The organism is Micromonospora sp. CV4, from assembly GCF_003667455.1.
GTDB lineage: Bacteria > Actinomycetota > Actinomycetes > Mycobacteriales > Micromonosporaceae > Micromonospora.
Genome location: NZ_RCVI01000405.1, coordinates 55639 through 113309 on the forward strand (window position 1 = coordinate 55639; position 57671 = coordinate 113309).

Consider the following 57671-nt stretch of genomic DNA (forward strand, 5'->3'; position numbering starts at 1 on the left):
GCTGTTCGACGTGGAGATCGTGCACGCGCTCGCCGACCAGGTGGCCGAGCGGATCGGCGCCGACCCGCTGGGCGGGGACAACCTGCTCGACGAGGCGGACCGGGCCGAGATCCGCCGGGAGCTGCGCGAGGAATCGGAGGTCCAGGCGGCCCTCGACCGGCTGTGGCCGGTGCTGACCCCGCAGCGTCTGCTCGCCGACCTGTACGCCGACCCGGACCGGATCGCCACGGCCGCGCCGATGCTCACCGACGACGAGCGGGCGCTGCTGCACCGCGAGCCGGGCGGGTGGACGCCGGCCGACGTGCCGCTGCTCGACGAGGCCGCCGAGCTGCTCGGCGAGGACGAGCGCGCCGCCGCCGCCCGGCGGGATCGCATCCGGATGCTGGAACGGGAGTACGCCGAGGGCGTGCTCGAAATCGCCCGGGGTTCCCGCTCGATCGACGTCGAGGACGAGGCCGAGGGCGGCGAGATCCTCGGCGTGACCGATCTGATCGACGCGGACCGGCTGCTGGAGCGGCAGGAGGAGGCCGACCGCCTCACCACCGCGCAGCGGGCCGCCGCCGACCGGACCTGGGCGTTCGGCCACGTCATCGTGGACGAGGCGCAGGAGCTGTCGCCGATGGCGTGGCGGCTGCTGATGCGCCGCTGCCCGAGCCGGTCGATGACGATCGTCGGGGACGTGGCGCAGACCGGCGCGCTCAGCGGCACGCCGTCCTGGGCGGACGCCCTCGCGCCGTACGTGGCGCAGCGGTGGCGGCTGACCGAGCTGACCGTCAGCTACCGCACGCCGGCCGAGATCATGGCGGTCGCCGCCGACGTGCTGGCCGAGATCGACCCGGCGCTGCGGCCGCCGCGCTCGGTGCGGGAGAGCGGCGTACCGCCGTGGGACCGCACGGTGCCCGACGACCAGTTGGCGGCGGAGCTGGTGGCGGCGGCCACCCGGGAGGCGGCCGGGCTGGCCGAGGGCCGTCTCGGCGTGATCGTGCCGGCCGGCCGGGTGGACGCGCTCGGCGCGTCGTTGACCGCGGCGCTGCCGGAGGCCGCCGTGGGCGAGCATCCGGAGCTGGAGAGCCGGGTCGTGGTGTTGACCGTCGCGCAGGCCAAGGGGCTGGAGTTCGACTCGGTGCTGGTGGTCGACCCGGATCGGATGGTGGCCGAGTCACCGCGCGGGCGCAGCGACCTGTACGTGGCGCTCACCCGCGCCACCCAACGCCTCGGCATCCTGCGCCCCAGCCGCTGATTTGAGCGGCCCGGAGCCACGCCGCCCCCGCCGATCAACCGATCGGCGGGGGCGGTGACAGGCGGACCGTGCTCCGCCGGTCAGTCCCTCGACGTGTCCTGGATGGACTTGGACGGCCCGGTCGCGGACGTGGACTGGTCACTGGTGCCGCCGCCCATCGGGGTGCTCAGACCACCGGTGGTGGCGTCGCCGGTCGTCGTCGGGGCCACCTTGCCCCGGTGCCGCTCCGGCTGCCGGGCGACCCGCCGCACACTGGCCGGGCCGGCGGTGCCACCGGTGGTGGTCACCGCGCCCTGCCCCCCGACCGGGCCGCCGTCTCGCAGCACCTGCGGATCGACCCGCACCTTCGCCGGATCGTCCGGGTCTTCGCGCTGGATCTGGCTCTCCACATCGGTGCGGGGCACCGTCACCTCGTCGAGGGCGCCCTCGCCGTACACGCCGCCGGCGATCCGGTCCTCCGCCCGCCGGGCGGCCTCCTGCCGCATGTCGTCCTCACGCACGTCCATCACCTCGCAGAAGCTGTGGAACTGACTGCGTGCCCGACCACCGGCCGACCAAACCCGCCGGGACCCGGAGGTCGTCCCCACCGGTTCACCGTCGCGCCGTCCGCCGGCCGCCTGCCGGCCGTCCCCGGTGTCCATGCTGTCCGGCGACCGGTGGGAGACGCCCGCCGGCAGGAAGGGATGACAGCGTGCGCAGAGTACGCCGTACCGCCATCGCGGCCCTGGTGGCCGCGACGGTGACGACCGGGATCGCCGTGCCCGCACAGGCGAAGCCGCGGCCGGACCGGACATTCGACGTGCAGGCCCACCGCGGCGGTCTCGGGTTGCGGGTGGAGAACACCCTCGCGTCCTTCGGCAACGCCCTCCAGCTCGGGGTGAGCACCCTCGAACTGGACGTGCAGATCACCGAGGACGGCCAGGCCGTGGTCACCCACGACCGGAAGGTCACCGGCGCCAAGTGCGTCGACACCGCCCCGGTGACGCCCGGCGACCCGGAGTTCCCGTACGTCGGGAAGTACGTCAACACGCTGACCGTCGCTCAGGTACGCAGCCTCGACTGCGGTTCGAAGACGCTGCCGGACAAGCCCGGTCAGCTCGCCGTGCCGGGTGCCCGGATGCCACTGCTGCGGGAGGTGTTCGCGCTGGTCAACAGGTACCAGGCGAAGGACGTGAAGCTCAACGTCGAGACCAAGGTGGAGGGCGGCGCGCCGACCGAGACCGCGCCCCGCGAGCAGTTCGTCCGGGTCACGGCCGCCGAGGTCCGCGCCGCCGGCCTGCTGAAGCAGGTCACCATCCAGAGCTTCGACTGGGGCGCGCTGATGCGGATGCGCCAGGTCGAGCCGAAGCTCCCCCTGGTCGCCCTGACCAACTACGACTTCCTCCAGACCGGCCAGCCGGGCGCCTCGCCGTGGCTCGGCGGGCTGGACATCGACGACTTCGGCGGCGACCCGATCCGGGCGATCCGCACCTTCGGCGCCAGTGCGTTCTCCCCGGTGCACGGCTCCCCCCAGAACGGCACGGTCACCGAGCCCGGCTACAAGCCGTACGTCACCAGGGAGATGGTGGCCCGGGCGCACCGGTACGGGATCAAGGTGATCCCGTGGACGGTCGACGACCTGCCGACCATGAACAAGCTCATCGACGACGGCGTGGACGGCATCATCACCGACTACCCGGACCGGCTGCGCGGCCTGCTGACGCAGCGCGGTTACCGGCTGCCGAAGGCGTACGCGGCGCCGTTCGACATCCAGGCGCACCGCGGCGGTCGGGCCACCCGCCCGGAGAACACCCTGCCGGCCTTCGCGAACGCCCTGGCCAACAGGGCCATCTCCACCCTCGAACTGGACACCGGCGTGACCGCCGACGGCACGCTCGTGGTGCTGCACGACCGCACGGTCAACGGCTCGCACTGCATCGACACCGCCCCGGTGCGCCCCGGCGACCGGCAGTTCCCGTACGTGGGCAAGCCGGTGCACGAGCTGACCCTGGCGCAGCTCAAGGCCGTGGACTGCGGCACGAAGACGCTGCCCGAGCTGCCCGCGCAGGTGCCCGCGCCGGGCGCCCGGATTCCCACGCTGGACGAGGTCTTCGCCCTGGTGAAGGCGAGTGGCCGCAGCGACATCGGAATGAACATCGAGACGAAGATCAGCCCGGTGGTGAACGACACCGAGCCGTACCGCAGCTTCACCCGCAAGCTGGTGGGGGCGATCCAGCGGGCCGGGTTCACCGACCGGGCCACCATCCAGTCGTTCGACTGGCGCACCATCACCTACGCCCGGCAGCTCGACCGCCGGATCGGCACGGTCGGCCTGGTCTGGCAGTACGGCCCGGCCGAGTGCGCCACCCTCGCCGACGAGTGCTCCCTCGAGGCCGTGTACGGCGACCCGTCGGTCAAGAGCCCGTGGACCGGTGGGCTGGACTGGTGGAAGTACCAGGACCTGGGCAAACTGACCCGGGCCGCGGGCGCCGGCACGGTGTCGGCGAACTGGCAGGTGCACGACCAGCACCAGGGCACTGTCACCTCGCCCGACTGGTACCTGCGGGAGAACCCGGCATACTTCCACGGACCGGACGTCCGGACCCTCCAGACGCGGAACGGCCTGAAGGTGATCCCGTACACCGTCGACGACGCGCAGGTGATGCAGCGGGTCATCGACCTGGGTGTCGACGGGATGATCACCGACGATCCGGACCTGTTGGTGACCGTCGCGATCCGCAACGGCCTGCGCTGACCTGCCCTGATCTGCGCTGACCACCCGACCGCCGGCCGGATTTCCGGCCGGCGGTCGGTGTTACCTGCTCGGGGGCCGCGGGTAGTCGGGGGTTGTCCCCGCCGTGAACACGAACCGTGCCGTGGCCGAAACGCGGTAGCGGGGCGAGGGAATGCAGGTACGACTCATCGCATCCTGAGGAGGACCAGATGAGCACGCAGGCTGCTTCCACCCGGCCGACGAACCGGCCGGCCTCGGACGTGCAGAACCCGGCGTCGATGCAGAACACGCAGACTCGGCAGATGCCGGTCATGCAGGACGGGCGTCGCAACGACATGCAGGCACCCGGTACGGAGACCAAGCAGGCATTCAAGACCACCGAGTTCTGGATCTACCTGATCGCGGTGGCCGCCGTACTGGGCGCTTCGCAGGTCGTCGGGAAGAACTCGGCTGGGGTGGACATCTTCCGCGCCGACAACGCCTGGTTCCTGATCACCCTGCTGACGCTGGGCTACCTCGGTAGCCGAGGCCTGGCCAAGGCCGGCAGCAATCACCGCAGCGGTGAGGAGCGCAAGGCCCGGCACTGACCGGGTACGCGGCTCCACATCGAACAGTGGCCTCCGGGAGAACCTCCCGGAGGCCACTGTCGCGCTGGGCGACTACTCGCCGAAGTCGCCACCGAAGTCGCCGCCGAAGTCACCCTCGAAGGCGTCCTCGATCATCTCGCCGGCGATCATGCCGCCGGCCACGCCGAGCGCCGCTCCGGCCACCATGCCGCCCATCCCGTGCCCCCGGCCGTGGCCGTGCCCGTGACCCGGCCCGAACCCGCCCTGGGAGCGCAGGCTGCCGTAGCGGGAGGTGGTCTCCCGGAGCCACCCGTCAACCACCTGCGCCCAGTCGACCCGGTCGGCGTCGGCGTGCGACACCTGGTACCGGCCGAAGGCGTCGTGGCCGGCGCTGAGGAAGCCGCCGCGCTTGTCGCACTCCAGAATCACGTCCACGCCGCGCTGGCTGGTCACGAAGGTCAGCTCGACCTCGCGGATGGTGCTGGCGTACTGCGGCGAGGCGAAGAACTCGATCTCCTGGTAGAACGGCAGCGTCTGCTGGACGCCCCGGATGTGGCCGCGCTCCAGGTCGGCGTGCTTGAACCGGAAGCCGAGCCGCTGGAACGCCTCCAGGATCCGCTCGTGCACCGGCAGCGGGTGCACCGCCACCTGGTCCAGGTCGCTCTTGTCGACCGCACGGGCGATCGCCAGCTCGGTACGCAGGCCCATCGTCATGCCGTGCAGGCGCTGGCCGTACACGTCGGTGATCGGGGTCTCCCACGGCACCGGCAGCTGGAACGGCAGCGACAGTTCCTGCTTCGGCGCGAGCTGGAGCGGGCCGCTCACGGCCATCCGGTGGAACTCCATGGTGCCCGCGTACTCGGTGTCGTGTCCCTCGACCTCGACCCGCGTGACCAGGCCGATCACCACCTGCTCGATGGCCGCCGGGCTGTCACCGCCGACGAGGTTGACCTGCCCGTCGAGGGTCAGGCCAGGCCGGGTGTTGGGGTTGGTCAGCACGGTGTCCACGCTGGGACCGCCGACACCGAACGCGCTCAACATCTTCTTGAAGACCATCGGAACTCCTGTGCGACAGCCGACCGCTCCAGGATGGAGTCGGACGTTGACTCGAAGGCACCTTATCCAGCAGCCCTGTGAGGTGGCTGTGAAGTGCCCCGCCCCCACCCCGTTGATCAAGAGGTCTGCGTCAGGAAACGCGATCCCGGTGACGCAAACCTCTTGATCAACATCGAAGGACCCCGCGGCTGAGCTGCGGTGGCCCGCCGTCAGTCGGCCTGGACGACGACCAGCTCGCCGACCTGCTCGCCGATCGCGGTACGCGCCTCCGCCGACAAGCCGAGATCCGTGATCAGCACGTCGGCCGCCTCCAGCGGGGCGATGGTGGCGATGCCGATGGTCTCCCACTTGGTGTGGTCGGCGAGCACCACGAGCCGGCGGGCGGCGCCGATCAGGCAGCGGTTGACCCCCGCCTCCAGCAGGTTGGGTGTGGTGAAGCCGGTCCGTGGGCTGAGCCCGTGCACGCCCAGAAAGAGCAGGTCGACGTTGAGCGCGCTGATCGCCACCTCGGCGACCGGCCCGGTCAGCGCGTCCGACGGGGTACGGATGCCGCCGGTCAGCACCACCGTCTGGTCGGCGCGCGGATTCTGGTAGAGCGCGTCGGCCACCGGGATCGAGTTGGTCACCACGGTCAGCCCTCGTACGTCGGAGAGCAGCGTGGCCAGCGCGGCGGTGGTGGTGCCGGCGGAGAGCGCGATGGCCATCCCCGGCTCCACCATGGTCGCCGCCCGCTCGGCGATGGCCCGCTTCTCCGCCTGCTGGCGGATCGACTTCGCGGCGAAGCCGGGCTCCTCGGCCGACCCCGGCCCGGCCAGCGTCGCGCCGCCGTGCACCTTGTCCACCAGGCCGCGTTCGGCCAGCACCTCCAGGTCGCGCCGGATCGTCATGTCGGACACCCCGAACCGGCTGACGAGCTGGCTCACCCGTACGCCGCCACGCTGGCGGATCAGATCGAGAATGGCGGTCTGCCGCTGCTGGGCGAGCACCTGGGGAACCTCCTTCGCGCCGTGACTGTCACCGGGTCAGGCCGGTCGGTCGCCCCGGTCCTCCCGGACCACGGCCACCTCGCCGGCCGGCACTGTCAGCTCACCGGCACACTCCGTACCGGTCAACAGCTCGGTGCCGGTCACCGCGAGCCGTACCTCGCTCTCAGTGTGGTTGATCGCGAACAGCCAGCTTCGCTCGCCGTCGCGGCGCCGGACCACCTCCACCCCGGTCGGCGCCTGCGCCGCCGGGCGGACACCCGCCTCGTCGACCAGCCGGGCGACCAGCCGGTCGGTGGCCGGCTCGTCCAGCCGGGTGCCGACGTACCAGGCGGCGCCCGCGCCGACCGGGTGCCGGGTCAGCGCCGGCACGCCGGGCAACGGCCCATCGGTGTACGCGGCGAGCACCTCGGCGCCCTCCGGATGCAGCCACTCGGTCCACACGTCGGCCGTGCTGTCGTCGTCCAGCCGCACCTGCTCGCCCTCGCGTAACGGGAAGAACTCCTCGGTCCGTACGCCGAGCAGCTCCCGGAACGCGCCCGGGTAGCCGCCCAGCCGGATGTGGTCATTCTCGTCCACGATGCCGCTGAAGTAGGTGATCGCCGCGGTGCCACCGGCCTCGACGAACCGGCGCAGCGCGTCGACGTCAGCATCGCGGACCAGGTAGAGGGTGGGTGCCAGGACCAGCCGGTAGCCGCTGAGGTCGGCGGACGGGTGGACGATGTCGGCGGTCACGCCGGCCCGCCACAGCGCGCCGTACAGGGCGGTCAGCCGGTCGGCGTAGCGGACGTCCACACTGGGGCGCGAGTCCAGCTCGACACCCCACCACGCCTCCCAGTCGAACAGGATGGCCACCTCGGCGTCGACCCGGCTGCCGCGTACCTCGGCGAGCGCCCTGAGGTCCGCGCCCAGCTGGCAGACCTCCCGGAACACCTTGGTGTCCGGCCCGGTGTGCGGCACCAGCGCGGAGTGGAACTTCTCGGCGCCGGCCCGGGAGGCCCGCCACTGGAAGAACAGCACCCCGTCGGCGCCGCGGGCGACGTGCGCCAGGCTGTTGCGGCGCAGCTGGCCCGGCAGCTTCGCCACGTTGCGCGGCTGCCAATTCACCGCGCTGGTGGAGTGCTCCATCAGCAGCCACGGGTCGCCACCGGCGACGCCGCGGGTGTGGTCGGCGGAGAGCGCCAGCCCGAGGTGCGCCCGCGGGTCGGCGGCGGTGAGGTAGTGGTCGTTGGAGACCAGGTCCACGTCGTCGGCCCAGGAGTGGTAGTCCATGTGCTTGATGCCGGTGCCGATCATGAAGTTGGTGGTGACCGGCTGTCGGACCAGCGTCTTCAACAGCTCGCGCTCGGCCCGCAGCTGGGCCCGCTGCTCGTCGGAGGAGAAGCGCAGGAAGTCCAGCTGCTGGCTGGGGTTGGCGAAGGTCGGCGCGGTGCGCGGCGGGTTGATCTCGGCCCAGTCGCCGTAGCGCTGGCTCCAGAACGCCGTGCCCCAGGCGTCGTTGAGCCGGTCCAGGTCGCCGTAGCGCTCGCGCAGCCAGCCACGGAACGCCTCGGCGCTGACGTCGCAGTAGCAGTGCACGTTGTGGCAGCCCAGCTCGTTGGAGACGTGCCACATCACCACCGCCGGGTGCTCGGCGTACCGGCCGGCGACCGCTCGGACCAGCTTCAGCGACCGCTCGCGGAACACCGGGGAGCTGGGGCAGTACGCCTGCCGCCCGCCCGGCCACAGGATCGCGCCGTCGGCTCGGCGGGGCAGCGTCTCGGGGTGCGCGCGGGCGAGCCACGGCGGCGGGCTGGCGGTGGCGGTGGCCAGGTCGACCTGGACGCCGCCGTCGTGCAACAGGTCCAGCACCCGGTCCAGCCAGCCGAACTCGAACCGGCCCGGAGCGGGCTCCAGCAGGGCCCAGGAGAAGATGCCGACGGAGACCAGGTTGACCCCGGCCCGACGCATCAGCTCGACGTCTTCCGACCAGGTCTGCTCGGGCCACTGCTCGGGGTTGTAGTCGCCGCCGAAATAGATGCCGTCACCCTGCCATCGCCGCATGAGAGCTGAGGGTGCACCCGGCGGACCGCGCAAGTCAACAGGTTCCAACATCGATTTCTTTTCCAACGTTTACCGCGTAACGGCCGTGTCACGACTGGATTATCGGCGGCGAACTGCCCTCTTGACAGCGCTCTCGGGACGGGTAGCTTGAGGCCCCAATGGCCGTTCGTGTTCGCCAATGTGGATTCTCGGGGGATCCCGATGTGTGATCACGACGCCGGATCTGCCTTCACCACCCCTGACGACCCTTGGGCGTAGCACCTCTTCATCCGTAGGAGGCACAGATGTCCCGTCCCCGATCCCAAGCCGAATACCTGGCTCGGCTCGTACCGCCCTCCGTAGCCGGCATCAACCGACGCTCGCTGCTGGCCGGCGCCGCCGGCACGGGCGCGCTGCTCGGCACCGGCCTGCTCGCCGGCTGCGGCGACTCCAACTCCGGCGGGTCCGACTCCAAGGAGGTGTCGCTCGGGTCGAACCAGTCCGACCCGAAGCCGAAGGACGTGGTCGCCAAGGTCGTCGACGGGTTCAAGACCTCGTCCGGCGTCCAGGTCGCGGTGAACACGGTCGACCACAACACGTTCCAGGAGAACATCAACAACTACCTGCAGGGCAAGCCGGACGACGTGTTCACCTGGTTCGCCGGCTACCGGATGCGCTTCTTCGCCGAAAAGGGACTGGCCAGCGACATCAGCGACGTGTGGGGCAAGCTCTCGGGCTACTCCGACGCCTTCAAGAAGGCGTCCACCGGGGACGACGGCAAGCAGTACTTCGTCCCGGCGACGTACTACCCCTGGGCGGTCTTCTACCGCAAGTCGGTCTGGCAGCAGCACGGCTACCAGCAGCCCAAGACCCTCGACGATCTGACCGCCCTCGCCGCGCAGATGAAGAAGGACGGGCTGACCCCGATCGCCTTCGCCGACAAGGACGGCTGGCCGGCGATGGGCACCTTCGACATCCTCAACCTCCGGATCAACGGCTACCAGTTCCACGTCGACCTGATGGCCGGCAAGGAATCCTGGACCTCGGACAAGGTCAAGAAGGTCTTCGATACCTGGGCCGGCCTGCTCCCCCTGCACCAGCCGGACAGCCTCGGCCGTACCTGGCAGGAGGCGGCGCAGTCGCTGCAGCAGAAGAAGAGCGGCATGTACCTGCTCGGTCTCTTCGTCGGCCAGCAGTTCAGCAACGAGGAGCAGAGCGACCTCGACTTCTTCACCTTCCCGGAGATCGACCCGGCGATCGGCGCCAAGGCCCTGGACGCCCCGATCGACGGCTACATGATGGCCCGCAAGCCCAAGAACGAGGACAGCGCCCGGAAGCTGCTGGAGTACTTCGGCGGCAAGGCCGCCGCGGACATCACCGTCAAGAACGACCCGGCCACCCTGGTCGCCAACAGCGGCGCGGACGTCAGCGGCTACACCGCCCTGCAGAAGAAGGCGGCCGAGCTGGTCGGATCGGCCACCGAGATCGCCCAGTTCCTCGACCGGGACACCCGGCCGGACTTCGCCTCCACGGTGATCATCCCGGCGCTCCAGCAGTTCATCAAGAACCCCAAGGACATCGGCGGGCTCACCTCGAGCATCGAGAACCAGAAGAAGTCGATCTTCACCGACTGACGGCGGAAGGGGGAGGACATCGTGTCCGACCTGCCCCTGATCCAAACGGATCGCGCCGTGCCGCCGCCGGCCGCGACCACCTCCACGGGTGGTCGTCGCCGGCGGCTACGGCTCCTGTCCCGCACCGACCGCGTGGTCATCACGCTGATGGTGCTCGTCCCGCTGCTGCTCGTCACGGGTTTCGTCTGGATGCCGGCGGTGGCCACAGTGCTGCTCTCCGGCACCAACTGGGACGGCATCGGCCCACTGAACGAGATCGAGTTCGTCGGCGCGCGCAACTACAGCGACGTGGTGAACATCTACCCGCCGTTCGTGCCGGCGGTCCAGCACAACCTGCTCTGGCTGGCGGCGCTGTTCCTGGTGGCCAGCCCGTTCGGCATGTTCCTGGCCGTCCTGCTCGACAAGGAGTTGCGCGGCAGCCGCTTCTACCAGACCGCTCTCTACCTGCCGGTGGTGCTCTCGCTGGCGCTGATCGGCTTCGTCTGGCAGCTGCTGTACTCCCGCGATCAGGGTCTGATCAACGCCGTGTTCGGCAGCAACGTCGACTGGTACGGCGACTCGAACGTCAACATCTGGGCGGTCATGGTCGCCTCCGGCTGGCGGCACGTCGGCTACATCATGCTGCTCTACCTGGCCGGGCTGAAGGGCGTCGACCCGTCGCTGCGGGAAGCCGCCGCGGTCGACGGCGCCTCGGAGAGCCGGGCGTTCTTCCGGGTGGTGTTCCCGGTCATGCGGCCGATCAACATCATCGTGCTGGTGGTGACGGTGATCGAGTCGCTGCGCGCGTTCGACCTGGTCTGGGTGGTCAACAAGGGCCGCAACGGGTTGGAGCTGATCTCCGCGCTGGTCACCCAGAACGTGGTGGGTGAGGCGAGCCGGATCGGGTTCGGCTCGGCGCTGGCAACCATCATGCTGGTCGTCTCGCTGGTCTTCATCACCATCTACCTGGCGACCGTGATGAGGGAGAACCGGCGATGAGCACCGCGACCGCGACCCGGCGTACCGAAGACGGGGTCGAGGCCCCGTCCCGCCGCAAGCTGACCCCGGCTCGGCTGCTCCTGCACGGCTTCCTTCTCGCCGTCGCGCTGACCTGGCTCTTCCCGATCGCCTGGGCGGTGCTCACGTCGCTGCGTTCCTACGAGTACACCGCCGCCAACGGCTACGTCTCGTTCGGCGGCTGGACCGTCGACAACTACGTCACCGCCTGGCAGACCGCCGAGTTCGGCAAGCACTTCCTCAACTCGGTGTACATCACAGTGCCGGCGGTGCTGCTCACGCTCTTCCTCGCCTCCTGCGTGGCGTTCGTCATCGCCCGGTTCAGCTGGAAGCTCAACCTGGTGCTGCTCGGCATCTTCACCGCGGCCAACCTGCTGCCCCAGCAGGCGCTGCTGATCCCGCTGTTCCGGCTGTTCACCGAGGTGCCGTTGCCGGAGTTCATGAGCGACTCGGAGCTGCTCTACGACAGCTACTGGGGGCTGATCCTGATCAACGTGGCCTTCCAGTGCGGGTTCTGCGTCTTCGTGCTCAGCAACTACATGAAGGCGCTGCCCCGCGACCTGTACGAGGCGGCGATGGTCGACGGGGCAAGCATCTGGCGGCAGTACTGGCAGGTCACCATGCCACTGTGCCGGCCGGCCCTGGCCGCGCTGGCGACCCTGGAGGTGACCTGGATCTACAACGAGTTCTTCTGGGCCACCGTCCTCATGCGCACCGGCGACAAGTTCCCGGTGACCAGCTCGCTCAACAACCTGCGCGGCGAGTTCTTCACCGACAACAACCTGGTCTCGGCGGGCAGCGTGCTCGTCGCGATCCCCACCCTGGTGATCTTCTTTATGCTCCAGCGGCACTTCGTCCGGGGCCTGACCTTGGGAGCCTCCAAAGGATGACCATCCTGCACCTGCGCCGCGCGCGGACCAGCCTGGTGCTCGACGCGCGCGGCCCGGGGCTGCCCCGGGTCGCGCACTGGGGCGGCGACATCGGCGACCTCGACGACGGCCTGCGCCAGCTCGTCGACGCGACCGTGCCGCCGGTGGTACCCAGCAGCTTCGACGAGCCCACCGTGCTCTCCCTGCTGCCGGAGCCGAGCGCCGGCTGGAGCGGCCGGCCGGGGCTGGCCGGGCACCGCGACGGCGCCGGCTGGTCCACCGCGTTCCGCCTGGACGGCCTCGACGTCGACGCCCCCGCCGACGAGGGCTCGGCGCGGGTGACCGTGCGGGCCAGCGACCCGGCCGCACAGCTCTCCCTGACCATCGAGATCGAGGTGGACCCGACCGGGTTGCTGCTGCTGCGCCACCGGCTGCGCAACGACGGCGACGACGCGTACGAGCTGCGGGAGCTGACTCCCGTCCTGCCGGTCCCGGCGGTCGCCACCGAACTGCTCGACCTGACCGGCCGGTGGTGCCGGGAACGGTCCCCGCAGCGGCACTCGTGGCAGCAGGGCAGCTGGGTGCGCGAAGGCCGGCACGGACGCACCGGGCACGACGCCACCCTGCTGCTTGTGGCCGGCACCGCCGGTTTCGGCTTCGGCCACGGCGAGGTCTGGGCGGTGCACACCGCCTGGAGCGGCGACCACGTCACCTTCGCCGAGCGCCGGCCCACCGGCGAGTCGACCCTCGGCGGCGGCGAGCTGCTCGCCCCCGGAGAGGTCCGGCTCGGCCCCGGCGAGTCGTACGCCACTCCCCTGCTCTACGCGGTCTGGTCCGACGACGGGCTGGACGGGCTCAGCGACGTGCTGCACACCCACCTGCGGGCCCGGCCCGGTCACCCACGCTCCCCGCGCCCGGTGACCCTGAACGTGTGGGAAGCGGTCTACTTCGACCACGACCTGGACCGGCTACGGGCGCTGGCCGACCGGGCCGCGCAGATCGGCGTCGAGCGGTTCGTGCTCGACGACGGCTGGTTCCGCGGCCGGCGCGACGACACCGCCGGGCTCGGCGACTGGTTCGTCGACGAGGGCGTCTGGCCGGACGGCCTGCAACCGTTGATCGACCACGTGACCGGCCGGGGTCTGGAGTTCGGCCTCTGGGTGGAGCCGGAGATGGTCAACCCCGACTCCGACCTGTTCCGTGCGCACGCCGACTGGTTGCTGGCCGTGCCGGGCCGGCTGCCGGCGCTCTGGCGCAACCAGCAGGTGCTCGACCTGGGCCGGCCGGAGGCGTACGACTACCTGCTGGACCGGCTCGACAACCTGCTCACCGAGCATCCCGGCATCAGCTACCTCAAGTGGGACCACAACCGGGACCTCACCGAGGCCGGGCACCACGGCCGCCCCGGAGTGCACGGGCAGACCCTGGCGGTCTACCGGCTCCTCGACGAGCTGCGCCGCCGCCACCCCCGGGTGGAGATCGAGAGCTGCGCGTCCGGCGGCGCCCGGGTGGACCTGGGCATCCTCGCGCGCACCGACCGGGTGTGGGCCAGCGACTGCAACGACGCCCTGGAACGGCTCAGCATCCAGCGGTGGACCGGGTTGCTGCTGCCACCGGAGCTGGTCGGCACGCACATCGGCCCGGAACGCTCGCACACCACCAACCGGGTGCACGACCTCGGCTTCCGGGCGGCCACCGCGCTCTTCGGCCACCACGGCATCGAGTGGGACATCGCGTCGATCAGCGCCGCCGAGCAGACCGAGCTGGCCGCCTGGGTCGCGCTGCACAAGCGGCTGCGCCCGCTGCTGCACGCCGGCCGGGTGGTCCGGGTCGACCATCCGGACCCCGCCGTCTGGGCGCACGGCGTGGTCGACCACGACCGCACCGGAGCGGTGTACGCGGTGGCCCGGCTGGCCACCTCGGTGGCGCAGTCCCCGGGCGCCCTCCGGCTGCCCGGCCTCGACCCGGAGCGGCGTTACCGGGTGCGACCGGTGTCGGACGCGCCGGCCCCGGCGACGATCGACCGGGCCGCGCCGGCCTGGCTCGCCGGCGGCGTCACGCTCAGCGGGGCGGCGCTGGCTCGGGTCGGGGTGCAGCTGCCCGCGCTGCACCCGGAGCAGAGCCTGGTCCTGGAGGTCACCGCCGCCGGCTGAAATGATTCGGGAAATCTTCGGCCGGGGTGTCGAGAACGGTGTCGCGTGCTTCTACCTCAGGGTGAGAGCACCGAAGATGGTGCGCAGGCGTGAGGAGCGAAACCATGAAGTACATGCTGCTGATGCAGTTCAGCGCCGCCGGGACCGACTTCCCGTCCATCGACACGTGGACCCCCGCGGAGGTCCAGGCACACATCGCGTTCATGGGCGAGGTCAACGCGAAGCTCGCCGCCGCCGGCGAGTGGGTCGACGGGCAGGGCCTCGGCGGCCCGCAGCAGGCGCGGATCGTCCGCGCCGGCGAGGGCGGGGCGCCGGTGGTCACCGAGGGGCCGTTCGCCGAGACGAAGGAGTTCCTCGCCGGCTTCTGGATCGTCGACTGCGACACCCCGCAGCGGGCGGTGGAGCTGGCCGCGTACATCTCCACCGCGCCCGGCCCCGGTGGGCGGCCGCTGAACATGCCGATCGAGGTGCACCCGGTCATGTCCGCCCCACCTGAGGAGCTGTGAGGGCTGACCACCACCGATCCCCGCATCGAGGACCTGCTGCGCGAGTTGGCGCCGCAGGTCCTCGGTGTGCTCGCCCGCCGGTTCGGTGACTTCGCCACCGCCGAGGACGCGGTGCAGGAGGCCCTGTTGGCCGCCGCCACCCAGTGGCCGGCGGACGGGCTGCCGGCGAACCCGCGCGGCTGGCTGATCCAGGTCGGCTACCGCCGGATGATCGAGCTGGTCCGCGGCGAGCAGGCGCGGCGACGCCGCGAGGACCTGGTCGCCCGCCGGGACCCGGACGACCGGCAACACGCACCCCCGGCGGACGAGGAGCTGACCGCCGAACGGGACGACACCCTGGTCACGCTCTTCCTCTGCTGCCACCCGGCGCTCACGTCCGCGTCGGCCGTCGCGCTGACCCTGCGCGCCGTCGGTGGGCTGAGCACCGCCGAGATCGCCCGCGCGTTCCTCGTGCCCGAGGCGACCATGGCCCAACGGATCAGCCGGGCCAAGCAGCGCATCCGCTCCTCCGGACTGCCGTTCCGGATGCCGGAGCCCGCGGAGCGGGCCGACCGGCTGGCCGCCGTGCGGCAGGTGCTCTACCTGATCTTCACGGAGGGGCACACGAGCACCGCCGGCCCGGACCTGCGCCGGGTCGACCTGGCCGTGGAGGCGATTCGGCTGACCCGTGCGCTGCACATGCTGCTGCCCGGCGACAGCGAGTCGGCCGGCCTGTTGGCGTTGATGCTGCTCACCGAGGCGCGCAGCCCGGCGCGGACAGGGCCGTCCGGTGAGCTGATCCCGCTGACCGACCAGGACCGCGCCCGCTGGGACGCGGCGGCGATCGCCGAGGGCGTCGCGCTGATCACCCAGGCGCTGCCGCGCGGGCCGGTCGGCCCGTACCAGGTACAGGCCGCCATCGCGGCGCTGCACGACGAGGCGCCGAGCGCCGAAGCGACCGACTGGCCACAGGTCCTGGCGCTCTACGGGGTGCTGGACCAGCTCGCCGGCAGCCCGGTGGTGGCGCTCAACCGGGCCGTGGCGACCGCCATGGTGCACGGGCCGGCAGCCGGTCTGGCCGCTCTCGACGCGCTGGCCGACGACCCGCAGTTGGCCGGGCACCACCGGCTTCCCGCCGCCCGCGCGCACCTGCACGAGATGGCCGGCGACCGGGCCCGGGCGATCGCCGACTACCGGGCCGCCGCCGGGCGGACGAGCAGCCTGCCCGAGCAGCGTTACCTCATGATGCGGGCGGCGCGGCTCGCCGCCGAACCCGGCCCGACCGCCGCCTCGACATCGGCACCTGGCCGTGCCCAGCGGGGCGAAGGCTGACGGCGCTACCGGTCCGGACCGGGGTCGGAACGGTTGCTGCGAAGCTCGACTGAGGATCGGGATCGGAAACGGTTGCTGGGGAGCTCGATCCGGGAGCCACTTCGGACCGGGACCGGCGCGAGGGCTCGCACCCGTCGCGGACCGCGAGATCCCGCGAAAGGGCGGCGCTAGCCTGACCATCGACGACCCACGAGCGCTAAGGACTGAGGACCGCATGGCGTACGTGCTGCTGGGGATCGCCATCGCCGCCGAGGTGCTGGCGACCAGTCTGCTCAAGACCACCGCCGGGTTCACCCGGCTGGGGCCGACGGTGGCCTGCCTCGGCGGTTACCTGCTGGCGTTCATCCTGCTGGCCCAGGCCGTGAAGGAGATCCCGGTGGGTGTCGCGTACGCCCTCTGGTCCGGCCTGGGCACCGCGACCATCGTGGCGATCGGCGCGGTTTTCCTCGATGAGCCGGTCGGGTTGGCCAAGCTCGCCGGCATCGCGCTGATCATCACGGGGGTGGTCATCGTGAACCTGGCCGGCGAGCACTGACCACGACCGGCACGTGGCCGAGCCCGGTGCGGGCCCGGCCACCTGCCTCTCGGTCAGCTCGCGGCGCAGCTCACCGCCGGCCTGGCGTTGCTGCCGTTCCAGCCGCCGATGAAGCCGAAGCTGGTGCTGGCACCGGCGGCCAGCCGGCCGTTGTAGTCCACGTTGCGCGCGGTCACCGCGGCGCCGCTGCTGGTCAGCGTCACGTTCCAGGACTGGCTGACGCTCTGGCCGTTGGCGAAGGTCCACCGGACGGTCCACCCGGTGATCGCGGTGGCGCCGGCGGTCACCCGTACCTCGCCCTGGAAGCCGCCCTGCCACTGGTTGGTGACCGTGTACGTCGCCGTGCAGCCACCGGCGGGCGGAGGCGTGGTGGGCGGCGGAGTCGTCGGCGGTGGCGTGGTCGGCGGCGGTGTGGTGGGCGGCGGAGTGCCGCCGAAGACGCTGGCCTCCCGGGCGGTCTGCCGGATGCCGTTGGCGCCGTTGAAGAGCCGTTGACCCCAACTGGTCAGGTTGGCCGGGTTGAAGGCGGTGGCCAGGTCGAGATATTCCACGCCGCCGCCGTTGCCGCTCCACGACCAGCCCAGCCAGCCGATTCCGTTTGCCTGGCTGTAGGCGAGGATGGTGTCCTCGTCCGGGTCGCCGTCGGAGTGGTTGAAGCCGAACTCACCGACCACGATGGGCAGGCCGGCCGCCCGGAAGCGACCCAGGTAGTCGGTGATCTCCGCGGCGGTGTCGAAGACCCCGTACATGTGGATGGAGAAGACGGTGTTGCGGGCCGGGTCGGCGGCGAAGACCGAGGCGGCGTTGTCGCGCATGGTGAACGACCAGTCCTGCCCCCAGTTCGGCGCGTCCACCATGATCGTGTGGGTCAGACCGCCGGCGCGCAGCCGGCCGATCGCGTTGGCGTTGTCGGTGGCCCAGGAGGCGTAGTTCTGGTTGCCGTACGGCTCGTTGCCGATGTTGACGATGACGTACTTCTCCTGGCCGGCGAGGACGTCGGCGAGACTGAGCCAGTAGTCGACGGCCCGGGCGAGGGTGATCGCCCCGCTCTGCTCGCCGTAGCCGGTGGTGTCGTGCACCTCCAGCACACAGATCAGCCGGTTGGCCTTGCACAGCGAGATGACGTTGGCGACGTCGGCGTTGGTGTTGCGGGTCCACCGGTCGCCGCTGGAGAGCACGACCCGGACGGTGTTCGCGCCGAGCGCCTTCACGTCGGCGAACGAGCTGGTCTGCTGTGGATACCAGGTGTGCGCGTGGTTGACCCCGCGCATGATGAATTCGGTGCCGTTGGCGTCGTACAGCTTGCCGCCCGCGACGGTGAAACCGGCCGCGGCCTGCGCCGGTTGGCCGAACGCCAGCACGGCGACGAGCAGCGTGAGCAGCGCCGCGCCGGCGGCGGAGAGTCGAGTCTTCATGGCCTTCCTCAGGGAGGACCCCCGATGCCCGACAGGGGTGGGACGTGACAGGGGGAAGGCGGCTGCAGCCCGACAGCCGCCGCCCGGATCCCGGCGGCGCACGCATCAGCGTAGGGCGATGGATCGATGGGCGCAACCGGTTCAGTGACCGGGTCGCGGGTGGCGGACAGCCGTGACGGCCCACGCGGACGCGGGCCGTCACGGGGCGGTCATCCCCACCACAGGATGTGCGCCACACCGTCGCTCTTAACCGGTTAAGAGCGACGGTAGGCAGGTCGCGGTCATCCGTCAAGCGTCATCCGCTCGAACCGGACGCGAGGGTTGACGGCTGCTGACCTGGGTATCCCGGGACGATCCGTCGGCGGGAAGGGGAAACCAGAATGGTCAGCGTCGGCTACACCCTGATGTGCGAGCAGGCCGGTCCGAAGCAGCTGGTCGACCATGCGGTACGGGCCGAGGCGGCGGGCTTCGACCAGCTGGTGATCTCCGATCACTACTACCCCTGGCTGGACGCCCAGGGCCACTCCCCGTACGCCTGGTCGGTGCTCGGCGCGGTCGCCCACGCCACCTCCCGGGCCGAGCTGATGTCCTTCGTGACCTGCCCGATCCGCCGCTACCACCCCGCCGTGGTCGCGCAGAAGGCCAGCACCATCGGAGCGCTCTCGGACGGCCGGTTCACCCTCGGCCTCGGCGCCGGCGAGAACCTCAACGAACACGTGGTCGGCGGTTGGCCGCACGTGCAGCAGCGGCACGAGATGTTCGAGGAGGCCCTCCAGATCATCCGGCCGCTGCTCAACGGCGAGTCGCTGACGTTCTCCGGCAACCACTTCGACGTGCCCGACGCCTACGTCTGGGACCGGCCGGACCAGCCGGTGCCGATGGCCGTCGCCGCCTCCGGCCGACAGTCCGCCACCCTGGCCGCCGAGTACGCCAACGGCATCATCGCCACCGAGCCCGACCGGCACATCATCGAGATGTACGACGACGCAGGCGGCGCCGGCCAGCCGCGCTACGGGCAGGTGGCCATCTGCTACGGCCCGGACGAGGCCGAGTGCCGCAAGATCGTGCACGACCAGTTCCGCTGGTTCGGGCTGGGTTGGAAGGTCAACGCGGAGCTGCCCGGCCCGGACTCCTTCGCCGCCGCCACCCAGTTCGTCCGCGAGGAGGACGTCGCCGAGGGCATCCCCTGCGGGCCGGACGTGGACGCGCACGTCGAGGCGTTCCGGAAGTTCGTCGACGCCGGCTTCACCCACGTGGCGTTCGTTCAGGTCGGCGGGGAGACCCAGCCGATGTTCCTCGACTGGGCGCAGGAGCAGTTGCTGCCGCGCCTGCGCTCACTGTGAGGCTCACTCCCGCCGGGCGGTTCAGCCTGGGCGAGTTGCGGCTCGCGCTGGCCGCGCCCCGGCCGGCCGGCGGGCTCACCAGCGAGTGGCGGACGGTCGACGGGCTGCGGACGCACACCCGGCGCGGCACCGATCCCGGGACCGGAGCGCCACCGGTCGTGCTGGTGCACGGCCTGGCGGTCTCGCACCGCTATCTCACCCCGCTGGCCGTCGCGCTCGCCGCCACCCATCCGGTGTACGTGCCGGACCTGCCCGGCTTCGGACTGACCGAGCACCCCCGGGGCGCGTACGACGTGCGCGAGCACGCCGACCACCTGGCCGCCTGGCTGGCCGCGTACCGACTGCCGCCGGTCTGCCTGCTCGGGCACTCGTTCGGCGCCGAGGTCGTGGCCGCGCTCGCCGCGGCGCACCCGGACCTGGTCCGCGCGGTGGTCCTGGCCGGGCCGACCAGCGACCCGGACGCCCGGTCCCGGCGAGGTCAGTTCGGCCGGTGGCTGGTGGACACCCTGCGCGAGGCGCCGTTGCAGGCGCCGATCCTGGCCCGCGACGTCTGGGACGCCCGGCCCTGGCGGGTGGTCGCGACCCTGTCGCACTCGGTCCGCAACGCCATCGAGGCGGACCTGGTCCGGGTCGCCGCGCCCACGCTGGTGGTCACCGGCGGACGGGACCCGGTGGTGCCGGCGGCCTGGCGGGACCAGGTGGCCCGGCTGGTCCCCGACGCCCGCCCGGTGGCCGTGCCCGGCGCCGCCCACAACGTCGCCACCACCGCCCCGGCGGCGGTCGCCGACGCCGTTCGCCATCTCCTCGCTACCGCTCCCACTTCCGCACTCCTGGACAGGTGAAACCCCATGCGCTTCGGCAACACGGAGATCCGCCCGCTCGGCGGTGGCCTCGGCTGCCTCCTGATGATTCTCTTCTCGATCGTGGCCTCGGTCGTGCTGACCGTCCTGCTCAACCTGGTCCTCTGACCCCGCCCGCCCGTGCGCCCCGGTCGGAGGGCGCACGGGCCCGGCTCAGGCCGGGTCGAGGTCCAGCTCGGCGACGACCGGGTAGTGGTCGGAGGCGGTCTCGGCGCCCCCGTCGCGGACCACCCGGACGGAACGGGTCCGCTCGGCCACCGCTGGAGTGCCGAACAGATAGTCCAGCCGCATCCCCGCGAACTCCGCCCCACCGAACCGGGTGGGCACGGTGAGGCCGTCGCCCTCCGGCGCGCCGGCGGCGCAGGCGAGCCAGAGGTCGACCAGGCCGGCGGCCAGCAGCCGGGCGACCGCACGGGTGTCCACGCTGTCGCTGCCCCGGCGCAGGTGGCGCCGCCGGTAGAGGGCGGGCATCCCGGCCAGGCGCGCGGTGTGGTCGACGGTCGGGTCGAGCGAGTTGAGGTCACCGGTGACCAGCATCAGCGGGCCCTGGGCGCGTCGCACCGCGGCTGCCAGCCAGTCGACCTCCATCCGACGCCGCCCCCCGGAGTACGGATGGAGGTGGGTGCCGAGCACGGTCAGCGGGCCGGCCGAGGTGGCCACCACGACACGGGCGGCGGCGTGGTGGAACGGCCGACGCAGCGCCCCCGCGGTGTCGACCCGCAGCGGCGGCCGGACCAGCACCGCCACCGGCTGCCCGAAGCAGGACCGGGCCAGGTGCGGCGTCATCCCCACCCGATCCGCGACCTCGGCCATGAGTCCACCGCGGTCGAAGCCGCGCAGCTCCTGAAGGGCCAGCACGTCCGGCGCCTGCGCGGTGATGACCCGGACCACCTGGCTCAGCCGGTCGGGGCCGCCCCGGTCCCGGCCGCCGGTGCGGATGTTCCAGGTCATCACTCGCAGCACGGCGGCTCTCAGTCGGCCCGGCCGGCCCGGGCCAGCTCGTCGTCGAGGGTATCCACGTCCTCCGACTCGATGGCCGGCTGATTGCCTTCCTTCAGGTCGGCGTTCGGCCGGACGACCAGGTAGAGCAGCCCGATCCAGAGCGCGGAGAGCAGGATCGCGCCCATGAAGTCGGTCGGGTGGTGCATCCCCCGGTACATCCGGGAGGTCGCCACCCCCACCGGCATGATCACCGCCAGCGCCACGAAGACCCAGCGCCACCAGCGGTCGGTACGCGGCAGCACGATGACGGTGATCGCCAGCCAGACGCAGATGGTCGCCGCGATGTGCCCGGACGGGAAGGAGGAGGTGGGCATCGGACCGTCCAGGTTCTCCACCGGCGGGCGCGGCCGGTCGACCGCCCGGGCGGAGGCGAGGAAGAGGGTCAGCTCGCCGACCATCGCCAGCGCCACGAAGAGCACCGGCCGCCACCGTCGCCACACCGCCAGCACCAGCGGGCAGAACACCAGCGAGATCAGCAGGATGGCGTGCGTGTCGCCGAACTTGCTCCACCACCAGCTCACGTCGGTCAGCACCTCGGTGTGCCGCTCGGCGAACCAGCGCGGCACCTCCGTGTCGAGGGTGTCGAAGAAGGTGCCCTTGGCGTGGTAGCTGACGTACATGCCGAAGGCGTACAGCGCACCGAAGACCAGCACCCAGCCGACCAGCAGCTCGGCCACCGCCGAACGGGGGTGGGCCAGCAGGTGCTCCTCGTCGGGGGCGGGGGCGATGTCGTGCCCGGCCTCCGGTTCCAGGCCCTCGGTCAGCGGCGGCACCGGGCGGCCCCGCTCGCGCCGCCACAGCCGGAACGCGTACGCGGTGACGCCCAACCAGGCGGCGCCGAGCAGCCAGCCGGCCAGCACGTCGGAGACGAAGTGCACGCCGAGCGCGATCCGGGTCAGCCCGACCAGCGCCACCAGCACGGCGACCCCGGCGATCGCCGGCTTACGCCAGCGTGGCGCCATCGCCGGCAGGAACACCAGCAGCAACGCCCCGTACGCGACGAACGAGCCGAGCGCGTGCCCGCTCGGGAAGCTGTTGCCCGGCGCGCTGGCGATCGGCACGTCCACCACCGGGCGGAGCCGACCGACCAGCGTCTTCAGGGACGGGTCGAGGATCAGGCCGCCCACCCCGGTGATGATCAGATAGACGGCCAGCCGTGGCTGCCGCCGGATCAGCAGTCCGACCACGGCGATGGTGACCAGCCAGATGAGGATCGGCCGGCCGCCCAGGTCGGTCACCGCCTGGAGCACCGTGACCAGCGCGTGGTGCGGGGCGACGAGACCGTTGAACCACTCGGCGACGGCGTGGTCGGCGTCCTGCAACGGGCTCCACCGCACCCGGACGAGCAACAACAGCAGCCCGAACGCCACCCCGGCGCCGGTGACGGCCGCCAGACCGGCGATGCTCCGCTCGGCGAAATGCCCGATCGGACGCCGCGCCACCTCTTTGACCGCGGTCACCCCGCACCTCCCTTGTCTACTGGCGAGGCGCTTTACCCGATCGGCGCCGCGCGTACACGCGGGTGGCCGGCGGGGTCGGTCAGAGGGCCGTCATGTCCCCGGTGTCGTGGAGCTCGACGCGGTCGGCCTCGGGCTCCCACAGATCCGGTTGGGCCGGCTCCCGCACGCCGATGCGCAGCGCCTCCAGCTGGGCGGCGAAGGCCAGCCCACCGAAGAGCGCCATGCCGGTGAGGTTGGCCCAGAGCAGCAACGCCATCATCCCGGTCAGCGCGCCGTAGGTCTGCCCGAAGCCGTCGCTGAACCGCACGTACGCGGCGAGCAGCAGGCTGGCCAGCCACCACAGCGCGGTCGCGATGCCGGCGCCGAAGAGCAGCCAGGACAGGCCGGGTTGCCTGCGGCGCGGCGCGTGCCGGAACAGCACCGCCACGGCGAGCACGGTCAGCGCGAGGCTCAGCGGGAAGCGGACCACGGTCCAGATGCTCCCGGCGACGTCGCCCCACTCGTAGTGCTCGCGCACCGAGTCGCCCACCGCGCCGCCGCCGACCAGGATCAGGAAGCCGGCGAGCGCGGGCAGGCCGGCGGTGACCGCCAGCACGGCGGCGCGGACGTACTTCCACAGCGCCGGGCGGTCCCGCTCCACGCCGTAGATCCGGTTGGCGCCCCGTTCGATCTGGGCCATCGTGGTGGTCAGCGCGACCAACCCGGTGAGCAGACCGAGGGTGAGCGCCAACTCGCCGGCGTCCTCGACGCGTTCGCCCTCGCCGAGCAGCTCGGCCACCATCTGCTCGCTCTGGCCGGGGGTCAGCGCCAGCACGGTGTCGGCGACCACCCGGCCACCCTCCTCGACGCCCAGCTCGCTGATCAGGCCGGTGAGGGCGATCAGGAACGGCACCACGGCCAGGCAGAGTTGCAGCGCGAAGGCCCGGGAGTGGCTGAACCCGTCGCCGTAGCGGAACCGGATGAAGGCGTCCCGCAGCAGGTGCCAGCCGCCCTGGCGGCGCAGGGTGTGCCAGGCGTCGTCGGCGGACAGCTCGTCGTCGGCCATCAGCCGGGTCTCCGGCACGATCCGGGTGCTACTCACGGCGCGCTTCCTCGATCAGCTGCTCGCCTCGCTCCCCGGCGCTCTGCGCGTCGACGGCCAGGTCGGGGGCTTCCTCGGGCTGTGGCACGCAGAGCCAGAGCGCCTGGGGCCGGACCTCGGCCCGCAGCTGCCGGCTGGGAGCGATGAGGTCGCCGTCCAGCTCCCGGGGCTGGGCCCGGTTGCTGGTGACCACGACGCGACGGCCCCGGAACACCTCCATCTGCGGCACCCGGCCGTTGCGCCGGATCACCGCCCAGCCGAGCGCGAGCCAGTGCCGCAGGTTTCGCGGGGTGAGCACGGCGACGTCGAGCCAGCCGTCGTCCGGCTCGGCCTCGGTGAGCAGCCGTACGCCGCCTTGGAGCCGGCCGACGTTGGCGATCAGCACCGAGCGGGCCCGACGGCGTACCGGCGGCCGGTCGTCGATGCGGATCTGCACCCGCATCGGCCGGTCCCGCAGGTGCCGTGCGGCGCCCACCACGTACGCCGGCCAGCCGATGCGGGCCTTGGTGGTCTCGGAGGTGGCGGCGAGCATCTGGGCGTCGAAGCCCATGCCGGCCATCACGGTGAAGTACCGGTCCTCGACGGCGCCGACATCGAGCAGCCGCCGGCCGCGATCGACGGCGACCTGGAGCCCGGCCGCCAGGTCGGTGGAGAGACCCAGGTTGGCGGCGAGCAGGTTGCCGGTGCCCTGGGGCAGCACGGCCAACGCCACGTCCGTGCCGACCAGAGCACTGACGCAGGACATCACGGTGCCGTCGCCGCCGCAGGCGAAGACCAGGTCGACGCCGGCCTTGACGGCCTGCTCGGTCTGGCCCCGGCCGGGGTCGTCGACGGTGGTCTCGTACCACTGCGGCTCGGGCCAGCCGGCGGCGGTCAGGGCGTCGTTCACGGTGCGGCGCAGGTCGTCGAGATCGGCGACCTTCACCGGGTTGACCACCACGGCGGAGCGCAGCCCGCCGTCGCCGCCCGAGGGTCGCCTGTCCTGTCCAGGATCCACGGCGCCAGTGTGCAGCACCGGGGCGGCTTCAGCGAGCCCGCGAGCGGCCGGCGTCGGAAGTGCCACAGACAGGTTTCAACGCGCCCGCCGCCGTTCCGCCCGCCGCTGTCAGGCTGTGGCCCGCAGCGCGCTCTCCACCCGTCGGCGCAGGTCGTCGAGGTCGGCCCCGGCCTCGGTGAGCACCAGCGCGCCCAGCCCCTGCCCCTCGCGGAGCACCCCGAGCAGGATGTGTTCGGTGCCGATGTGGTGGTGACGCAGCCGCACGGCCTCGCGCAGTGACAACTCCAGGGCCTTCTTCGAGCGGGGCGAGAAGGGCCCGCCCAGGAACCGCCGGCGGCCCCAGCGACGACGCGGCGCCGGCACGGCCTCGCGCAGGGCGTCCGGGCCGAAGGACTGTTCGATGCGGGCCACGATCGCGGCCAGGTCGATGCCGATCTCCCGCAGCGCCGCGGCGTCCGCGTCGCCGAGACCGGCGCCGCCGGTGGCGGTGTGTCGGCGGATCCGTTCGCGCAGGTCGTCGGCGCGTACGCCGGCGTCGGCCAGCACCCGGCTGGCCAGACCCGCCTCATCGGCCGTCAGGGCGAGCAGCAGGTGCTCGGTGCCGACCGGGCGCTGCCCCTCGACCCGTGCCTCCTCCAGCGCCCGCCGCACGACGTCGCGCGCCCGGTCGGTGAACCGTTCGAACATCACGCCTCCCAGGATTGATTGACCGCCGGCCGCCCGGCGTGCTTCTTGTGGACCGCCTGCCGGCTGACCTCGAGCGCGTCGGCGATCTCCTGCCAGGACCAGCCCTGTCGACGGGCGTTGTCCACCTGGACCACCTCGAGCCGCTCGAGCAGCCGGCTCAGCGCGCGGACGGCGCGCAGCCCGACCCGGGGGTCGGTGCTGCCGGCTGCCGCCGCGAGTTCCGTCGCCTGACTCATGTCGTCAACATACGTTGACAGCGCCACTCGTGTCAACCCCGGTTGACGAGCTGCCACCACCATGGCCGGCGGCGCGGCCCGATCCGGCCCGCCGCCGCTACCGTCCGACTACCCTCGGTCAGGGACAGCGTGGTCGTGCCCGGGCGCGACGCCCGGGAGGTGATGTCGGATGGCCGCATCCGCCGATGCAGCGGTGCTGGTCGGCCTCGGCTCGGACCACGACCTCCCGGTCGTTCACCAGGCCGCGCAGGAGGCCGCCGCGCACGGCCGGCAGCTGCACCTGCTGCACACGTTCGACTGGCACGCGGCCTTCGACGCCGACACCGTCGCCGCGCCCCGGGACCGCGCCGAGGAGCTGATGACGCGGGGCGCCCAACTGGCCCACGGGATCGAGCCGGAGCTGACCGTCCGTGGCGAGATCGTCGAGGGCGGGATGTTGCCCATCCTGATCCGTCGATCGGAGACGGCCTTCCTGCTCGCGGTCGGCGACAGCGGGATGGCCGGCAGCGGCAAGTGCATCCCGTCCGACACGTCCGCCGTGCAGCTGGCCGCGCGGGCCGGCTGCCCGCTGCTGGTGGTGCGCCAGCAGCCGCCGCCGCAGGGCCCGGTGCTGGTCGGGGTGGACGGATCGCCCAGCTCGACCCTCGCCCTGGAGTGGGCCTTCGAGTGCGCGGCACGGCGCTGCACGCGGCTGCTCGCGCTGCGGGTGGTGGAGCCCGACGAGGACACCGGCACCGTGACCGACCAGCTGACCGAGGTCGTGACCCGGTTCTCCGCCCGTCGGACGGAGGTGCCGGTCGAGTGCCGCGTCATCCGTGGCGACCCCGGCCAGGTGCTGGTCGACGTGTCCCGCTCGACGCAGGTCGCGCTCGTCGCCGCACGGGGCGACGAACCGGGCCGCGGGATGCTGGGCGCGGTCGCCCAGTCCATGCTCTACCACTCCCCGGCCCCCGTGATCGTCGTCCGCGGGCTGGCCGAGGCCCCGCTCACCGGGCCCGACGCCCGCCCGAACCGGGACCAACGGCCCTGACCTCGGGGCGCAGGCGACGGCGAGGCTGGACGTCGGCTGCCCCACTCCCCGATCTGCGAGAGGCTCAGCATCATGGACACCGCACTCGATCCGAACCGGTCGATCACCGACGACGAGCTGCGCCGGCTGCACGCCTACTGGCGCGCCGCCAACTACCTCACCGTCGGGCAGATCTACCTGCTCGACAATCCCCTGCTGCGCGAGCCGCTGACCCGCGACGACATCAAGCCGCGGCTGCTCGGCCACTGGGGCACCAGCCCCGGGCTCAACCTGATCTACGCCCACCTCAACCGGGTGATCGTGACGCGTGACCTGAACGCCATGCTCATCACCGGCCCCGGGCACGGCGGCCCGGCGATCGTGGCCAACACCTGGCTGGAGGGCACCTGGTCGGAGCGCTACCACGACGTGTCGCGCGACGAGGCCGGGATGGCCCGGCTGTTCCGCCAGTTCTCCTTCCCCGGCGGCATCCCCAGCCACGTGGCGGCGGAGGTGCCGGGTTCGATCCACGAGGGCGGCGAGCTGGGGTACGCGCTGAGCCACGCCTACGGCGCCGCCTTCGACCACCCGGACCTGCTGGTGGCCTGCGTGATCGGCGACGGGGAGGCGGAGACCGGACCGCTGGCCGGCAGCTGGCTGTCCAACGTCTTTCTCAACCCGGCCCGCGACGGCGCGGTGCTGCCCATCCTGCACCTCAACGGCTACAAGATCGCCAACCCGACCGTACTGGCCCGGATCCCCGAGGCGGACCTGCTCGGCCTTCTGCGCGGCTCCGGCTACGAGCCGTACGTGGTGGCCGGTGACGACCCGGCCCAGGTGCACCGCACCCTCGCCGCCACGCTGGACCGGTCGCTGGACGAGATCGCCGCGATCCAGCGCAGGGCCCGCTCCGGCGGCGTCGTCGAGCGTCCCCGCTGGCCGATGATCGTCCTGCGGACGCCGAAGGGCTGGACCGGCCCCCGCGACGTCGACGGCAAGCAGGTGGAGGGCACCTACCGCGCACACCAGGTGCCGCTGTCCCTGGTACGCGACGATCCCGCGCACCTGGCCGAGCTGGAGCACTGGCTGCGCAGCTACCGGCCGGAGGAGCTGTTCGACGCGACCGGCGCGCCGGTGGACGAGCTGCGGACACTGCCGCCGCGGGGCGACCGGCGGATGAGCGCGAACCCGGTCACCAACGGCGGCGTGGTGCTCCGCGACCTGAGCCTGCCCGACTTCCGCGACTACGGCGTGGAGGTCCCCCACCCGGGCGAGCCGATGGCCGGCGCGACCGGGGTGCTCGGCCCGTGGATCCGGGACGTCATCGCCGCCAACCCGCAGACGTTCCGGCTGTTCGGCCCGGACGAGGTCGCCTCCAACCGGCTGGACGCCGCCTTCGAGGTGACCGACCGGGCCTGGGTGGCGGGCACGGTGCCGGGCGACGACCACCTCTCCCCCGACGGCCGGGTGATGGAGGTGCTCTCCGAGCACCTGTGCCAGGGCTGGCTGGAGGGCTACCTGCTGACCGGCCGGCACGGCGTGTTCACCAGCTACGAGGCGTTCATCCACATCGTCGACTCGATGCTCAACCAGCACGCCAAGTGGCTGAAGGTGACCCGGGGCATCCCGTGGCGGCAGCCGCTCGCCTCGCTGAACTATCTGCTGTCCAGCCACGTCTGGCGGCAGGACCACAACGGCTTCTCGCACCAGGACCCGGGCTTCATCGACCACGTGGTCAACAAGAAGGCCGAGGTGGTCCGGGTCTACCTGCCGCCGGACGCCAACACCCTGCTCGCCACGATGGACCACTGCCTGCGCAGCCGGCACTACATCAACGTCGTGGTGGCCGGCAAACAGCCGGCGCCGAACTGGCTGACGATGACCGAGGCGATCCAGCACACCCGGCGTGGCCTGGGCATCTGGGAGTGGGCCAGCAACGACGGCGGCACCGAGCCGGACGTCGTGCTCGCCTGCTGCGGGGACGTGCCCACCCTGGAGGCCCTGGCCGCCGCCGAACTGCTGCGCCAGCACCTCCCGGAGCTCAAGGTGCGACTCGTCAACGTGGTGGACCTGATGCGGCTGCAACCGGACACCGAGCATCCGCACGGTCTGACCGACACCGAGTTCGACACCATCTTCACCGAGGACCGCCAGATCATCTTCGCGTACCACGGCTATCCGTGGCTGATCCACCGGCTCACCTACCGCCGTACCAACCACGGCAACCTGCACGTACGCGGCTACAAGGAGGAGGGCACCACCACCACCCCGTTCGACATGGTGATGCTCAACGACCTGGACCGCTTCCACCTGGTCATCGACGTCATCGACCGGGTGCCCGGGCTGGGCTCCCGCGCCGCGCACCTGCGCCAGCGGATGGTCGACGCCCGGCAGTCGGCGCGCGACTACACCCGCCGGTACGGCGAGGACGACCCCCAGGTCGCGGAGTGGCGCTGGGTCCGCGAAACCGACCCGACCAACCGCTGAGGAGGACGACGTGCGGGACGCGGAGATCCTGATCGGCTACGACGGCTCCACCGACGCGTCGGTGGCTCTGGACTGGGCGCTGGACGAGGCCGAGCACAGCGGCCAGCCGGTGCGACTGGCGTACGTCTTCGAATGGCTGACCGTGGCCGGCTGGGTCGGTCCGGGCGTCGCGCCCGGCGTCTGGCCGGACGACACCGCACGGCGGCAGGTCGAGGAGCTGGTCCGCAAGGCCGCGGCGGACGCCGCCACCGCGCATCCCGGGCTCACCGTCACCGGCGAGGTGTACGACGGCCCGCCCGCCCTGGTGTTGCAGGAACGCTCGGCCGAGGCCGGCCTGCTGGTGCTCGGCAGCCGCGGCCACGGCGGGTTCGGCGGGCTGCTCGCCGGGTCGACGGCGGTGGCGGTCACGGCGCACGCGCACTGCCCGGTCGTGGTGGTCCGGGACGGGGCCGTCAGCGGGCCGGCCGGTCCGGTGGCGGTCGGCGTGGACGGCTCGGAACCGTCGCTGGTGGCGCTCGGCTTCGCCGCCGAACGGGCGGCGCAGCGGCAGGTGCCGCTGCGGGTCCTGCACGCCTGGACCCCCGGTCCCGGCGGGGCGGCCGGGGTGCCCGACGAGCGGGAGGCGGTGGAGCAGGCGCTGGAACCCTGGCGGCGGACGTACGCGGAGCTGAGCATCACCGTCGACCTGGTTCCGGGCAGCCCGGCGGCCATGCTGATCGAGGCGAGCCGCGACGCGCGGCTGGTGGTGGTCGGCAGTCGGGGCCGGGGCGGGCTGGCCGGAACGCTGCTCGGCTCGGTGAGCCAGCAGCTGATTCAGCACGCCCACTGCCCGGTCGCGGTGGTCCGGGAGCGCTGACTCTCGGGGGCGTGACGACCCGACCTGGCCGGGACCTTCGGCCCCTGCGCACCGCCGCCGGATGCCGCAGGATGGAGCGGCAAGCCAGGGCCGAGCGCCGACGGACACGGCACCGGACCGGCAGAGACGGAAAGGTCGTGACCATGAGTCAGGAAAGCCAGCTGACCACCGCGCTGGCGGAGGCCGCCGCCACCGCCGGCCACGCCCCCTCGGTGCACAACACTCAGCCGTGGCACTGGCGGGTGCTGCCCGACGCGCTGGAGCTGCGCTCGGTCGCCGACCGGCAGCTCGCCGCCACCGACCCCGAGGGCCGACTGCTCGCGATGAGCTGCGGCATCGCCCTGCACCACGCCCGGCTCGCGCTGGCGGCCGAGGGGTGGCGCGCCGTGGTGGAGCGGCTGCCGGACCCGGGCGACAGTGAGCTGCTGGCCCGGCTTACCGACCTGAGCCGGACCGCGGCGGACGCGGACGCCATGCGGATGGTGCAGTGCATGCGGGTCCGGCACACCGACCGGCGGCCGGTGAGCGACGAACCGGTGCCCACCGCCGCGATCGGGGAGATCACCCGAGCGGTCACCGCGGAGGGCTGCCGGCTGCAGATCCTCGACCGCGACCAGGTGCTGGAGGTCGCCGCCACGGCCGCGCACGCCGATACGGTGGAGGCCGAGGATCCGGCGCTGCGCGCCGAGCTGGCGTACTGGACCAGCCGGGCCGGCACCGGCACCGGGCTGCCGCCGGAGGTGCTGCCCGCGCAGCCTCCGCAGACGACCGTGCCGGGCCGTGACTTCGGCCGTCCCGGCAGCCTGCCGGTGGGTCCGGGCCACGACCGCATGGCGGTGTACGCGATGCTGCACGGCGACGAGGACGAGCGGGACAGCTGGCTGCGCGCCGGGGAGGCGCTCTCCGCCGGCTGGTTGACCGCCACGCGGCTCGGCGTGTCGGTGGTGCCGCTCAGCGCGGTGGTGGAGGTGCCGGGCACCCGGCAGACCCTGCGTCAGCTGCTCGCCGGGATCGGCTTCCCGTACCTCGTGCTGCGGTTGGGCATCGCGGACCCGGCGCACGCGGGCCCGCCACACACCCCGCGGCTGACCACCGAGCAGGTGGTCGACACCTCCGCGGTCCGTGGCGAGCGGGGCTGACCGGTTCGGCACCATGGTCACCGGCGATACCATCGCGCCGTGACCAGCACCCCGCAGCCCCGCAAGGAGGCGTCGACGACCCCGTCGCTCGGGCTGAGCCCGCTGTCCCGGGTCCACCTCGACGAGCTGCTCCAGGAAATGCTGGACCGGGTCGGCGAGGTGGTCACCAGCCGGGAGCGACTGCGTGCCCTGCTCGACGCGGTGGTCGGCATCGGCACCAACCTGGACCTGCGCACCACTCTGCAACGCATCGTGCAGGCGGCCTGCGAGCTGGTCGGCGCCCGGTACGGGGCGCTCGGCGTGGTCGGCCCGGACCGGCTGCTGTACGACTTCATCGTGCACGGCATCACCCCCGAGCAGCACGCGCAGATCGGCGACCTGCCACACGGGCGGGGCGTGCTGGGCCTGCTCATCGACGACCCCCGGCCGCTGCGGATGCCGGACATCACCCAGCACCCCCGCTCCTACGGCTTCCCGGCCAACCACCCGCCGATGCACAGCTTCCTGGGCGTGCCGGTGCGCATCCGGGAGCAGGTCTTCGGCAACCTCTACCTCGCCGAGAAGCAGGGCGGCGCGCAGTTCACCGAGGACGATGAGGAGATCGTGGTCGCGCTCGCCGCCGCGGCCGGCGTGGCCATCGAGAACGCCCGCCTGTACGCCCTGGCGCACCGGCGGGAACGGTGGCTGGCGGCGACCGCCGAGATCACCACGGTGCTGCTCGGCGAGGTCCGCCGCACCGACGCGCTGGCGCTGGTCGCCCGCCGCGCCCGGGAGGTCGCCGAAGCCGAGATGGCGCTGGTCCTGCTCTACGACACCGAGAGCGAGCAGTTCACCGTCGAGGTGGTCGACGGCGCCGACGAGCAGACCAGGGCGCTGGTCGGCACGGTCCTGCCGGCCGCCGACACCAGCTTCGGGGCGGCGGTCGCCGAGGGCCGGCACGACCAGGTGGACAACCTCGCGCACGCCGCCCCCTGGCCGGCGCTGCTGCACACCGGGCCGGCGGTGATCTCGCCGCTGGCCACCGCCGAGACCCTGCACGGCGTCCTCGTGGTGGCACACCGGCCCGAACGCGGTGGCGGCGCCAGCGAGGACGACGTCGCCCTGCTGGGCAGCTTCGCCGGGCAGGCCGCGCTGGCCATGGAACGGGCCCGCGGCCAGGAGGAACGGGAGCTGCTGGTGGTCCTGGAGGACCGCGAGCGGATCGCCCGCGACCTGCACGACGTGGTGATCCAGCGGCTCTTCGCCACCGGCCTGCAACTGCAGAGCGCCGCGCCGATGATGACCCGCCCGGAGGTGGCCAAGCGGATCAACGCCGCCGTCGACGATCTGGACGCGACCATCCGGGACATCCGCCGGACCATCTTCGAGCTGCGTACGCCGATGACCGCGGCTCTGCGTACCGAGATCCGTGAGGCGATCGAGGTGGCCGCCGAGTCGCTGGGCCACAAACCCCACCTGGAGCTGGCCGGGCCGGTGGACAGCGCCGTCCCGGACGCGGTCCGCCCGGACCTCACCGCCGTGCTGCGCGAGGGGCTGTCCAACGCGGTCCGCCACGCGCGGGCCACCCAGGTCACCGTCGGCGTACGCGTCGACGCCGGCCACGTCACCGTCACGGTCACCGACGACGGGGTGGGCTGCGACCCGGCCGCCGCCCGCGGTGGCCTGGTCAACCTGCGCGAACGCGCCGAACGGCACGGTGGCACCTTCACGATCCGCCCGGTCGAGCCGCACGGCACCGAGGTGAGCTGGTCCGTGCCGCTGCGCGACTGACCGGGCTGGGTCAGGGGGTCTTACCGAGCAGTCGGGTGGCCAGGACGGCGGCCTGGGTGCGGCGCTCCAGGCCGAGCTTGGCCAGCACACTGGAGACGTAGTTCTTCACCGTCTTCTCGGCCAGGAACATCCTTGCGGCGATCTCCCGGTTGGTCAGCCCCTCCGCCACGTACTCCAGGATCCGCCGCTCCTGCTCGGTGAGCGACCTCAGCTCGCGCGGCTGCTCGACGCCGTTGCGGATGCGCTCCAGCACCCGGGTCGTGATCGCCGGGTCGAGCAGCGACTGCCCGGCCGCCACCCGGCGCACCGCGTCGACCAGGTCGGTGCCGCGGATCTGCTTGAGCACGTACCCGGCCGCACCCGCCATGATCGCCGCGAACAGCGCCTCGTCGTCCTCGTACGAGGTGAGGATCAGGCCCTTGATGGACGAGTCGACGGCGCGTACGTCCCGGCACACGTCGATGCCGTTGCCGTCGGGCAGCCGCGCGTCGAGGATCGCCACGTCAGGCCGCAACGCCGGGATACGGCGGGCCGCCTCCGGCGCCGAGCCGGATTCGCCGACCACCTCGATGTCGCCGCTGCTCTGCAACAGGTCGGCCAGGCCACGGCGGACGACCTCATGGTCGTCGAGGAGAAACACCCGGATCATTCCTCGTTTCTACCCGGGCCCCGTGTCGGGCGCACGGGCCGAAGGTCCCGACCGGGACGGTCCGGCGCCCGAGTCCGGGCTGGAGCCGGCAGGGGGGGTCGGTCCCGACGGACCGGGACGTCCGGCCCTGCCCGGAGCGCACCCGGCGGACGGACGGTAGGGGTGCGTCGACTGCCGCACCGGCGGCAGCCCACCGGAAAGGAGCAACCGCCATGGACATCAGCTACACCGCGGAGCACCTGCGGGCCGCCGCCGTCGCCGCGGTCCGGGCACCGTCGATGCACAACACCCAGCCGTGGCGGTTGCGGCTGCGCGATGGCGGGATCGAGGTGCTGGCCGACCCGGCCCGGCGGCTTCCGGCGACCGACCCGAGCGGGTGGGGTGTCCGCCTCGCCTGCGGCGCGGCGCTGTTCAACCTGCGCATCGCGTTGGCCGTTGCCGGCATCCCGGCCCGGGTGCGGCTGCGCCCCGACCCGGGCGAGCCGGACCTGTTGGCCCGCCTGGTCCCGGACGTTCCGCGCCGGCCCACACCCGACGAGCAGAGCCTGTACGCCGCCATTCCCCGCCGGTTCAGCAACCGGATGCCGTTCTGGCCGAACCCGGTGCCGGCCGACGCACGGTGGCGGCTCGGCGAGGCGGCCCGCGCAGAGCAGTGCTGGCTGGAGCTGCTGATCGGGGTGAGCGCGGTCTCCGCGTTCGGCGAGATCGCCCGCAGCGCGCACCGCGTGCTGGAGCGCGACCCCGCCTACCGGTCGGAACGCGAGCGGTGGCTCCGGCAGGAGCCCGCGCCGGACGGCGTGCCGGCCTCGGCCGGCGGCCCGCAGAGCCAGCCGCAGGACGTGCTGCCGGCACGCGGCTTCGGCGGACGCGACCGGGCCCCGGGGCGCGACTTCGAGCCGGAGCCACTGGTCGGGGTGCTCGGCTCACTGGGCAACACCGCCGTGGACCAGGTGGTGGCCGGGCAGGCCCTGCAACGGGTGCTGCTCACCGCCACCGACGCGGGGCTCAGCGTGTCGATGCTCTCCCAGCCGATCGAGGTGCCCACCGCGCGCGAGCAGCTCCGGCTGTCACTCGGCCGGTTCGGCATGCCGCAGATGGTGCTGCGGATCGGGTACGGCCAGCCCGGCCGACCGACCCCGCGCCGCAGCGTCGGCGAGGTGCTGGACCTGCCGGTGGTGCCGGCCTGAGCCGGCGCCACCGCCCGTTCACGCGGTGAGGAGCGCGACCTCCCGCGCCGGGTCCAGCCCCACCGTCACCCGGCGCTGCTTGCCGGCGCGGGGCGGCACGGACCCTACCGCGCCCAGCCAGCGCCACGTGTCGGCGACGGTCTCGGTCACCGGGCGGCAGTTCAGCCCCGCCGCGTACGCCTTCTGCACGCCCCGCTCCTGCAACCAGCGGAACTCGTGCCGCGGCGGAATCCAGATCGGCAGGTCGTTCCAGGGCACGACGCCGGCGTCCAGGATCCGCTCCGGCTCCGTCCAGCGCAGCGTGGCGCCGGAGCCGGTCACCGCGAGGACCGAGTCCAGCAGCTCACCCATCGTGGCGTGCCCCGGTCGGCTGGTCACGTTGAACGCACCGCCGATCCCTTCGGCGGCCCGGTCCAGCGTCCACCCGACCAGGTCGCGCACGTCGATGTACTGCAGGGGGAGGTCCACCGGGCCGGGCGCGAGCACGTCACCGCCCCGGGCCACCCGCTGCAACCACCAGGGCAGCCGGCCGATGTCCTCCCCCGGCCCGAGGATCAGCCCGGCGCGCACCAGCAGCGCCCGCTCGCCGTAGACCTCCGTCGCGGCCAACTCCCCACCGGCCTTGCACTGCGCGTAGTCCCCGTCGACGGCGTCGGCGGTCGCATCCACAGTGGTCGCCTCCTCGCCGACGTGCGCCGGCACCGGCGGGGCGTAGACCGACCCGCTGGAGATGTAGGCGTAGTGCGGGACGGTCCCGACCAGCGCGCGGGCCGCGTCCCGCACCGCCCGTGGGGCGCTGTCCCAGGTGTCGACCACCAGGTCCCACGCACCGCCCGCCAGCGCCGCCAGGCCGTCCGGCGCGGTCCGGTCACCCCGCAACCGGTGTACGCCAGACGGCGTCGACCCGTGCAGCCCCCGGTTGAACACCGTCACCGACCAGCCCCGGCGGACCGCTTCGGCGACCGTCGCCCCGCCCACGAAACCCGTCCCACCCAGCACCAGCAGTCTCATGCGGTCCACCCTGCCGGGTGGTGGCGACGGGCGGCACCCGTGTTCACCGGCAGCGGATCTCCCCTCAGCAGAACCGGCCGCCTCGCCGATCCAGGGCAGACACGCAGTGTAGCCGTGCCGTAACTCTGTGCGTTTGTCGTCGTTCAGTCGGTGACGGGCAGCCTCACACCGGCTGGGCCCGGTCAACTCCAACGAACGGGGGAAGCGGTGCGTTCTGTCCTACAGAGATTCGGGGCGGTGTCGACGGCGACATTGCTCGGTGCGATGGCCAGCGTGGGCCTCGCTGCGCCAGCGCAGGCGCAGCCGGGCAGCGCCAACGCCAGAGGCGTCGTCGTCGACCTGTCCGCCGAGGTCCTGGACGTGGCGGTGATCAGCGCGGGAGCCGTCATCGGCACGGCGACCGCGCCGGCGGGCGGTGGCACCGACACCTCGACTCTGCTGGCGATCTCGGTGCCGGGCGCGGTGGGGGTCAGCGCGAGCGGCACCGTCGCGGAGGTCACGGCCACCCGGGCGCCGGGCGTGTCGTCCGCGCTGTCGCGGGTGAACGGCCTCAGCCTCGATGTCCTCGGTGTCGACGTGTTGGACGCCGCCGAGGCGTCGGCGAGCGTGTCGTGCCCTCTCGTCGGCCCGCAGACCGCCGACACGACGCTGGTCGATCTGGAACTGTTCGGCTCCGCGGTCACCCTGGTGGCCAACGGCCCCGCCGTAAACGCGAGCGCGGCCGTGACGGTGGCGGGCCTGGCCGGCGCCACCCTCAACGCCTCGTTGACCCGTACCGAGGTCACCACCGCACTGGGTGCCACGGCGGCCGCCGTGCGTGCCACCCTCACCCTGTCCGGCACGATCCTCGGAGAGCCGGTGACCATTCCGGTCGGGACCGTGATCGTCGCCGAGGCCACCTGCGAGCGCCCGTCCATTCCCGCCCCGCCGACGGCGGCGACGATCGTGCCGGATGAGGGTCCGCAGTCGGGTGGGCAGACGGTGACGATCACCGGCAGCGGCTTCGTACCCGGTGGCACGACAGTCACCTTCGACGGAGCACCGGCCACCAACGTGGTCGTGGCCCCGAACGGCACCTCGCTGACCGCCGTGACCCCGCCCGGAGCAGTCGGACCCGCCTCCGTCGCCGTGACGACTCCCGGCGGTACGGCAGCGCCGCTGGCGTACACCTACCTCGCCGACGGCAGCGACGCGGTCATCACCAACCTCACACCCACCACCGGACCAACCTCCGGCGGCACCACAGTGACCATCACCGGCACCGGCTTCACCGGCGCCACCCAGGTCACCTTCGACGGCGTACCCGGCACGAACTTCACCGTCAACCCGGCCGGCACCACCATCACCGTCGTGACCCCACCCAACACCGCCGGCCCCGCCACCGTCGAACTCGTCTTCCCCGCCGGCGACGTCACCGCACCCACCTTCACCTACATCGCACCGACCATCACCTCGGTCGTACCGGATGAAGGCCCGACCACGGGTGGCACCACCGTCACCATCACCGGCACCGGCCTCGGCGCCGCCACCGGCGTCAACTTCGGTGACACCCCCGGCACCAACGTGGTGGTCGACCCCAGCGGCACCTCACTCACCGTCGTCACACCACCGGGCGCGCCCGGCACCGTCGACGTGACCGTCCTCATTCCGGGCGCCAACGCCACCGCACCCGACGCCTTCACCTATCAGGCCGCCCCGCCATCGTCGGCGACCATCACGCCGGATGAGGGTCCGCAGTCGGGTGGGCAGACGGTGACGATCACCGGCAGCGGCTTCGTACCCGGCGGCACGACAGTCACCTTCGACGGAGCACCGGCCACCAACGTGGTCGTGGCCCCGAACGGCACCTCGCTGACCGCCGTGACCCCGCCCGGAGCAGTCGGACCCGCCTCCGTCGCCGTCACGACTCCCGGCGGCACGGCAGCGCCGCTGGCGTACACCTACCTCGCCGACGGCAGCGACGCGGTCATCACCAACCTCACACCCACCACCGGACCAACCTCCGGCGGCACCACAGTGACCATCACCGGCACCGGCTTCACCGGCGCCACCCAGGTCACCTTCGACGGCGTACCCGGCACGAACTTCACCGTCAACCCGGCCGGCACCACCATCACCGTCGTGACCCCACCCAACACCGCCGGCCCCGCCACCGTCGAACTCGTCTTCCCCGCCGGCGAGATCACCGCACCCACCTTCACCTATGAAGCCGTCCCACCGGCCCTCGACACCCTCAGCCCGGGCCAGGGGCCCACGGCCGGCGGCACCACCGTGACCGTCGGCGGCTCAGGGTTCGTCCCCGGCCAGACCACGGTCAGCATCTGCGGACGGACCATACCGGCGAATGAGGTGACGGTGGCCGCCGACGGACGCTCGTTGAGCTTCCGCACGCCAGCCTGCCGTGCCGGCGACACCACCGTCACGGTGACAACCGCGGGCGGGGTGTCGAACGGGCTGACGTTCCGCTACGTCGGGCAGATCCTGCCCGTGACAGGTGACTCCCTGGGCACACCGCTCACCTTCGGCGCGATGCTGACAGTCCTCGGCGCGTTCCTGGTGCTGTTCAGCCGTCGCCGCAAGCACAACAGCGCGTTGAAGTGACGACCGCACCCGTCCGGTCGGGGCCCCACGGGGCACTGGCCGGACGGGACGGTCACTGACGTCGACGCCACGAGTCGACAGCGCGGAACGGCTCGTTACCGGTGTTCCGGTAACGAGCCGTCTTCGTTGGTGGGCGATACTGGGTTTGAACCAGTGACCTCTTCCGTGTCAAGGAAGCGCGCTCCCACTGCGCCAATCGCCCGTGGTGACCACCCGAACCGGCGGTCAGGCCCCGTGGGGCGGATCGCGAGCGGACGACGGGATTCGAACCCGCGACCCTCACCTTGGCAAGGTGATGCGCTACCAGCTGCGCTACGTCCGCACGTCCCCGGTGTGCGCCGGCGACGAGTGAACTCTACCCGACCGCAAGATCGCTCGAAGCGCCACCCTGGGCGGTGGCGGTTGCGCTGGTCGGCGCCGGGGTACTGAAGGGCTCGACAGCGCACCACATCCCCCTAAGGAGGCTGTCGTGGGTATCGGCACCAGCATCTTCCTGATCGCGCTCGGCGCGATCCTCACCTTCGCCCTGGACGCGAGCGTCGGCGGCATCAACCTCGACGTGGTCGGCTGGATCCTGATGGCGGCCGGTGTGCTCGGCCTGATCATGACCACGCTGATCTGGGGCCGCCGCCGCGAGGTGGTCACCACCAACGAGCAGCCGGTGGAGTACCGCCGGGTCGAGGAGCGGCGGGACATCGCCCCGCCGCTGTGACACGACCACCGGCCGTCGCCGGCACATCACGCGGTGCCGGGCCGGCCGCCTCGATCGAGGCGGCCGGCCCGTCGTACCCGTGACCCGGCCCGTCGCCGCAGGCGCCGCCTTCCCGCGCGGCGCGACCCTCGCGCGCGGCCGGGCGCTGCTCAGCACCCGCACCGACCTCGCGGAGGCGCTGCTCTCGGCGACCGGGTAGGCCGGCCGAGCGTCCGGTAGGGACGGCGCCGGACCGCGCACGGATCACCGCCGTACGGGCGTTGTCGCTGGTGAGCGCGTTGCGACCCCCCGCGTTAAGATCCGCACATGGAGGCCCTCGACACGGTGCTGGCCGCGCACCGCGCGTACCTGCTCGGTTGGAACATCGGCGCAGCCGGAGGCCCCGACCTGCCGACCTATCGCAGCGACGTGCCGCACGCACCCCTCAACGGCGTGCTGCGCGTGGCCGGGCGCACGCCGCAGGACGCGCTCGCCGAGGCCCGGCACCGCCTCGACGGCGTACCTCGCATCTGGTGGGTCGGCCCGGACAGCGACGCCGGTACGGCCGACGCCCTGGCGTCCCTCGGCGCCGTCGAGGTCGCCCGCATGCCGATCATGACCGTGGCGCTCGGTGCGGCGGCCGACGTGCCGATCCCGGCCGGCCTGCACATCCGCGAGACCACCGACCTGGACGCGTTCGTCTCCGCCTACGCCCGGGTCTCCGGAATCCCGTCGGACGGCGTGGCGACGGCGATCGAGCGGGAGAAGGCGTTCACCGGCGACGGCACGGTGATCAGGCTGGCCGGTCACCTCGACGACGGCAGGATCGTCGGGACGGCCGTGGCCTGGCTCAGCCACGGGCTGCTCACCCTGTACTTCGTCGGCACCCAGCCCGAGCAGCGGCGGCGGGGCATCGGCGCGGCGCTGACCAGGGCCGCGCTCGACCTGGCCGGCGAGCGGGGCGTCCGCACGGCGGCACTCACCTCGACCCCCATCGCCGAGCCGGTCTACGGCCGCCTCGGTTTCCGCACCGTGGGCACGTTCCGGCTGCTGACCTTCTGAACCGAGCCAGGATCGGCCGCGCGGCCTACGCCCGCAACGCCGCCGCGGTGGCCGCCACGAAGCCATCCGGATTGTCCAGCATGATGTTGTGGCCGGCGTCCGGCACGGCGACCACCCGCACGCCGGCGTCGGTGAGGGCGCGCGCGCCCTTCGGCTCGCTGTCGGCGGGGTGGAGGTAGGTGCGCGGCACCGGCAGGTCGAGCAGCAGGTCCCGCATGGTGGGTGTGGTGCCGCGGCCGAGGTGCGCCGCGGTGCGGTAGAGGGCCTCCGCACCGGTGAGCCGCATCGTCGCCGCCCAGGCCGGCCCGACACGGTCGAGCGTCTCGGATCGTCCGTCGCCGTGCAGGAACTGCTCCTCGGTGTAGCGGGCACGGATGCCGACGCCCGGAGGCTGCGGGTCGAGGGTCGCGCCGACGAGAACCAGTGCCGAGACCAGGCGCGGGTGGCGGGCGGCCAGGACGATGGCCACGGCGCCGCCCATGCTGTGCGCGATCACCTCCGCGCCGCTGACCCCGGCCGCGGTCAGCGCTGTGGCGAGCAGGTCGGCGTGCTCCTCCAGCGTGTAGGAGGCATCGGCCGGCCGGTCGCTGATGCCGTGCCCGAGCAGATCCATCATCAGCGTGCGCCGTCCGGCGAGCGTGGGGTTGGTCGCCACCGCCGCGAAGTAGACCGGCGAGGAGGCGCCGAGCCCGTGCAGGTAGACCCGGCTGGGTTCGGCGCCGGGCAGCTCCACCCAGCGAATCGTCGTGCCGTCCGGCCGCACCTGGGCGCCGCGCATCACGTACCTCCTTGAGCAATACCTCGAACCCGAGGTATACCGTTGTGGAGGTAAGCTAACACGGTGTTGGAGTTCGCGATACTGGGCTTCCTTGCCGACGCCCCGCTGCACGGGTACGAGCTGCGCCGGCGCGTGGCCGCGCTCACCGGCCACGTCCGGCCGATCGCGGACGGGACGCTGTACCCGACGATCAAACGCATGGAACGTGCGGGCCTGCTGCGTCGCGAGGTGCAGGCCGGCCAGGTGGCGGCGCCACGGCACGTGCTCACCCTCAGCCCCGCCGGTCAGACGGAGCTGATGCGCCAGCTCCGTACCCCCGACGACCTGTTCATCACCGACGAGAACCGGTGGTTCACGCTGCTGGCCTTCCTGCGCCACCTGGACGACCCGGCCGGCCAGGCCGCCGTGCTCCAGCGGCGGCTCGATTTCCTCACCCAGCCGGCGAGCTTCTTCTGGGACGGCGACCGACCGCTGCGCGCCGACGACTTCCCCGACGACCCCTTCCGCCGGGGGCTGTTCCGCATCGCCACCGCCACCAGCCGCACCGAGATCGCGTGGCTGCGGGAGCTGCTGACGTCGCTTCCGCGGTGAGGTGGCGAGCAGATACGGAAAAGCTCGTTACCGGATTCCGGTAGCGAGCCGTTTCCTGCTGGTGGGCGATACTGGGTTTGAACCAGTGACCTCTTCCGTGTCAAGGAAGCGCGCTCCCACTGCGCCAATCGCCCGTGCCTTGTTGCTGAGGTGGGGACGGGATTTGAACCCGCGTACACGGCTTTGCAGGCCGTTGCCTCGCCTCTCGGCCACCCCACCGAGGTTGCCCCCGTCGTACGTGGCGGCAGCTCCGAGCGGACGACGGGATTCGAACCCGCGACCCTCACCTTGGCAAGGTGATGCGCTACCAGCTGCGCTACGTCCGCACGCCCCCGGCTGTTCCCGGGTGACGGATGAGAACTTTAGCCGAGCCGGTGAACGACTGCCAACTCGGGGTGGGCGTCGGCGCGTCCTTCCACACCGCGCCGGCACCGGTTCGCGGTGATCGACTCCGGGCCCCCGATGTCGGGGCCGCTGCCGCCGGGTACACCGGGACATCGCCGACGTCGAGTCGGTCACGCCCGGCCAGCTTCCTAGGGGGCTGACCTGGACCTCACTGGCCGTCACTGCCCCGGGCCATCGGGCGGTGGTCGTCCGTGGCGGCCTGGGCTGCGGTCGACGAGCTTCCGGGCCCGCCGGCCGGTGCCAGCGGACCTCGACGAACACCTCCAGAAGAACGACGGAAGGCACCGTCTGGAAGTGTCCGGCTTCCGACTGTCGCATCGCGGATCGGACAGTGGCGGTAACTGTTCGTGTTCGGTCGGATGGGCTACGGTAACGGTCGTGACGAGACGTGCGGCCGAGATCCGCCTGGATGCCCTGCTGCGCACCGCCTGTGACGTGATCGTTGAGCGCGGTCTGGCCAACACCCGGACGGCGGACGTGGCGCAGGCCGCCGGGGTCAGTCAGGCCCTGGTTTTCTACCACTTCGCCACCAAGGAACGGTTGCTCGCGCAGGCGTTCGCGTACGCGGTCGAACAGGATCTGGCCCGACTGGACGCGGTGACCCGGTCCTCGGCCCCGCCGCTGACCAAGCTCCGCCGGATCCTCAAGCTCTACACCCCGGCCGGGCGGGCCACCTCCTGGTCCATGTGGATCGACGGCTGGTCGGAGTCGCTGCGCACCCCCGAGCTGGAGAAGGTCTCCCGCCGGCTCGACCTGCGCTGGCGGCAGGACCTGGCCGCGGTGATCTCCACCGGTGTCGCCGACGGCACCTTCCAGTGCGCCGACCCGGACGGGGCCGCCTGGCGGATCAGCGCGGTGATGGACGGCCTGGCCGTGCAGCTCGCGGTGCACGACCGGGTGATCTCCCGCCGGCAGTTTGGCGAGTGGGTCCGCCTGGTCACCGCCCGGGAGCTCGGCCTTGACCCGACCGACCTGGACTGATCCGTTGGAGGCCACCCACCGGCGGGCGGATCACCCTGCCGGGGCGGGCAAAACGGCTCGGCCCACCACGCCGCCCGGAACAATCGGCAGCATGGATCTGCTGGAGGCGTACCGCCGGAGCCTGGCCGAGTTCGTCGACCGGGTGGACCAGGTCGGGCCCGGCCAGTGGTCCGACCCGACACCCTGTCCGGACTGGGATGTCCGCGCGCTGGTCAACCACGTGGTCGGCGAGGACCGGTGGAGCGTGCCGCTGCTCGCCGGCCGGACCATCGACGAGGTGGGCGAGCGGTTCGACGGCGACCAACTCGGTGCCGACCCGGCCACGATGGCGCGGGAGGCGGCCGCGCAGGCCGAGATCGCCGCCACCCATCCCGGCGCGCGCGACCGCACCGTGCACCTGTCCGCCGGCGACACCCCGGCCGACGAGTACCTCCAGCAACTCCTCGCGGAACACCTGGTGCACGGTTGGGACGTGGCGGTGGCGATCGGGGCCGAGCCGCGCCTGGACCCGGACGTGGTGCAGGTGTGCGCCCGGTGGTTCGCCGGCCGGGTCGACGACTACCGACGCAACGACCTCGTCCGGGCCGCGGTGCGGCCGCCCGGCGACGACGAGCAGGACCGTCTCCTCGCCGCCTTCGGCCGTGACCCCGACTGGGCGCCGGGCGACTGAGCGGGCGGCGTCGGCACCGCGGCGCAACCAGCCAGGGCCAGCACTCGGGGCTCACGGCCCTCTGTCGAGCGCGGCCGGCGGCACGCTCATTTACAACGCTGCGCGCTCTGTAAAGTCGAATTATCTCGATCCATCGGCGCGTCGCCGTGCCTGGACCTTGCCGCCATCCCGACCGGCTGATATCCACAGATGCGCATGCGTTACCGCGCAGCGTCGGCCGGCGGCCGCCGGCCATCCGCTCCCACGAGGAGGTCCCGTGCCACAACCGGAGTGGTCACCCCCGATGAGTCGGCGTCGACGCCGGCTCATCGCCGTCCTGGCGTCGACGGTGACGGTCGCCGCGCTGCTTCCCACCGGCGCGAGCACCGCGGCCCCCGCCGGCGGCGCGCCGTCGGCCGAGCACCGGTCCGGGCCGTTCGCCGAAGGGCACCAGCCCGCCGACGTCGACAACCGCCGGGGTACGGCGGCACCGGACGCCCGCCAACGCGGGCTCGCCCGCGCCAGCGACCCCGACGTGCGATGGAACCGACTCGGCACCCCGCAGGCCCTCGGCCCGGGCCGCGCCCCGCTCGCCACCGGGCTGCCCACCGAACCGGAGGCCACCGCCCGCGCCTACCTGGCCGCCAACCGGGACCTGTTCGGAATGGACACCGCCGCGGCGGCCGACCTGGAGCGGGTGCTCGTCCGACCGATCGGCAGCGGAGCCGTGGTCACCTTGCGGCAACGCTTCGGCGACCTGCCGGCCGGGCCGGACGGCCTGGTCACCGTCGCGGTCACCGGCGGCACGGTGCTCTCGGTCAGCTCCTCGCTGGCCCGCACCACCGGCGCACCCGCGCCGGCCACCCGCACCGCCGAGCAGGCGTACGCCGCCGCGCTCGCCGACGCCAAGCTGGACGCGAGCGCGGTGGCCAGCCACACCGTGCGTCCGGTGGCCGTCCCCACCCCGCTGGACGGGCCCCGGGCGGCGTACGAGGTGACCCTGATCGGCGCGAACACCGACCAACCCACCGCGTTCACCACCTACGTGGACGGGATCACCGGGCAGGTGCTGGTCCGCGAGGACCTGGTGGACTTCGACTCCGACAACCCGAGCTGGGCGGTCTTCCCGGCCACCCCGCCGCGTGACCTCGGCCCCGGGCAGGACCCGCGGGTGCGGTGGTGCGGCGACCCGGCGCCAGGCTGCCAGGCCGCCTACCGCGACCCCGCCACCGGCCAGCCGTGGGATGTCGACGCGGCCACCGGCACGCCCACCTTCACCTCGCGCGGCAACTCGGCCAACACGGTGCTCTCCTGGGGTGCCGGCACCCCGATCGTTCCGGCCACCCCCAGCGCGGACCGCCGTTACGAGTACCCGTTCACCGACCAGTGGCACCAGGCGAAGTGCAACCCGGAGGTGTTCACCTCCGCCCAGCGCAACGACGCGGACGCGTCGATCGCCAACCTCTTCGCCATGCACAACCGGATGCACGACTGGTCGTACCAGTTGGGCTTCACCGAGTCGGCGTGGAACCTCCAGGCGGTCAACCTCACCCCGTCCGGCCTGGGCGGTGACGCCGAGCAGGGCCGCGCTCAGCAGGGCGCGCTGACCGGCAACCGGAACAACGCCAACCAGGGCACCCCGCGCGACGGGCTCCCGCCGACCACCAACATGTACCTGTGGCAGCCGCAGGCCGGCGGGCCGTACCCGCCGTGCGTGGACGGCGACTACGACATGACGGTGATCGGTCACGAGTACACCCACGCGATCACCAACCGGATGATCGCCGGCCCGGACAGCGGGATCGGCGGCCACCAGGGCGGGTCGATGGGTGAGTCGTGGGGCGACCTGCTCGCCGCCGAGTACCTCTTCCAGAACGGATTCCGCGCGCCCGGTGAGACGCCCTTCATCACCGGCGGGTACGTCACCGGCAACCTGGTCAGCGGCATCCGCAACTACGACCTCAGCCGCAGCCCGCTCAACTACTCCGACATCGGCTACAACACCGCCGGTCCGGCCGTGCACGCCGACGGGGAGATCTGGGGCGCCACCAACTTCCGGGTCCGGTCGGCGCTCGTGAAGCGGTACGGCCTCGGCACCCCCCAGCGGCAGCTGGACTGCGCGCAGGGCAAGGTCGCCGCCGACAAGTGCCCCGGCAACCGGCGCTGGTCCCAGCTGGTCTTCGACTCGTTCCTGCTCCAGGCGGCCAGCCAGGTCAGCATGCTCGACATGCGGGACAACATGCTCACCGCCGACCTGCTCCGCTTCGGCGGCGCCAACCAGGACCTGATCTGGGCCGAGTTCGCCCGCTCCGGGATGGGCCGCGACGCCGTCACCAACGGCGCCGCCGACACCGACCCCACGCCGAGCTTCGCCTCGCCGAGCGGCGGCAACGCGACGCTCACCCTGCGGCCGCGCGGAGACAGCGCCGAGGCGCCGATCCGCGTGTACGTCGGGCAGTACGAGGCACGCGCGGTGCCGGTGGCGGACACCGACCCGGCGACGCCGCTGCCGGACACCCTGGAGATGGTGGCCGGCACCTACGACCTGCTCGCCGTGGCGCCCGGCTTCGGGCACCAGCGGCTCAGCGTGGTCGCGAAGGCCGGTCACGAGGGGTACGTGGACCTGCGGATGAGCCGCAACCTCGCGTCTACGGCGTCCGGCGCCACGATCAGCGGCGACGGGGTCAACCTGGACCGGGTCGCCGACGACACCGAGGCGACGAACTGGGCCTCGCTGGACGGGGTGGCCGGCCGGCAGCTCACCGTGGCGCTCGCCGGGGACGCCCCGCAGGTGGTCAAGCGGGTGAACGTCAGCGCGATGCTGCGCCCGGCGATCGCCGGGGACGCCGACACCGGCAGTCAGAACGCGCTCAGCGCGCTGCGTTCGTTCGCGGTGTCCGCCTGCAACGCGAAGACCACCGACTGCGCGGATCCGGCGCGCTGGCAGCGGATCTACACCAGCGCGGGCGACGCGTTCCCCGGTGGGGCCTACCGGGCGTACAGCCGGGACATCAACCTCCGGACGTTCGCGGTGCCCACCACGCTCGCCACCCACCTGCGGGTGGAGGTGCTGGCCAGCCAGTGCACCGGCGGCCCGCACTACGCCGGCGAGCAGGACAACGACCCGGCCACCACGACGGACTGCGCGACCGCCAGCCCGGCCCGGGACCAGGTCAGGATCGCCGAGTTCCAGGCGTTCTCGAAGTGACACCGTCGGGGCCGGCGGACCTCCGCCGGCCCCGACGGCCCCCGATCAACACCACCCCGATCAACACCACCCCCGATCAACACGACCCCGTCACCGGCAGGGCCCTCCGGCCAACGCCGGGCAGCTTCCGGGCGGCGACCCGATCAGCGGCGAGCCGGCCGCCAACGGTCGGCCGGGGGTCGCTCCCAACGCCGGTCCACCGGTGGCTCGTCCGCCTCGATGGTCGCGGTCCGCGTCAGATGGCGCAGCCGCAGCAGCAACCCCAACCCGAGCGAGAGCAACAGCCCACCGAGCAGGAACGCCGCCTGCGTCACGCCGAAGCCGCCGGACTGCGACAACGGGCGGCCGGGCGCCGGTGGCGCGGCGTCCACCGGTTGGTCGTCGACCGGCTCCGCACTCTCCTCGTCCGCCGCGATCGCCGGGTCGCTGGGCTCCGCCGGCGTCACGGTCGGCTTCGCCGCCGCGCTCGGAGTGCCGCCCGCTCCCACCACCGAGCGGGTGGCCGTCTGCCGGGCCAACAGGCGCAGGTTCGCGTCGTACGCCTCCGCGGCGAGGGTGACCCGTCCGTCGGTGGCGTCCTCGGCGAAGGCCAACCGGTAGCGGGCGGTGACCGTGCGGTTCGGGCAGAGCGTCCCGGGGTCGAGTTGCCGGTCGGTCAACCGGGCCACGTCGCCGTCGGTCTGGATCTCCAGCGGGAAGTCGCCGGTCTCCTCCACCCGGTCCATCTTCACCTGGTCGAGTCGGATGCCCTGCACGCTGAGCACCATCGACCAGCGCACCTTCACGCATCCACCGCGCCGGTCCGTCCGGGAGACCACCGCCGAGACCGTGCGCACCTGGTCGCCGGCGGTGAACCGGGCCGGCAGCCCACTCAGCTCGGTGGTGAACGCCGCCTGCGCCGGAGCGGCGAGCACCAGCTCCACGCCGCTCAGACAGGCCAGCACCACCCCGAGCCTCAGCGCGTACCGCCACACCGTCACCACCGCCGTCCTCCGTTCGGTCGTCCCCACCCCGCAACGCTAGGAGCGCGGCCTCGACCCGACCAGACGGGTGTGTTCGCACCGGGCGGCAAGCGCGGGGCGGGTTTTCACCAACGGTGGTGAACCGGTCACTCCTCCCCCGCGACACGCCGGCCGCCGGGCCGCTGGGACAATTTCCAGGTGTCCGAACTCTCCAGCACGTTCGTCCGGCTGCACGCCCGGCTCACCCCGGTCGCCTTCGTCCCGGAGGTGCGGCTGCACCAGGCGGACGAGCCGATCGGGCTGTGGGAGCTGACCGAGGGCGAGTTCAGCAGCGACCGGCCGCCGCCGTTCTGGGCCTTCGCCTGGGCCGGCGGTCAGGCCCTCGCCCGCTACGTCACCGACCATCCGGAGCTGGTCGCCGGCCGCCGGGTGCTCGACCTCGCCTCCGGCTCCGGGCTGGTGGCCATCGCCGCCGCCCGCGCCGGCGCGGCGTCCGTGCGGGCCGTCGAGGTGGACGAACTGGCCGTCGCGGCGGTCGCGCTCAACGCCGAGGCCAACGGGGTACGCGTCGACGCCGAGTTCGGCGACATCCTCGACGGCGACGCCGGGGACGCCGAGGTGGTGCTCGCCGGGGACGCCTTCTACAGCGAGGCGATGGCCCGCCGGATGCTGCGGTTCCTGCTCCGCGCCGCCCGGGCCGGAGCCCTGGTGCTCGTCGGGGACCCCGGTCGGGCGTTCCTGCCCCGGGACCGCTTCGACGAGCTGGCGCACTACGACGTGCCGGTGCCGGAGGCCCTGGAGAGCGTCCGGGTGAAGCGCACCACCGTCTGGCAGTTGCGGGCCGGCCTGCCGGGAGCTGCCGGCTAGCGTGTCGACGTGCTGTTCCGGAGCTGGGTGTCCCCGGTCGGGGCACCCTGGCCGGACGTGGCCACGGTGGCCGACCACGTCGGCGTACGCCATCTGGTGGTCACCCGCCACGCGCTGGTCCGCCAGGTCCTCGCCGACCCGGTGACCTACCGGCCGGACAACGCGCTGGACGCGGTGACCCCGATGCCGGTGACGGCGCTGCGGGTGCTCGCCGGGCACCGGTTCCGGCTGCCGCCGACCCTGGCCAACAACTCCGGCGCCAGCCACCCGGCCATCCGGTCGATCGTGGCCGACGCGCTGCACCCGGCTCGGGTCGCCGCCCAGCGTCCCTGGCTCACCGCGCTGGTCCGGGACCGGGTGGCCCGGCTGAGCGCCACGCTCGACGCCGGCGCACCGGTCGACCTCTACGCGGAACTCGCCGCCGATCTGCCGCTGCTGGTGCTGGCCCGACTGGTCGAGCTGCCGGACGCGCCGGTCGACGCGGTCAAGAAATTCGCCCGGGCCGCGCTGGAGCTGTTCTGGGCGCCGCTGGACGCCGACCGGCAGGTGGCGCTCGCCGCCGAGGTGGGCCGGTTCCACGGTGTGCTGCGCGACTTCGCGGCCACCGGCGGAGGGTTGGCCGCCGAGCTTCGCGCGGCCGGGCACGCACCGGATGTCGTGGTCGGCGCGCTCTTCTTCCTGCTCGTCGCCGGTCAGGAGACGACCTCGCAGTTCCTCACCCTGCTGCTGCACCGGCTGGCCGGTGAACCCGCGGTACGGGCCGGGCTCCGCACCGGCGAGGTCGCGGTGGCCGACGTGGTCGAGGAGGGGCTGCGGCTGGAACCACCGATCGTCACCTGGCGTCGGGTGGCGGCGGCGGACAGCACGCTGGGCGGGACCGAGGTGGCGGCGGGCACCAGCCTCGTCCTCTGGCTGGCCCGCGCCGGCCGGGACCCGGCGGTCGTCGAGTCGCCGGACGAGTTCCGCCCGGGCCAGCGGGGATCGCGCCGGCACCTGGCGTTCGGGGCGGGCGCGCACCGCTGCGTCGGCGACGTGCTGGCCCGGATGGAGGCGGCCGTGGTGGTGGCCGAGGCCGGGCCGCTGCTCGACGGGGCGACCGTGGTCCGCCCGCCGTGGTGTCCGGACAACCTCACCTTCCGGATGCCCGACGCCTTCGTCGTCCAGCGCTCTCCGGGAGCACACCGCCTGACCGGATCCTGACATCACCTCGGTAAGTTTCCGGGCGTGTCAGCCACCCCTGCTCGTCGGATCCGTGTCGTCGTCGCGACTCTGGCCCTGCTGGCGCTGAGTGCCTGCGCAGTCAGCGCCGGCCACACGGCCCACGCCCGGCAGATCGCCGCGGGCCAGCCGATCCCGTCCACCCCGCCCCCGACACCGTCGGCCTCGCCGTCCCCGACGGCGACGCCCGCGCCCGGGAGCTTGGAGTGGTACGTGTCCCAGGTGCCGACCTTTCCCGGGGCGCCACCACCGCAACCGGTGCTGTTGCCCGCGACCGGTGCGGCCGCGTTCTGGCACCGCCTGCCGACCGACCAGAAGGTCGCCTTCATCACCATCGACGACGGTGGCCTGGCCCGTCCGCCCGCGGTGGCCGAGTTCGTCTGGCGGGCCCACATCCCGGTCACGATGTTCCTGAACTCACCGGCGGCCGAGGAGCACGACGTCTACTTCCGGCAGATCCAGGTGGCGGGCGGGGTCGTCGAGAACCACACCATCAACCACACCTCACTCGCCGGCCGCTCGTACGGCTACCAGAAGCAGCAGATCTGCGGTGCGGCGGACAAGCTGGAGGCGCTGTTCGGCAAGCGGCCGACGCTGTTCCGCCCACCGTTCGGTGAACATGACTCCACCACGTTGCAGGCCGCGCACGACTGCGGCGCGAAGGCGGTCCTCCACTGGACCGAGACGGTCCACGAGGGGAAGGTTCGTTACCAGACCCCCGAGAAGGTGGTGCGTCCTGGCGACGTCCTGCTCATGCACTTCCGGCCGGCACTGATGGACGACCTGCTCGCGGCGTTGAAGGCGATCCACCGGGCAGGGCTCACCCCGGCCCTCCTCACCGACTACATCCAGTGACCGCGCCGCCGCCGACCTGACGAAAGTCAGGGGCGGGTGGTGCCGTTCGGGCGCGGTGCGGGGGCGGCCGGCGCGCCTAGCGTCATCGCATGATCACTTTACGTGGGTTGACGAAACGGTTCGGGGCGACTGTCGCGGTCGACGCGTTGACCGTCGACGTCGCGCCCGGCCGGGTCACCGGCTTCCTCGGCCCGAACGGCGCCGGCAAGTCCACCACCATGCGCATGATCCTCGGCCTGGACCGTCCCACCGCCGGGCAGGCGTTGATCGGCGGCCGGGCGTACCGGGAGCTGCGGCGGCCGCTGCACGAGGTCGGCGCGCTACTCGACGCCCGCGCCATCCACCCCGCCCGGGCCGGTCGGGCGCACCTGCTGGCCATGGCCCGCAGCAACGGCATCCCGGCTCGCCGCGTGGACGAGGTGCTCGACACCGTCGGGCTGGACGGGCGCGCCGCCGCCAAGCCGGGCCGGACCCTCTCCCTCGGCATGGGCCAGCGGCTCGGTATCGCCGGCGCGCTGCTCGGCGACCCGCCGGTGCTGATGTTCGACGAGCCGGTCAACGGCCTCGACCCGGACGGGGTGCGCTGGGTGCGGCAGTTGATGCGCTCGCTCGCCGACCAGGGGCGGACCGTCTTCGTCTCCAGTCACCTGATGAGCGAGATGCAGCTCACCGCCGACCAGCTCGTGGTGATCGGCCGGGGACGGCTGCTCGCCGACGCGCCGATCGACGACGTGATCGCCGGCAGCGCCGTCGCCGTCCGGGTCCGCAGTCCGCACCCGGACGGGCTGGCCACCCTCGCCGCGCGCCTCGCCGCCACCGGCGCCACCGTCGAACCGGCCGGCCCCGACGAGCTGACCGTCACCGGGACCACCGTCGACCGGGTCGGTGACCTGGCGTACGAGCTGGGGGTGCGGTTGCACGAGCTGAGCCCGCACGGCGCGTCGCTGGAGCAGGCGTTCATGGAGTTGACCGCCGACAGCGTCGAGTACGCCGGCGGCCCGACCGGAAGCGGAGCACGATGAGCACGAGCACCCTCCCCGACACCCGTCCCGCCCCGGCCGCCTTCCGCGGCGCGGTGGCCGCCGAGTGGACCAAACTGTTCTCGGTGCGGACCACGTGGTGGACGGCGCTGGCCGGGCTGCTGCTGATGGCCGCGAGCGCCGGGCAGCTCGCCATCTACGCCGCCAACGACAACACCAACGACGACCCGACCGACGACCGGGGCATCGTCGCCGTCGGCAGCGTGCTGATCGACTCGGTCGAGCTGACCCAGTACGCGGTGCTGGCGTTGGGCCTGCTCGCGATCACCGCCGAGTTCACCAGCGGCACCATCCGGACCACCCTGCAGTGCACCCCGTCCCGCGGTCGGGTGCTGCTCGCCAAGGCCGTGGTCGCCGGCACGGTCACCTTCGCCCTCGGGCTGCTGCTCGGCGGCGTCGGCGCGCTCATCGCCCGACCGGTGCTCGGCGAGTGGGGCCGCGCGCCGGCCGGCGACACGATCGCCGACATCGTGGCGGTCGCGACCTACCTGGCGCTGGTCAGCGTGCTCGCGCTGGGCCTCGGCGCGGCCCTGCGCAGCGCGGTGCTCACCCTCACCGTGCTCTTCGCCACCCTGATGATCGTGCCGCTGTCACTCCAGGAGCCGGACATCGCCGTGCTGAACCGGATCGCCGACGTGTTCCCCGGCGTGGCCGGTACGCACTTCCTGGCCGGCGACACCGAGCCGTACCCGGGCGCGGTCGGGCTGCTGCTCCTCGCCGGATGGGCCGGCGCGGCGCTGCTGCTGGGCCGGGCCGCGCTGCGCCGCCGCGACGCCTGAGTGCCGAGCGGGGGCTTCCGGGCCCCCGCTCAGCCGTCGACCAGCCCCGCCTCGTACGCGAGGATCGCCGCCTGCACCCGGTTACGGACGTCCAGCCGGGTGAAGATGCTGGTCAGGTAGCTCTTCACGGTGCCCTCCACCAGGTGCAGGCGGCGGGCGATCTCCGCGTTGGACAACCCCGCCCCGACCAGGGCCAGCACCTCCCGTTCCCGCTCGGTCAGCCCGGCCGTCCGGTCCCGCGCGGCGGGCCGACGGGCCAACCGCCCGGCGTCCAGCTCGATCACGCGGCGGGCCACCCGCGGCGACAGGTACGCCCCGCCCTCGGCCACCGCGTGCACCCCGGCGATCAGCTCGCGGGGGTCGCCGGCCTTGAGGAGGAAGCCACTGGCACCGTGCCCGAGCGCCCGGGCCACGTGATCGTCCTCGCCGAAGGTGGTCAGCATGAGCGTGGCGGTGTCCGGCGCCACCCGGCGGATCTCGGCCGCCGCGGCCAACCCGTCCAGCCGCGGCATCCGGATGTCCAGCAGCGCCACCCGGGGCCGGTGCGCGCGGACCAGTTCCACCGCCGCCCGCCCGTCACCGGCCTCGGCGACCACCTCGATGCCCGGGTCGGCGGCGAGAATGGCGCGGACGCCGGCCCGGATCATCGCCTCGTCGTCGGCGAGGACCACCCGAACCGGCGTGGCGGTGAAAGTCTCGACGGTCATCCTGCGATCCGCTCCTTGCTGACCAACCGGCCATCGGTGAAACAGAGCCGCCAGGTCGGCTCGGCGAGGGGGAAGTTGCCGTCCGTGTACCACTCGCAGCCGGCCTCCTCCGCACCGACCGGCGGGGGAAGCGTCCGACGGGGCAACCCGGCCAGGTCGGTACGCGCCGTGCCGGGCCGCATCCGGTCGAACGACGACTCGTCCAGCACCGTTCCGGCCGTGGCGAACGAGTAGTAGACCAGCGACAGGGCCAACGCCAGCCCGGCCGGGGCGGCGAGCGCGGTCAGCAGGCTGCGTCGTACCCGGCGGCGGGCCTCGAGCAGCCGCCGCTCGGCGTCGACCGGCTGCTCCGCGCCACCACCGTCGACCGGACCACCGTCGGTCACCGCACCGGGCCCGTCCACCGCCGCCGACCACTGCTCGGCGGGAACGACGCCGGCCGGGTCGGCGGACAACGGCAGCCGGGCCCGTACCGCGAAGCCACCGTCCGGGCGGGGGCCGGTGTCCAGGACCCCACCGGCCAGCCGTACGCGCTCAGCGAGAGCGAGCAGGCCGCTGCCGGAGGACGGCGGGCTGGGCAGCGGACCGGCCGGTGGTGGCCCGTTCCGCACCCGCACCTCGACCTCGTCCCCGAAGGGGGCGAGCGTGACGGTGACCGGGGCGCCCGGCGCGTACCGGGCCGCGTTGGTGAGCGCCTCCCGGACCACCCCGTGCGCGGCCGGGCCGGTGATCCCGGGCAGCTCGACGGCCCCGTCCGGAGCGTCCAACCGCACCGCCATCCCGGCCTCCCGAGCCCCGTCCACCAGATCGGCGATGGTCTCGCCGGCCGGTCGGAGTCCCGCCGGCCCGCCCTCCTCCCGGAGCACCCCGATGATGCCGTGCAGCCGTTCCGTGGCGGCCGCGACGCTGGTTCGCAGCTCCCCCACCGCCGCCCGGTGCCGGGGGTCGAGGTCGTCGGCGAGCTCCAACGCGGCGGCGCGCAGCGCGATCAGGCTCAGGTCGTGGCCGAGTGAGTCGTGCATCTCCTCGGCGATCCGGGCGCGCTCGCGCAACCGGATCCGCTCGGCGGCACCGCGCCGCTCCCGCGCCAGCGCGTCGGCGTGCCGGCCGCCCGCGTCGGCCAACTCCTGCTGCTGCCGGCGGTACCGGCCGACCAGCCACGGGAACACACCGGCGAACAGCAGCACCGAGGCCAACAGGAACCAGGTGCCCGCTCCAGTACCGAGCAACCCCAGGTTCAGCACCGTGCCACCGACCGCGATCACACCGAACAGCACGGCCGCCGGAGCCGCCGAGGCGCTGCGCCGTCCGGTCAGATAACTGAACACCGGGATGGCGAACACGAAGTTGCCGTCGACCAGTGACCCGAGCACCACCAGCAGCAGGCCGACCAGCGGCCGACGCCGACCCAGCGCCACCGCCACGGCCAGCACCGTCAGCCCACCGACCAGCAACTCCAGGTTGTGCCGCGGATGCGGCGGGGTCAGCCTGGCGTACCCGATCGGGGCGGCGAGCACCGCCCAGAGCAACGCGTCCGACAGACCCCGCCGCCGCGCCGGCCCATCCGCCCGCCACCTCGCCATCCTCACGGCGGTCAGGCTACCCACGCCCGACCTGCGCGGACACTGACGAAAGTCAGGTGTTCAGCCGCTCTCCTCGGCCCAGGCACGCCAGTCGTCGAGCACGCCGTGCAGGGACGGGGTCAGCCACCCCGGCGCGGAGCGCCGGAACACACCCGGATCCATCGCCCCGGCACCGGCGGGCACCGCGCCGAGCAGGTTCGGCACCAGGTCGGTGAGATTGGTCCAGTGCACCAGCTCCGGCGTGGTCGGCCAGGCGCCGATGACCACACCGGCCGGCACGGCCCGGCGGTCCAGCGCCTCCAGGGTCAACGCGGTGTGATTGAGGGTGCCCAGCCCGGCACGGGCGACCACCACGGCGGGCGCGCCGAGCGACACCGCCAGGTCCGCCATCGTCCACGGCTCACCGGACGGACGCAGCCCCATCGGAACCAGCAGCCCACCGGCCCCCTCGACCAGCACCAGATCGTGCTTGTCGGTCTCGTCACGGACCGCGTCCACGGCGGTGTACAGCTCCAGCGGCGGCAGCTCGGCGACCCGGGCGGCAGCCAGCGGGGCGAGCGGGTCCGGATAGCTGGCCAGGGTGCGGCCGGTGAGCGGGGCGGCCAGCCGGTTCACCGCCTCCACGTCCCCGGGTTCACCGCCGGCCGTACCGGTCTGGCCCGGTTTGACCACGGCCACCCGCAGGCCGGCGGCCTGCGCGGCGGCGGTGATCGCCGCGGTCACCACGGTCTTGCCGACCTCGGTGTCGGTGCCGGTGACCAGCACCACCCCCTGCCACGCGCTCACGGGGTGACCTTTGCTCGCGACTGCGGGGCTCGCAACACCGGCTCACTCCTCGCGCTCACGGGACCAGCTCAGTTCGCGACTGCGGGGCTCGCAACACCGGCTCACTCCTCGCGCTCACGGGGCGGTCTCGACGATGACGTCCAGCGCCCGCTCGAAGGCCGGCCGGGACACCCCGGCACTGACCGTGAGCCGTAGCCGGGAACGGTTGTCCGGCGTGGACGGCGGCCGGAAGCACCCCACCGCGACACCCCGGTCCCGGCAGTCGGCGGCCCAGGTCGTCGCCGCCTCCGGCCCGGGAGCGGTCACCGAGATCACGGCCGCGTCCGGCGCGGAAACGGTCAACCCCGCCGCACGCAGCCGGTCGACCGCCAGCGCCACCCGCTCGGCCAGCTCGGCCCGCAGGTCGTCACCGCCCCGGGCCAGCCGCAGCGCGGCGTGCACACCCGCGGCAACCGCCGGCGGCAACGCGGTGTCGAAGATGAACGTACGGCCCGTCTCGACCAGGTGCCGGACGAACTCGGCCGGGCCGGCGACCACCCCGCCCGCGCCACCGAGCGCCTTGGACAGGGTCGCGGTGACCACCACGTCCGGTTCCCCGGCGAGCCCGGCGGCGGCGACCGCCCCGGCGCCGGCCGGACCGGTCACGCCGAGCGCGTGCGCGTCGTCGACCAGCAGCAGCGCCCCGTAGCGGCGGGCCACCGCGTGCAGCTGGGCCAGCGGGGCGAGATCGCCGTCGACGGAGAAGACCGACTCGGTGACCACCACCGCCGGTCGGCCCGGGGCCACCGCGAGCGCGGCGGCCACCGCCGTCACGTCGGCGTGGGCGGTGACCACGGTCTCCGCGCCGGAGATCCGGCAGCCGTCGATCAGGGACGCGTGGTTGTGCGCGTCCGAGACGAGCAGCGTGCGGGGTTGGACGAGGGCACGCAACGCACCCAGGTTCGCCAGGTAGCCGGAGGAGAAGACGAGCGAGCGGTCGGTGCCCAGCCACTGCGCCAGCTCGTCCTCCAGCGCCTGGTGCGCGTCGGTGGAGCCGCGGACGAGGCGCGACCCGGTGGCCCCCAGCCCGTACGCGGACAGCGCCGCCGCGGCGGCGCCGATGACCTCCGGGTGGGTGGCCAGACCCAGGTAGTCGTTGCCGGCCAGATCGGTCATGCCGTCGGCGGCCGGACGCGGGTGCAGCCGCCGGGTCAGCCCGGCCTTCGCCCGCAACTGCGCACGGCGGTCGAGCGCCGCCAGCCAGTCCGCCACCGTCACCCCTTCGCCGCCGTCCGCGCCGGTCACGCCGACTCCCGCCGGGCGAAATTACCACCCGCCACCACCGGCCCGACGGATCCACTCGGTACGCGAGGTCGACCTGAACCGAACTCCAGCTTCACGGCTGGTCCGTTACGACGACCGCTGCCACCGCCGGAGCCCGACCACACCGGCCGCCCCGCTCCACCGGACGGCGGCCCGTTCCCGCTGATCGGGAGGCCTTGTAGGGTACGAGCCATGCCAGAGATCCTCGACCAGGCCCGGACGCAGGTCCTGGGTGACGGTGTCGGCCTCGATGAGGCCGGCGTCCTCGCCGTGCTGAACCTGCCCGACGAGCACCTGCCCGCCGCCCTCCAGCTCGCACACGACGTGCGGATGCGGTGGTGTGGTCCGGAGGTCGAGGTCGAGGGGATCGTCTCGCTGAAGACGGGCGGTTGCCCGGAGGACTGTCACTTCTGCTCGCAGTCCGGCCTGTTCACGTCCCCGGTGCGCTCGGTCTGGCTGGACATCCCGTCCCTGGTCGAGGCGGCGAAGCAGACCGCGAAGACCGGGGCCACCGAGTTCTGCATCGTGGCCGCCGTCCGCGGCCCGGACGCCCGGCTGATGAAGCAGATGCGTGAGGGCGTCGCCGCCATCAAGGCCGAGGTCGACATCCAGGTCGCGGCGTCGCTGGGCATGCTCTCGCAGGAGCAGGTCGACGACCTGGTCGACATGGGCGTGCACCGCTACAACCACAACCTGGAGACCTGCCGGTCGTACTTCCCCAACGTGGTCACCACGCACTCCTGGGAGGAGCGCTGGGAGACGCTGCGGATGGTCCGCGACTCCGGCATGGAGGTGTGCTGCGGTGGCATCCTCGGCCTCGGCGAGACCGTCGA

The 57671-nt window shown here is 72.8% G+C and carries 49 protein-coding genes, 5 tRNA genes and 2 pseudogenes (2 of these 56 only partly in view); 31 read left to right on the forward strand and 25 right to left on the reverse strand.

The features are described 5' to 3' along the window. Nucleotides 1–1240, forward strand: partial view of an ATP-binding domain-containing protein gene (locus EAD98_RS27910; protein WP_121656939.1) — the 3' portion only. Its footprint begins 1055 nt before the window's first position; 1240 of the gene's 2295 nt are visible here — the last part of the coding sequence; its start codon lies beyond the left edge, outside the window; the stop codon is at nt 1238–1240. 80 nt (nt 1241–1320) lie between these two features. On the opposite strand, the gene EAD98_RS27915 is transcribed toward EAD98_RS27910, so the two are convergent. Next, the gene (locus EAD98_RS27915; protein WP_121656998.1) at nt 1321–1740 is read right to left on the reverse strand and encodes a hypothetical protein; all 420 of its coding nucleotides are present in this window, start codon (nt 1738–1740) and stop codon (nt 1321–1323) included. Between the two features lie 191 nt (nt 1741–1931). On the opposite strand from EAD98_RS27915, the gene EAD98_RS27920 reads away from it, so the two are divergent. Together EAD98_RS27920 and EAD98_RS27930 are read left to right on the forward strand one after the other, a co-directional pair. Next, a complete protein-coding gene (locus tag EAD98_RS27920) occupies nt 1932–3974 on the forward strand; it encodes a glycerophosphodiester phosphodiesterase family protein (RefSeq protein WP_121656940.1) in 2043 nt (680 codons plus the stop codon). A gap of 188 nt (nt 3975–4162) precedes the next feature. After that, entirely contained in the window at nt 4163–4540 is a 378-nt protein-coding gene (locus EAD98_RS27930) for a hypothetical protein (RefSeq protein ID WP_121656941.1), read from the forward strand. 72 nt (nt 4541–4612) lie between these two features. Here EAD98_RS27930 and EAD98_RS27935 read toward each other — a convergent pair whose 3' ends face one another. From EAD98_RS27935 to EAD98_RS27945, 3 genes are all read right to left on the reverse strand, one after another. Then, nucleotides 4613–5575, reverse strand: a complete 963-nt coding sequence (locus EAD98_RS27935) for a sporulation protein (RefSeq protein ID WP_121656942.1) — start codon at nt 5573–5575, stop codon at nt 4613–4615. Nucleotides 5576–5784: 209 nt separating this feature from the next. Further along, nucleotides 5785–6561 carry a DeoR/GlpR family DNA-binding transcription regulator gene (locus EAD98_RS27940; RefSeq protein ID WP_121656943.1) on the reverse strand — a complete coding sequence of 259 codons (777 nt, stop codon included), beginning with the start codon at nt 6559–6561 and terminating at the stop codon, nt 5785–5787. A 36-nt stretch (nt 6562–6597) separates the two neighbouring features. Beyond that, nucleotides 6598–8601: a beta-galactosidase gene (locus EAD98_RS27945; protein WP_121656944.1), complete on the reverse strand. Its 2004-nt coding sequence runs from the start codon at nt 8599–8601 to the stop codon at nt 6598–6600. A 284-nt stretch (nt 8602–8885) separates the two neighbouring features. Between EAD98_RS27945 and EAD98_RS27950 the strand changes: the two genes are divergently transcribed. From EAD98_RS27950 to EAD98_RS27980, 7 genes are all read left to right on the forward strand, one after another. Continuing rightward, nucleotides 8886–10214, forward strand: a complete 1329-nt coding sequence (locus EAD98_RS27950) for an ABC transporter substrate-binding protein (protein ID WP_121656945.1) — start codon at nt 8886–8888, stop codon at nt 10212–10214. Between the two features lie 21 nt (nt 10215–10235). Beyond that, nucleotides 10236–11192, forward strand: coding sequence for a carbohydrate ABC transporter permease (locus EAD98_RS27955; RefSeq protein WP_121656946.1), 957 nt, complete (start codon nt 10236–10238; stop codon nt 11190–11192). Next, complete coding sequence (locus tag EAD98_RS27960) at nt 11189–12100, forward strand: carbohydrate ABC transporter permease (protein WP_121656947.1); 912 nt, start codon at nt 11189–11191, stop codon at nt 12098–12100. Before EAD98_RS27955 ends, EAD98_RS27960 begins: the two co-directional genes overlap by 4 nt. Beyond that, nucleotides 12097–14232, forward strand: coding sequence for an alpha-galactosidase (locus EAD98_RS27965; RefSeq protein ID WP_121656948.1), 2136 nt, complete (start codon nt 12097–12099; stop codon nt 14230–14232). The genes EAD98_RS27960 and EAD98_RS27965 overlap by 4 nt, the downstream gene beginning before the upstream one ends. A gap of 104 nt (nt 14233–14336) precedes the next feature. Next, nucleotides 14337–14738, forward strand: coding sequence for a YciI family protein (locus EAD98_RS27970; RefSeq protein ID WP_121656949.1), 402 nt, complete (start codon nt 14337–14339; stop codon nt 14736–14738). A gap of 24 nt (nt 14739–14762) precedes the next feature. After that, nucleotides 14763–16049, forward strand: coding sequence for an RNA polymerase sigma factor (locus EAD98_RS27975; RefSeq protein WP_199723588.1), 1287 nt, complete (start codon nt 14763–14765; stop codon nt 16047–16049). A 214-nt stretch (nt 16050–16263) separates the two neighbouring features. Next, nucleotides 16264–16584, forward strand: coding sequence for a multidrug efflux SMR transporter (locus EAD98_RS27980; RefSeq protein WP_121656951.1), 321 nt, complete (start codon nt 16264–16266; stop codon nt 16582–16584). Nucleotides 16585–16637: 53 nt separating this feature from the next. Here EAD98_RS27980 and EAD98_RS27985 read toward each other — a convergent pair whose 3' ends face one another. Continuing rightward, nucleotides 16638–17999, reverse strand: coding sequence for a cellulase family glycosylhydrolase (locus EAD98_RS27985; protein ID WP_121656952.1), 1362 nt, complete (start codon nt 17997–17999; stop codon nt 16638–16640). 380 nt (nt 18000–18379) lie between these two features. Here EAD98_RS27985 and EAD98_RS27990 point away from each other — a divergent pair, with 380 nt between their 5' ends. Beyond that, nucleotides 18380–19342, forward strand: a complete 963-nt coding sequence (locus EAD98_RS27990) for a TIGR03557 family F420-dependent LLM class oxidoreductase (protein ID WP_121656953.1) — start codon at nt 18380–18382, stop codon at nt 19340–19342. Then, nucleotides 19339–20184 (forward strand): alpha/beta fold hydrolase, encoded by an 846-nt coding sequence (locus tag EAD98_RS27995; protein ID WP_121656954.1) that lies wholly within the window; start codon nt 19339–19341, stop codon nt 20182–20184. Before EAD98_RS27990 ends, EAD98_RS27995 begins: the two co-directional genes overlap by 4 nt. Before the next feature lie 171 nt (nt 20185–20355). Here the strand turns inward: EAD98_RS27995 and EAD98_RS28000 are convergent, their stop codons facing one another. The 7 genes and pseudogenes from EAD98_RS28000 to EAD98_RS28025 all read right to left on the reverse strand — a co-directional run bounded on the left by EAD98_RS28000 (nt 20356) and on the right by EAD98_RS28025 (nt 25665). After that, entirely contained in the window at nt 20356–21165 is an 810-nt protein-coding gene (locus EAD98_RS28000; RefSeq protein WP_121656955.1) for an endonuclease/exonuclease/phosphatase family protein, read from the reverse strand. Nucleotides 21166–21173: 8 nt separating this feature from the next. Then, nucleotides 21174–22664 carry a phosphatase PAP2 family protein gene (locus EAD98_RS28005; protein ID WP_121656956.1) on the reverse strand — a complete coding sequence of 497 codons (1491 nt, stop codon included), beginning with the start codon at nt 22662–22664 and terminating at the stop codon, nt 21174–21176. Between the two features lie 79 nt (nt 22665–22743). Next, nucleotides 22744–23745 carry a YihY/virulence factor BrkB family protein gene (locus tag EAD98_RS28010; RefSeq protein WP_121656957.1) on the reverse strand — a complete coding sequence of 334 codons (1002 nt, stop codon included), beginning with the start codon at nt 23743–23745 and terminating at the stop codon, nt 22744–22746. Then, the gene (locus tag EAD98_RS28015) at nt 23738–24742 is read right to left on the reverse strand and encodes a diacylglycerol kinase family protein (RefSeq protein ID WP_121656999.1); all 1005 of its coding nucleotides are present in this window, start codon (nt 24740–24742) and stop codon (nt 23738–23740) included. The genes EAD98_RS28010 and EAD98_RS28015 overlap by 8 nt, the downstream gene beginning before the upstream one ends. 135 nt (nt 24743–24877) lie before the next feature. Further along, nucleotides 24878–25057: pseudogene (locus tag EAD98_RS31715) on the reverse strand (Clp protease N-terminal domain-containing protein); the annotation flags it as partial. Between the two features lie 189 nt (nt 25058–25246). Then, a pseudogene (locus EAD98_RS31720) lies at nt 25247–25429 on the reverse strand (Clp protease N-terminal domain-containing protein); the annotation flags it as partial. Continuing rightward, nucleotides 25429–25665 carry an HTH domain-containing protein gene (locus EAD98_RS28025; protein WP_121656959.1) on the reverse strand — a complete coding sequence of 79 codons (237 nt, stop codon included), beginning with the start codon at nt 25663–25665 and terminating at the stop codon, nt 25429–25431. The pseudogene EAD98_RS31720 and the gene EAD98_RS28025, both read right to left, overlap by 1 nt. A gap of 169 nt (nt 25666–25834) precedes the next feature. Between EAD98_RS28025 and EAD98_RS28030 the strand changes: the two genes are divergently transcribed. The 5 genes from EAD98_RS28030 to EAD98_RS28050 all read left to right on the forward strand — a co-directional run bounded on the left by EAD98_RS28030 (nt 25835) and on the right by EAD98_RS28050 (nt 32926). Beyond that, entirely contained in the window at nt 25835–26695 is an 861-nt protein-coding gene (locus tag EAD98_RS28030; RefSeq protein WP_121656960.1) for a universal stress protein, read from the forward strand. 72 nt (nt 26696–26767) lie between these two features. Further along, nucleotides 26768–29161 (forward strand): phosphoketolase, encoded by a 2394-nt coding sequence (locus EAD98_RS28035; protein WP_121656961.1) that lies wholly within the window; start codon nt 26768–26770, stop codon nt 29159–29161. Between the two features lie 10 nt (nt 29162–29171). Beyond that, complete coding sequence (locus EAD98_RS28040) at nt 29172–30017, forward strand: universal stress protein (RefSeq protein ID WP_121656962.1); 846 nt, start codon at nt 29172–29174, stop codon at nt 30015–30017. 143 nt (nt 30018–30160) lie between these two features. Beyond that, complete coding sequence (locus tag EAD98_RS28045) at nt 30161–31156, forward strand: nitroreductase (RefSeq protein WP_233584002.1); 996 nt, start codon at nt 30161–30163, stop codon at nt 31154–31156. 138 nt (nt 31157–31294) lie between these two features. Further along, the gene (locus EAD98_RS28050; RefSeq protein WP_233584005.1) at nt 31295–32926 is read left to right on the forward strand and encodes a GAF domain-containing sensor histidine kinase; all 1632 of its coding nucleotides are present in this window, start codon (nt 31295–31297) and stop codon (nt 32924–32926) included. Between the two features lie 10 nt (nt 32927–32936). Here the strand turns inward: EAD98_RS28050 and EAD98_RS28055 are convergent, their stop codons facing one another. Further along, nucleotides 32937–33575, reverse strand: a complete 639-nt coding sequence (locus tag EAD98_RS28055; protein ID WP_121656963.1) for a response regulator transcription factor — start codon at nt 33573–33575, stop codon at nt 32937–32939. Nucleotides 33576–33787: 212 nt separating this feature from the next. Between EAD98_RS28055 and EAD98_RS28060 the strand changes: the two genes are divergently transcribed. Then, a complete protein-coding gene (locus tag EAD98_RS28060) occupies nt 33788–34762 on the forward strand; it encodes a nitroreductase (RefSeq protein ID WP_121656964.1) in 975 nt (324 codons plus the stop codon). A gap of 18 nt (nt 34763–34780) precedes the next feature. On the opposite strand, the gene EAD98_RS28065 is transcribed toward EAD98_RS28060, so the two are convergent. Beyond that, the gene (locus EAD98_RS28065) at nt 34781–35773 is read right to left on the reverse strand and encodes an NAD-dependent epimerase/dehydratase family protein (RefSeq protein WP_121656965.1); all 993 of its coding nucleotides are present in this window, start codon (nt 35771–35773) and stop codon (nt 34781–34783) included. 237 nt (nt 35774–36010) lie between these two features. On the opposite strand from EAD98_RS28065, the gene EAD98_RS28070 reads away from it, so the two are divergent. Further along, nucleotides 36011–38374: an IPT/TIG domain-containing protein gene (locus EAD98_RS28070; protein WP_147457511.1), complete on the forward strand. Its 2364-nt coding sequence runs from the start codon at nt 36011–36013 to the stop codon at nt 38372–38374. Between the two features lie 127 nt (nt 38375–38501). On the opposite strand, the gene EAD98_RS28075 is transcribed toward EAD98_RS28070, so the two are convergent. Continuing rightward, nucleotides 38502–38576, reverse strand: a tRNA-Val gene (locus EAD98_RS28075). Nucleotides 38577–38623: 47 nt separating this feature from the next. After that, nucleotides 38624–38696: transfer RNA gene (locus EAD98_RS28080), tRNA-Gly, on the reverse strand. 147 nt (nt 38697–38843) lie between these two features. On the opposite strand from EAD98_RS28080, the gene EAD98_RS28085 reads away from it, so the two are divergent. Further along, nucleotides 38844–39086, forward strand: coding sequence for a DUF6458 family protein (locus EAD98_RS28085; RefSeq protein ID WP_121656967.1), 243 nt, complete (start codon nt 38844–38846; stop codon nt 39084–39086). A 306-nt stretch (nt 39087–39392) separates the two neighbouring features. Continuing rightward, complete coding sequence (locus EAD98_RS28090; protein WP_121656968.1) at nt 39393–40127, forward strand: GNAT family N-acetyltransferase; 735 nt, start codon at nt 39393–39395, stop codon at nt 40125–40127. Between the two features lie 25 nt (nt 40128–40152). Here EAD98_RS28090 and EAD98_RS28095 read toward each other — a convergent pair whose 3' ends face one another. Continuing rightward, nucleotides 40153–40905 (reverse strand): alpha/beta fold hydrolase, encoded by a 753-nt coding sequence (locus tag EAD98_RS28095; protein WP_121656969.1) that lies wholly within the window; start codon nt 40903–40905, stop codon nt 40153–40155. 63 nt (nt 40906–40968) lie between these two features. On the opposite strand from EAD98_RS28095, the gene EAD98_RS28100 reads away from it, so the two are divergent. After that, nucleotides 40969–41496, forward strand: coding sequence for a PadR family transcriptional regulator (locus tag EAD98_RS28100; RefSeq protein WP_121656970.1), 528 nt, complete (start codon nt 40969–40971; stop codon nt 41494–41496). Nucleotides 41497–41555: 59 nt separating this feature from the next. Here the strand turns inward: EAD98_RS28100 and EAD98_RS28105 are convergent. The 3 genes from EAD98_RS28105 to EAD98_RS28115 all read right to left on the reverse strand — a co-directional run bounded on the left by EAD98_RS28105 (nt 41556) and on the right by EAD98_RS28115 (nt 41822). Next, a tRNA-Val gene (locus tag EAD98_RS28105) sits at nt 41556–41630 on the reverse strand. 14 nt (nt 41631–41644) lie between these two features. After that, nucleotides 41645–41715, reverse strand: a tRNA-Cys gene (locus tag EAD98_RS28110). A gap of 34 nt (nt 41716–41749) precedes the next feature. Beyond that, a tRNA-Gly gene (locus tag EAD98_RS28115) sits at nt 41750–41822 on the reverse strand. A 457-nt stretch (nt 41823–42279) separates the two neighbouring features. Here EAD98_RS28115 and EAD98_RS28120 point away from each other — a divergent pair. The 3 genes from EAD98_RS28120 (at nt 42280) to EAD98_RS28130 (ending at nt 46739) form a co-directional block, all read left to right on the forward strand. Continuing rightward, on the forward strand, nt 42280–42882 hold the full coding sequence (locus EAD98_RS28120; protein ID WP_121656971.1) for a TetR/AcrR family transcriptional regulator: 603 nt from the start codon (nt 42280–42282) through the stop codon (nt 42880–42882). A 91-nt stretch (nt 42883–42973) separates the two neighbouring features. Continuing rightward, the gene (locus tag EAD98_RS28125; RefSeq protein WP_121656972.1) at nt 42974–43552 is read left to right on the forward strand and encodes a TIGR03086 family metal-binding protein; all 579 of its coding nucleotides are present in this window, start codon (nt 42974–42976) and stop codon (nt 43550–43552) included. Nucleotides 43553–43808: 256 nt separating this feature from the next. Next, nucleotides 43809–46739 carry a M36 family metallopeptidase gene (locus tag EAD98_RS28130; RefSeq protein ID WP_121656973.1) on the forward strand — a complete coding sequence of 977 codons (2931 nt, stop codon included), beginning with the start codon at nt 43809–43811 and terminating at the stop codon, nt 46737–46739. A 143-nt stretch (nt 46740–46882) separates the two neighbouring features. On the opposite strand, the gene EAD98_RS28135 is transcribed toward EAD98_RS28130, so the two are convergent. Further along, the gene (locus EAD98_RS28135) at nt 46883–47749 is read right to left on the reverse strand and encodes a hypothetical protein (protein ID WP_233584003.1); all 867 of its coding nucleotides are present in this window, start codon (nt 47747–47749) and stop codon (nt 46883–46885) included. 150 nt (nt 47750–47899) lie between these two features. Between EAD98_RS28135 and EAD98_RS28140 the strand changes: the two genes are divergently transcribed. From EAD98_RS28140 to EAD98_RS28160, 5 genes are all read left to right on the forward strand, one after another. Next, complete coding sequence (locus tag EAD98_RS28140) at nt 47900–48568, forward strand: methyltransferase (RefSeq protein ID WP_121656975.1); 669 nt, start codon at nt 47900–47902, stop codon at nt 48566–48568. A gap of 9 nt (nt 48569–48577) precedes the next feature. Beyond that, the gene (locus tag EAD98_RS28145) at nt 48578–49768 is read left to right on the forward strand and encodes a cytochrome P450 (RefSeq protein WP_121656976.1); all 1191 of its coding nucleotides are present in this window, start codon (nt 48578–48580) and stop codon (nt 49766–49768) included. A 24-nt stretch (nt 49769–49792) separates the two neighbouring features. Continuing rightward, nucleotides 49793–50641, forward strand: a complete 849-nt coding sequence (locus EAD98_RS28150) for a polysaccharide deacetylase family protein (protein WP_121656977.1) — start codon at nt 49793–49795, stop codon at nt 50639–50641. Nucleotides 50642–50730: 89 nt separating this feature from the next. Next, nucleotides 50731–51663, forward strand: coding sequence for an ABC transporter ATP-binding protein (locus EAD98_RS28155; RefSeq protein WP_121656978.1), 933 nt, complete (start codon nt 50731–50733; stop codon nt 51661–51663). Beyond that, on the forward strand, nt 51660–52460 hold the full coding sequence (locus EAD98_RS28160) for an ABC transporter permease subunit (protein WP_121656979.1): 801 nt from the start codon (nt 51660–51662) through the stop codon (nt 52458–52460). The genes EAD98_RS28155 and EAD98_RS28160 overlap by 4 nt, the downstream gene beginning before the upstream one ends. A gap of 29 nt (nt 52461–52489) precedes the next feature. Here EAD98_RS28160 and EAD98_RS28165 read toward each other — a convergent pair whose 3' ends face one another. From EAD98_RS28165 to EAD98_RS28180, 4 genes are all read right to left on the reverse strand, one after another. Next, on the reverse strand, nt 52490–53167 hold the full coding sequence (locus tag EAD98_RS28165; RefSeq protein WP_121656980.1) for a response regulator transcription factor: 678 nt from the start codon (nt 53165–53167) through the stop codon (nt 52490–52492). Further along, nucleotides 53164–54750: a sensor histidine kinase gene (locus tag EAD98_RS28170; RefSeq protein ID WP_121656981.1), complete on the reverse strand. Its 1587-nt coding sequence runs from the start codon at nt 54748–54750 to the stop codon at nt 53164–53166. The genes EAD98_RS28165 and EAD98_RS28170 overlap by 4 nt, the downstream gene beginning before the upstream one ends. 60 nt (nt 54751–54810) lie before the next feature. After that, complete coding sequence (gene bioD / locus EAD98_RS28175; protein ID WP_121657002.1) at nt 54811–55515, reverse strand: dethiobiotin synthase; 705 nt, start codon at nt 55513–55515, stop codon at nt 54811–54813. 135 nt (nt 55516–55650) lie between these two features. After that, nucleotides 55651–56787, reverse strand: a complete 1137-nt coding sequence (locus EAD98_RS28180) for an 8-amino-7-oxononanoate synthase (protein WP_121657003.1) — start codon at nt 56785–56787, stop codon at nt 55651–55653. A gap of 243 nt (nt 56788–57030) precedes the next feature. Between EAD98_RS28180 and bioB the strand changes: the two genes are divergently transcribed. Further along, a protein-coding gene (bioB, locus tag EAD98_RS28185) for a biotin synthase BioB (protein WP_074318140.1) crosses the window boundary here: on the forward strand, nt 57031–57671 show its 5' portion. 355 nt of this gene lie beyond the right edge of the window; 641 of the gene's 996 nt are visible here — the first part of the coding sequence; it begins with the start codon at nt 57031–57033; its stop codon lies beyond the right edge, outside the window.

What these genes read in the sequence shown, in the direction of transcription:
- EAD98_RS27930 (WP_121656941.1), top strand. Translation starts at nt 4,163, where the DNA reads ATGAGCACGCAGGCTGCTTCCACCCGGCCGACGAACCGGCCGGCCTCG.
- EAD98_RS27935 (WP_121656942.1), bottom strand. Translation starts at nt 5,575, where the DNA reads ATGGTCTTCAAGAAGATGTTGAGCGCGTTCGGTGTCGGCGGTCCCAGC.
- EAD98_RS27945 (WP_121656944.1), bottom strand. Translation starts at nt 8,601, where the DNA reads ATGCGGCGATGGCAGGGTGACGGCATCTATTTCGGCGGCGACTACAAC.
- EAD98_RS27950 (WP_121656945.1), top strand. Translation starts at nt 8,886, where the DNA reads ATGTCCCGTCCCCGATCCCAAGCCGAATACCTGGCTCGGCTCGTACCG.
- EAD98_RS27960 (WP_121656947.1), top strand. Translation starts at nt 11,189, where the DNA reads ATGAGCACCGCGACCGCGACCCGGCGTACCGAAGACGGGGTCGAGGCC.
- EAD98_RS27965 (WP_121656948.1), top strand. Translation starts at nt 12,097, where the DNA reads ATGACCATCCTGCACCTGCGCCGCGCGCGGACCAGCCTGGTGCTCGAC.
- EAD98_RS27970 (WP_121656949.1), top strand. Translation starts at nt 14,337, where the DNA reads ATGAAGTACATGCTGCTGATGCAGTTCAGCGCCGCCGGGACCGACTTC.
- EAD98_RS27980 (WP_121656951.1), top strand. Translation starts at nt 16,264, where the DNA reads ATGGCGTACGTGCTGCTGGGGATCGCCATCGCCGCCGAGGTGCTGGCG.
- EAD98_RS27985 (WP_121656952.1), bottom strand. Translation starts at nt 17,999, where the DNA reads ATGAAGACTCGACTCTCCGCCGCCGGCGCGGCGCTGCTCACGCTGCTC.
- EAD98_RS27990 (WP_121656953.1), top strand. Translation starts at nt 18,380, where the DNA reads ATGGTCAGCGTCGGCTACACCCTGATGTGCGAGCAGGCCGGTCCGAAG.
- EAD98_RS28025 (WP_121656959.1), bottom strand. Translation starts at nt 25,665, where the DNA reads ATGAGTCAGGCGACGGAACTCGCGGCGGCAGCCGGCAGCACCGACCCC.
- EAD98_RS28030 (WP_121656960.1), top strand. Translation starts at nt 25,835, where the DNA reads ATGGCCGCATCCGCCGATGCAGCGGTGCTGGTCGGCCTCGGCTCGGAC.
- EAD98_RS28035 (WP_121656961.1), top strand. Translation starts at nt 26,768, where the DNA reads ATGGACACCGCACTCGATCCGAACCGGTCGATCACCGACGACGAGCTG.
- EAD98_RS28045 (WP_233584002.1), top strand. Translation starts at nt 30,161, where the DNA reads ATGAGTCAGGAAAGCCAGCTGACCACCGCGCTGGCGGAGGCCGCCGCC.
- EAD98_RS28050 (WP_233584005.1), top strand. Translation starts at nt 31,295, where the DNA reads ATGCTGGACCGGGTCGGCGAGGTGGTCACCAGCCGGGAGCGACTGCGT.
- EAD98_RS28055 (WP_121656963.1), bottom strand. Translation starts at nt 33,575, where the DNA reads ATGATCCGGGTGTTTCTCCTCGACGACCATGAGGTCGTCCGCCGTGGC.
- EAD98_RS28060 (WP_121656964.1), top strand. Translation starts at nt 33,788, where the DNA reads ATGGACATCAGCTACACCGCGGAGCACCTGCGGGCCGCCGCCGTCGCC.
- EAD98_RS28065 (WP_121656965.1), bottom strand. Translation starts at nt 35,773, where the DNA reads ATGAGACTGCTGGTGCTGGGTGGGACGGGTTTCGTGGGCGGGGCGACG.
- EAD98_RS28090 (WP_121656968.1), top strand. Translation starts at nt 39,393, where the DNA reads ATGGAGGCCCTCGACACGGTGCTGGCCGCGCACCGCGCGTACCTGCTC.
- EAD98_RS28095 (WP_121656969.1), bottom strand. Translation starts at nt 40,905, where the DNA reads ATGCGCGGCGCCCAGGTGCGGCCGGACGGCACGACGATTCGCTGGGTG.
- EAD98_RS28125 (WP_121656972.1), top strand. Translation starts at nt 42,974, where the DNA reads ATGGATCTGCTGGAGGCGTACCGCCGGAGCCTGGCCGAGTTCGTCGAC.
- EAD98_RS28155 (WP_121656978.1), top strand. Translation starts at nt 50,731, where the DNA reads ATGATCACTTTACGTGGGTTGACGAAACGGTTCGGGGCGACTGTCGCG.
- EAD98_RS28160 (WP_121656979.1), top strand. Translation starts at nt 51,660, where the DNA reads ATGAGCACGAGCACCCTCCCCGACACCCGTCCCGCCCCGGCCGCCTTC.
- EAD98_RS28165 (WP_121656980.1), bottom strand. Translation starts at nt 53,167, where the DNA reads ATGACCGTCGAGACTTTCACCGCCACGCCGGTTCGGGTGGTCCTCGCC.
- EAD98_RS28170 (WP_121656981.1), bottom strand. Translation starts at nt 54,750, where the DNA reads ATGGCGAGGTGGCGGGCGGATGGGCCGGCGCGGCGGCGGGGTCTGTCG.